A 57,671-nucleotide genomic window follows, 5' to 3' on the forward strand; every position below is an offset into this window, starting at 1 on the left:
CCCGTCCGTTGTCAGTAGGGCATTGTCCAAGCTCGCCAACTCGGGCCTGGTGACTCGCCAGATCGATCTCGCGGACTCGCGCCGATCACGGATCAGGTTGACAGACGACGGTGTGCAGACCACCGATGACATCGGGGCGCGGATTCGACCCGGTCTGGCTCAGCGACTTCGACTCCTGACCCCTGACCGGATTCGGATCCTGTTGGAGAGCCTCGAAATCCTGTGTAGGGACACAGTCGGCTGAACCGAAGCTAGGGTCCTACGATGCTGGACAACGCCGAGGTCATCGTGGCGATGAGATGCTCGCCGGAGAATCCGGGTTTGTCGAGGACGACGCGTACCGGAAGCGTCCGTGCGATCGTCGCTGCGGCCGAGCAGCGGGAGTGGGTGTCGTCGAAGTCGTCCTTGGTTGCGAGGGTCAGCCGAAAGCCGTCGTAGACAAGGCGATTGAGCACGTCGCGGGCATCGTTGGGGCCCAGCCTGGGTGCTTTGCTCAAAAGGACCCGCAACAGACTCCTGTGAATCGAGGACGTCTAAAATGCGATGCAGGTGTGCGGAGAAATCGAGGTCGCGAGCCTGATAGGCCGGGGCGCTCGGACCGGTGGCGGTGTCCGTCAAGGCCCTCGTCTGCTGTACCCGTCGCACGGCGAGCGTGACATCCGACTGATCCGAAGGTTCACCTGACAGGGACGTTGTTGCGCCGCTTCCTGCTCAAATCGAACTCACGGGCTTGCTCGGCGTCGCACCGTCGCGAATGTCCGATGCCAACCACGACGATGGCAGCAGCCGGATCATTGCGGCTGCTGCCGTCGAAGCCCGACTGTTGCCGTACCCCACGACTGGAACGCTGTCGGGCAGTGCGTGGTCAAGACAAGTCGATCGCAACAGCCTTCGTCGTCGTGTAGTGATGAAGGACCGTATCCATGGTCGACTCCCGGCCGAAGCCGCTCTGTTTGTATCCACCGATCGGTTGGCCGGGGGTGAGGTTGTAATACCGGTTCACCCACACGGTGCCGGTCTCCATCGCGCGTGTGATCCGGTGCGCCCGGGCTAGATTGGTGGTCCAGAGGCCACCCGCAAGGCCGTACGGTGAGTCATTGACCTGGCGCAGCATCTCCTCCTCGTCCCTCCACAACAGGATGTCGGTGACGGGGCCGAAGATCTCTTCTTGGGCAATGCGCATGTCATTGGATACGTCGGTGAATATCGTCGGCTGGATGAAGAATCCGTCTTCAAGACCTGCCACGGTGGCCGGACCGCCGCCGGCGAACACGGTGGCGCCTTCTTGGCGCCCCAAATCGATGTAGGACAAGACCTTCCGATACTGCGCTTCGGATGCCTGGGCGCCCAGAGTCGTGTTCGGATCGACCGGATCTCCCTGGCGCACCAGCTTCAGAAATCCAGTGAGATGGTCGAAGAACTCATCGGCGACAGTTTCGTGAAGGAACACCCTGGTACCCGCGAAGCACACTTCGCCCTTGTTCATTGTGGTGGTCCGAACGACGGAGTCCGCCGCCTTGCGGATATCTGCGTCCTCACAAATGATGTTGGCGGACTTGCCCCCGAGCTCGAATGTCTGAGGGATCATATTCGCTGCCGCGTAACCCATGACCTTCTGGGCGGTGTCTCGGCTGCCGGTGAAGGCGACCTTGCGGATCTTGCGATGGGTGACCAGTGCCTCGCCGACATCTGCCCCGTACCCGGTGATGACGTTGAGCACGCCACGCGGCAGCAGTTCGCGGATGTCGTTGATGAACTCCATCACCGAAAGGCACACGGTTTCAGCTGGTTTGAGCACGATCGTGCAGCCGGCGGCGAGCGCCGGCGCGAGCTTCATCGACGCCATGTGCAGGGCGACATTCCACGGAATGATCTGTGCCACCGGTCCAATCGCCTCACGGTGGACAAGCACTGTGGCGTTCTCGAAGTCATTCACCGTGCCGTCGAGGTGAAACGGTGTCCCGGCGAAGTAATCGAAATTGCCGATTGCGCCGACAAGGTCCATGTGGACGGCTTCATTGATCGGCTTGCCGTTGTTCAGCGTCTCCATCATCGCGTACTCGAGACGACGCCGACGCAGGGTGTCGGCTATCTCGCGCAGAACCTGCTGGCGGTATCCTGGAGAGGTTCGCGACCACGCCGGAAACGCCGCAGCGGCGGCGTCTACGGCACGGTCGACGTCAACCGCGTCGCCGGCTTGAATGTGAGCCAGCACGTCGCGGGTGGCTGGATTGCGTAACTCGATGAGTTTGCCACTGTGGCCGTCCACCCATTCTCCGTTGATGAAATGTCCGTAGGTGCGGACCTCGCTGAGGTTCTTGGCCAGCAGTGCTGTGGATTCGTAGTTCAGTTTCATCGAGGAATACTTTCGTAGTGTGTGCGGCTGGCAAATCGCCCTGTGGTGGCGCGGCCGCACCAGCGCGTACGGACATGTCCGCGCTCGAGTTTACCTGCGTGCCAGCAAGCAGGTGAACTGGTTCGGTCGATTTCGGGCCTGGAATCAGCGGGCGTCGCTGTTGCGGCCGAGTTTGCAGGTCGACCGTCCGGTCTCACGTCTGGTGAATTGCTCTGCAGCGTGGTTGCCGACCCCGCGGCTGGCGACCATCGTCCTTGCTTGCTAGCAAGGAATATGCCAGGATGTCGATGTGCCGAGTAGTAGCAAAGGGCTTTTGATGCGATCTTGTGGATTGCAGGGCCCGCCAATGCTTGTCGGCTCTTCCGCAAGGACATTCAAACTGAGGTAGGTACCGATGAAACTTGGCGTGGGACTGATGCAGAACCCAACCGATGCTCAAACGATCCTGAGCCGTGCCCGGCTGGCTGAGGAACTCGGCTACGACAGCCTCTGGTTGGCAGACCACCTCCTGTGGCCGCGCCCCGTCGAGCCTGCCCGGACATGCGTTGAAGCATGGACGATGATGACCGCTGTTGCGGCGGTCACCGAGAAGCCGGACATCGGGTTCATCATGCTGAATTCATCCTTCCGCCCGCCGGCGCTGATGGCGAAGATGGCGACCACACTCGATCAACTGTCGCGTGGCCGGCTGATTTACTCCCTGGGCACCGGTTACTACCAGAACGAGTACGGCGCCTACGGCGTACCGTTCTTGGCCGACAAGGACGAAAGGGTGGCCTACCAAAGGGAAGTCGCCGATGTGGCCAAATTCCTGTGGACCCACCCCTCACCGGAGCAGGTCGACTACAGCGGGAAGTACGTTCAGGTCTCGAAATGCCGTTTCTCGCCGGCGCCGTACCGTCAGCCGCATCCGCCGATCTGGTTCGGTGGGGAATCGGCATCGACGCGGGCGTTGGTCGCCGAGTTGGGCGACGGGTGGATCATGCACGGCCACGCGATCACCCCAACCCTCGAGGCGTTCCGTCAGGAATACCCTGGCTTCGATCGCGACCTGACGCTGGCCGCGATGATCAATACGTGCATCGGGCGGACGCACGAAGAAGCCGTGGAGCGGGCTCGTGGTTTGACGCTCAGCGGCAGGGAGACCTTCGAAGACATGGTGGAGAACTCGCTCGTCGGCACCGTTGACTTCTGTCGTGAGCGGTTGGCGGCCATCGCAGAGAAGGGAATCGATGTTGTCATTCTGGCAGTCGATGGCGAAGAGACCATGGTGACGGTGGCCGAGGAGATCATGCCGACGATCGGCATCCAGGTCTAGGGGCTGACAATGGCTCTGGCCAGCGCGGGAGGCGGGTGTATCTGTGCATTGCGCCGCTCGCGACCGAATTCTTCGCGCCGCGGGCCGCGCCCTGTGAGCGATACTGAGCCATTTATAGATGACAATTACGAATGAGTTCGAGGAAGAATCCCTAGCCTATTTGCTGCATCAGGTGGCAGCAATGCTGCGCCCGCAGGTAGCGGCGGACTTGGCACCTTTGGGCATAGGGCTGCCGGAGTTCGTATGCTTGCGGATTCTTGCGCAGCATCCCGGGCGCACAAGTGCGGACTTGGCGCGCGCGACCCACGTATCGGCGCAGGCAACCAACCAGGTGCTACTGCGCTTGGAGGCGATCGATGCGGTTGAGCGGCGCGCCACTGCACCGGTCGGTAGGGCATTGCCCGCACAACTGACACCCCAAGGCAAGAAGCTGCTGGAACAGGCGCAGCGAGCAGCGAACGCCGCTGACGGGAGGGTGCTCGCCGGCCTGACAACCACCGAGCGGAAGCACCTCAAGGCGCTAGTGGGCAAAGCCGGTCAGGTGAGTTGAGGCGAGAGCGATTACGGCGTGGATGACCATGAAGCGCTTCGGTTGGCGCGAAATTCGACGGTCCTCCGGCGGACAGGATGCGCCGGTCTATACGACCTTCGACTAGAGCAAGTATTGAGGTTCTCTCCCAGTCAATCAACGACGCGCTGGCCGCACTCGCAGTTGCGCACCACCCGCCGCGGAACGACACCCTCTTCATCCCGCACGTGGATGAGATCAAGTGCAACGTTCTGCGGCCATGGCTGGAGAGGACTTTGGCGGATCTCAACGCCTTGCTACACGGTCTGGCAGAGACCGAACGGCAGCCACTATCGGTACGTGAGCAGATCACGCTGTTCGCGGCGCTCGATCCGTCGAGCCGGGCTCCTATCGAGGTGTAGGCCCTACCTGCAGTTGTCGAGGCGAGATCCTAGGCTGCCGGTCTGTTCGCACGGCGGGGCTGGATGGTGCTCGCGTAGAGGCGGACCGCTGTGGATCACCGGGCCTCGTTGCCTGCGAGAGGCACGCACACGATGCCCGATGTGGTTGGCCACCAGGAAGGCCATCTGCTCTTCGGTGATCAATTCAGCGGCGACGACGAGGTCGCCCTCATTTTCACGGTCCTCTTCATCGATCACCACGATCATCTGGCCTCGAGCCAGCGCTTCGACACCAGCCTCGATCGCCTCGGCGAGCTAGACGGTGGGCATGGAATTTGCAGTCATCGTCTTTACGTGCTCGATGTTGCGGCCAACCGGCGTAGCTGGCTAGCGTGGAACACAAGTGGTGAAGCCTCGGGATCGGCTTGGAGCGAATGAATCTCGAGCAACGCAATCAGATGGTCACCGGCCGGTACTTCGCCGTGCAACGTGCACTCGAACCACGCGACGGAACCCTCGACAAATACCGCCCCATGTGCACTGGCGTTCCAATCCACGTCGGCGAACCTATTGCCGATCTTCAGCGACAGTGCACGGCACTGGAGCTGCTGGCCTTCGGCCAGGATGCTCACGCCAAGGTGGTCGCGTCCGCGAAGCAGCGGCCACGTCGTCGAGCTGTTCTGAATGCACACCGACACCAAGGGCGGGTTCAGCGAGACCGACGTGAATGAACTCGCGACCAGTCCGACCGGACTGGACTCTGCCAGGGCGCAGATAGCCGCCAACCCCGAAGGAAAACAGCTGTAGGCCGCACGAAGCTGCTGCGGGTCGTCTCGCGCCGCCTCCCCGCGGATCATCCGTGTCTACCTCCTGGAACACGTATGCACGGAGGTGGTCTGCGCCGAGATTTGCCCAGGTGTGCGGATAAACCGACCGGGTCGATCACGAGCCGGCCAGGATCGTGCGCGCATCACCCGTTCTGTGGTGGGGGCGCCTGCGTGCCACAGCCGAGTCCATAACCACCGCAACCCTCGCCTTCATTTGAATAGGACTCTCCTGCACCGTGCTTGCTAGCAAGCACGGTCGCACGGGCTGGATCAAAGCGAACCGCAAATCCGTTCGGCGCCCAGCCTCATCATGTCAGGCAGGTTGCCTGCGTGCAAGTAACAGTTCCCAGGTTCGCCATCTGGTCGTGGTTGGCGCCTGAAAAGTAGAAGGCTGGCACCAGCAGCCTTGTTGAATCGGCCCTCACTCGCCTACCTTACATGCGAGCAAGTAAGCGCCTCGGAGCAAGACTGGCAACGGGGCGGGCGCACTTCCTCGGAAGAAAGCCAGAAACACTCGACATAGCGCGGATGCCGGCCACGGTGATCGCTGAGCGGACCGGCCGGCATGGGTGCCACCGCAGTTCAACAAGGGTTTCGAAAGAAGGCGCAGCAGCTGACGTACACACCGCCGAACGGGACTCTGATTCATCTAGTGCAATATGCGGCACTTTTTGATGGATAATAGAGATTATCCATGGACGTGAATGCCATCGAATCTGCTTGGGGAGTGGCGTAAAGCGTTCCAGCCGCGGGCCGGCGTTCGTCGCAAAGTTTGAGAACCGCTTACCAGCCGCTCTGCACCTGTCTCAGTCACGTGGCGAACGGCGGTGCCTAATCGTTGTGGCGAATTCTCGCAGCCGTCGACGGCCGCGGCCGCGAGTTGCTCAGAACTCAATCGGTTGCACACCGACGAAGGCCGCCAGCTCACGAGCGTTTCGATGCGTATCGAAACTACGGAGCAGCTCGATGTAGCGCCCCTTATCGAGGTCCCAGTTGTACTGGAACTCAGCAGGGTCCTGGGCGGTGATGAACACGAGATCGGCAAGAAGCCTTGTGGTGCGGCCATTTCCGTCGGCGAACGGGTGTACCCGTACAGTTTCGGCGTGCGTCGCGAGGCCAAGCTCGCGGGCTGTCCAGTCGTCCGTGTGCTCCCACCGATATCGGATGTTGTCGAGTGCGCTGCGGAGTTCGACGGCGATCTGTCTTGGGTCAACCCCAATGTTGACGTCTCGCTGTCGCCACCGCCCTGCCCAGCTCCAGATATCGCCATAGAGGCGTTCGTGAAGATCGCGGACGAAGTAATCGGTCAGCAGTTCGTCCAGCGACAATGAGCCGTTGAACGCAGCGGTCAGGAGGTCCTCGGACACTTGCTCCTGTACCGCTTGTTCGAGGTCGTAGACCGCGGCCCTGCTGACCGGCTTTTCGAGGACCTTGACGACATGGGGGAGGAGCGCGGTCAGCTCGTCGTGTGGAAGGGGAGTTTCGCCGTATCCCGGCGTGAGCGGCATCAGCGCTGGCGTGTCTGCCGCTCTGCCAGGAGCCGCTTCACTGACGCCGGGCGAACGTAGCCGGCGGGGACCGCGCGATTCTCAAGCTTTGCGGATGCCTTGGTGGCTCGTGCAGCGACCTTCTTGACGACCGCCTTCTTGACGACCGCCTTCTTGACGGGCGCCTTCTTAACCGTTTGACGTTCCATGGCCACACCTCCTTCGGGCATCGACTACTGATTTTATGTTATCGGCGGTCAGTCGGCTGGTGGGCGGCCGCCGGGGTCGGCGTTGGTGGATATCAGCGTTTATCCATGAGAATCTGGCATCTCGCGATTTACGGAGTCACCGACTCCGGACCGGGAGCCAATGAAACGGCGAATATCAATGGCGTGGCATGCGGAGACGACGACGGTGGAAATTTCAGTTAACAGCAATGGCGGGGTCGGTTCCGTGCGGTGTCCACACGCCGCTCTGTCGGTGACATCCACCCACGGTCCCAGCAGGCCCCGACATTGCCCACAACACCGTAACGAACCGCGTACCCGGCTGCCTGTAGAGCGCGAGTTACCGTTACTACTTCGTGTGCCCGGCTGTAGCGGCGAGCCAGTCGTTAGGGCCTCTGTACCGGAGCCGGAGGACGCCGTCGTGGTCGTAGATGGCATGCAGGACACCTTCGCGGTGCTTATTCAGGGCGATCTTGACCGTTCCGAGCCTGTCGAAGCCTGGTGACCACAGCGTTGCGGTGCCGTGGCCGTCCTCGTTGATGCGTAGCCACTCGCCGGGTGCCGGCGTCTCGCCGTCCCACTCGACGTCCTCGATGGCCAGGACGTGCTGGCCCCAGCGTCGGCGCCCGCGAACCCGTAGGCGGCGGGTGAACTCTACCCACGCGCCTCTGCTGGACTCAGTCGGCCAGGTCGGGTCGCCTGCGAGGAACGGGTCGAGGTTCTTGATCCACTCCCGCATCTCGGAGGTGTCGATGAAGTCGGCGTCGGTGTCGGCGACCGCCTTGATCGCCGCTGACCGGTGGTCGAACCCGGACCGGAGCAGGATCGCGGCCGGCCGGCTCAACGTGCCTGCCTCGAGCGCGGCTGACGCCGTGCCGGTCACGAGGGCGGCGGCAAGGTTGCCCTGTGCCTGCTCGTACACGCGCGCTGCCTCGATGCCCCACACGAGCCGGTAGATGATGTCGGACTCGATGAACTGAGCGACGTCCATCTGCTTCTCGTCCATCTCGCTCAGTGGCTGCCCGGCGAGCCACTGAGCGAGAACCGCGCGCCAGTCCGTCACCGGCACGGTCTGCGCGAACGTCGAGATGTTGAACACCTGCGCCGCGAGTTGAGCGAGCGTATCGGCGGCGTCCTCGAGGTCTCCGTCGGCGAGCGAGGCCTCCGCAGTTGTGGTCAGGTTCACGATCGTGTCAGCGGTCAACGCCAGCTCACCGCCGGCGTCGGCGCCGAGTCCTGCCCGGTACCATCCTTTTCGCTGGGCTGGTGTCGAGGTGTCCCAGAGGAACTGTGCCCGCTGCTCGACCACGGTCCGGATCAGCGTCGCGGCGCTGTCGTTCAGTCTATGCATTTGCCGCTCCCACAGGGAATCGCGCATGACGTCGGCGAGGACAGCGATGACGTCGGCCGGGTCTGCGCTCTCGTCGCCGATGACGCTGAGGATGGCGGTATCGAGCATCGCCAATGACGAGCGCCATGTCGCCGCGGCGGCGTCACGGTTCTCAACGTCTTCGCTGGCCACGACCGGGAACGACCAGTCGATGGTCCCGGTGAGATAGTCCACGAACGCGGCGACGCTGCCAGGGCCTACAGCTTCGTTCATCCGTTGCAGCAGCATCTTCCCGATGAGGATGAGCCCTGACTCGAGTGCGCGCGATCGTGCACCGTCGGTGAGCCGGATCCAGTTGGAGCGCTTGTAGTCATTCGGCTCGAACAGCGGATAAAGCACGAGCCCTTCGGTATCGACGAAGGCACGTCCTGCCCGTCCGATCACGTTCGCGAACTCCGAGCCCTTGAGCAGGGTCCGGTTGCGATGCAGCGAGGAGAACAGCACCACTGACGCTGACAGGTTCAGACCCTGGGCCAGGGTGGGTGAGGCGACGGTGACTTTAAGGATCCGCTGGTGCAGGAGCGCTTCGACCTCGCGGCGGAACGGGCCTGGAAGCGCGCCGTGGTGGATAGCGACGCCGAGGCGAAGGCACTTGAGAATGTCGTCGTCGGCGCCGAACCACTCGGTCCCGACAGCGATGGCGTTCGAGATGTCCACCTCCGCAGGCATCAGGGACGCAAGTAGCCCTTGGCGATGGAGCCTCACGATTAGCGCCGCGAGGGTGGCGACCGACACCCGCAACGGGCAGAAGATCAAGACGGTCTGTCCTTCTTCGACTAGCCGCCACGCGGTCGCCAAGGTCATCTCGTTCTGGTCGGACGGGAACGCCTTCCTTCGTGGCTTATTCGGGGTGACGGCCTCGAAGTAGCGGGGGATGAACGGCTGGTCCTCGCCGACGGTGACAGTGAGCCGTGCGTACCCATTGCGCCATTCGACGAGTCCGAACTGCTGCCGGGTTGGACGCCAGTCCTCCTTGTGGAGTCCGTCGTCAGCGTCATCGGTGATCCAACCGACGAAGTCGTCGAGCTCCTCGTTCTCGGGGAACACAGCGGATAGGCAGATGATGCGGCGGGTGTCCGCGTCGGCTCGTCGCAGGAGGCGCTGGATCTGGGCTTCGTACCTGACCTCGCGTTCCTCGGCGCCGATCATGTGGCCCTCATCGAGGACGACGACGCCGACATCATCCAGGACGCTCGGCTCGGATCGGATCGCGAAGTCGAGCTTCTCGGGTGTGGCGACAACGATGTCGCTCGATCGGAGCACGTCACCGTCCAGATCGTTCGCGCCCATGCTTCCGTACAGCGACGACACGGTCGCTCCGAGCGGTGCGAACGTCTCCTCGAGGATGCGTTCGGTCTGCGCGGACAGAGCACGCAGCGGGGTGACGTACACGGCGCGTCGCTTCTGCGCGAGGCATCGCAGGATGCACAGCTCGGCGATCCGTGTCTTCCCGGCGCTGGTGGGTAAGGCGACGACCAGATCGTCGGTGCTGTCGAAGATGCGGTCAACGACGTGAAGTTGGGAGGGCCACAGGTCGATCTCGGAGCGGTCCCGAGCCATGAGTGCTGCGATGTAGGTGTGCCGCAGTCGATGCCACAGACTCTCGGTGCCAACCGCCGTCCGTGTTGCCGGCGCGGGCCTGGCCCAGTCGGCAGATCCGGGCTCTCCGTCGTCCGATTCGTCCGCGCTGGTGTCGTCGGTGTCGTCGTCGTGCGGTGGATTGGTGGGAAGGTTGGCCCGGATGGAAGTCTGGTTGAGGTCGGCGATCATGTGTCGGGTCAGCCGGAACACCCACCATGGCCCTGGTGCGGCGATGTCGTTGCAGGCGTCCTCGCCGAGCCGCAGATCCGCGATCGATGCCGCGAGTAGGGCGCTGAGGTCGAATGCAATCGCGAACATCGCTGCCGAGACCGATGACAGGTAGTGCTCGCTCAAGAGCAGCGTGATCGGCCCGAGGTCGTCGAGGGCCTCCGGATCCTGTTCAGGGTCGAGCGCGGGGTCGCTGGCGCCCGCCTCCTCGTTGTCTTTGTCGGCTTGCGAGAGGGCTGCGGTGAGGGCGTCGTCCCTCAGCTCGGGCGACGACCGAATGCGCAGTGTGCGCTCCTCGATGCCGCCGAGGTCGCGCATGACCAGGTCGGCGAGGGTGAGTTCCATCGGCGAGAGCCGGCCGTTCGACCTGCTTGCCTCGACCAGTGAGAACGCGCGGGCCGCGTAGCCGGCCATGTGGCTGGCGGCGCCTGCTATGAGCCGGTGGAACGCGATTTCAGAGGTGTCGGGGTTAGCGTTGCGAGTGGCTGCCTCCAACGCGTATGAGGCTTGCAGGAACGCGTTACGGCTGATCGCGATCTGGTCGTCGATCGCCTCGTCGCTCGCATCGCTGGCCACGGGCGTCCCGGTCGCGTCCGAGTCGTCGTCCTCGTCCCAGTCCTCCGTGGAGTCCTCGTCCTCGGCGGAACGAGGTTCGGTGGCGGTGTAGACCTCCAGGATGCGCAGCGCGGTGCTCATCAGCGAGTAGCCGTACTCGAGTAGGTCGCGGTCGAGGTAGGCGCTGAAGCTCGGAGCGCCGTCGGGGAGGGTGCCCTCGCGGCGGATCATCGATTGGGCTTGGCCCCGGGCCAGCAGCCTGTTGCGGAACCCTGCTTCCGTCACCACGGTGAGCTGGGCTGCGAGGTCGGCGGCGTCACGGGGCACGATTGACCACCGCGTTGTAGCTCTTGGCGATGAAGTCCTGGTGGGCTCCGACGCGCACGGTCACGGTGGTCTGAGCGACGCGGCCCTCGTAAGCATTGAGGTCGTCGCGGACGTGGGTGACGGGGTGGTTCCCGGCGAAGATGAACATCACGTGGGCGAGCTGCTCGGGGCGGAGGCCATCGTTCTGCAACACGTCGTTGATGGCGTCGCTCAGATCTTCGTCGCGCTTCAGAAGTCGTTCGGCGAACTGGGTCAACGAGTGCGGGGAGGCCAGATCGCCGTTGCGGCGCAGCCCCTCTCTAGCCTCGGTGATCGTGGCCTTGCGGGCTTGGGCTCGACTCTTGGCCTCGACCTTGACCAGCTCCAGCGCCTGGCCGTTCAGGCGAGCGCCGAGGATGTCGTCGCCACGCAGCGCCCACTCCTGGTGGTCACGTTCGATCAGTCGACTCGGCCCGGTCGAGTAGCCGAGGGTGGTCTGCACGTAGGCGGTGCCGAGGATCTCGCCCATGTCGCCGGATCGGCCAATCTTAGTCTTGGGGACCTTGTTGCTCAGCAGGGTCGCGACCCCGCTCTTGCCATGCCGCTCCGCGATGCGCCTGAGGTTCATCTTCTTGGCGTAGGACCGTGGCAAGACGGTGGCAACGGCGTCGATGCCGGCGTCGTCGTCACGGGAGACGAGAACTCGCGCGGTGTACTTGCCGACTGCTTCGTTGTGGGGTGGTTCGCACCACGGTGTGAAGAAGTCGGTCAAGGTGCAGTTCCTCTGACTGGTCTAATGGTGGTGGAGCACGGTGGGTAAGTGCCGAGTGGAAGCCGTGGTCCAAGGACCCCGCGGGGACGACGGAGGTGGCGTAGCCCGGGGTCGTCATCGTTCGTTCCGGGCGCAGGGCCGGTGCCGACGCACATTCTACGGATCTCCATGACGACCAGCATCGCCTTGGCAGTGTCATACCCAGGTGTGAAACAGCTGGTCGCTGAATCCACGAGGCCGGTGAGACTCCGCACCACCGGCGAAAGCCGCCAGCGGGTCAACCAAGGCAGCGGAGTAGTCGCAGATCAGCCGCCAGGGGTATCTGACCAGGCGCCGCCGTCTCGCTTGATCATGGCGCGGGACGCGGCTCGATTCGAGAAACATTCGTCCTTGCCGAACCGACGTGTCTGCTGTGGGGCTTGGTCCCGACGCCGGATCTCGGCCTTCATAGGAACAAGCGGTATTGATACACGTTGTCATCAAGGTTCGGCACGTTCGACACGACCTCGGCAAGTTTTTGTGCATACCCCAACGTCACCGGAAATGGGTTGTATGGGCTGTCGTTGTTCCAGTCGAGCTTGGTCAGTGCCAAAATGTCTGCAGCGAGCAGGTTGAAGTCGCCTGAACCGGTGTGGCGAGTGAAGACGAGGGGCTTCGGCAGGTTCTTTCCGTCGGGGCTGAACCACTTACCACCCAGGCCCACCTGCGACGGTCCACGGGTCCAAAGCAACCCGCTATGTCCGTCGAACTGCTGAACGGTGCCGCGCTTGATGGCCATCGAGTTGGGTTCCGGGTCTGGCTTGCCCGCCTTCTTCAGGTCCACGCCAATCCAGCGCGATCGTTGAAGTGAGATGCACTCGATGTCTGCCGTCGCACCCCAGGCGTCGTACACGCCCTCGATCTCGTCGTCTCGCCACGGGTTCTCTTTATGGATGACGAACCGCCGAGGCATCTCGCCGGCGTGCCGCAGCCGGTACAAGTCGGCGGTGCGACTCATGACAGTGCGCATCTCTTCGCGTGAGAGGTGCGGGTTGTTTCGCGGGCCTCGATCACCGGGTCCGAGGTTGTATGCGACGAACTCAAGCCCTCCACCTTGGGAGTCGAACACCTGGGAGCAGCACGTCACGTACTCGTTCCTTGTGCCGCCGCGGATGGCGTAATGAAGTCCAACGTACGCAGTCGTGGTCTTAGTCGTAGGGGTAATACGCCAGGGGATGCCGCCGGCCTTCGCGAAGAAGGCAAGGGAGAGCCGCCAGGCGGTCGAACACCATTGTGTGCTCGATAGCGCCGAGTTCTCCCACAGACACTGAACCGGGATGCCTAGAGGAGCGACGGCGGCCTTGATGCGGTCGTGAAGGTCGTACTGGCCGCCTGGCGACCTTCGCAGCGACTCCCACTGCGTCGGCAGCAAGACGGCGATGACGTCCCACTGCTCCCGGATGTCACGTAGACCGTGGATGGCGCGAATCAAGGCGTTCGTGAGGTTCGTGTGGGGGTCGGCGTCGCCCTGTCCGGGAGCGTTCATCATGACGTTCGAATGGCACTGCTGGTTGACGGAGCCGGCGAGACGCACGCCAAAGGCCCCCTCGAACCCCGGGAACTCGGGGACATACTGTCGTCGGTCGTTCGGTGTCGCCTTGTCGTGCAGTCGCTTGAGGAAGTCGAACAGCCTCTGCTGCTGTTCTGGAACGGCGATGGTTGCGACCCTCAATATGTCACCAGTAGGGAAGGGTGAGTGCGGGCCGTGAACCAACATCCCCTCGAGTGGGTTCTGGTGTCGTCCCCGCGTCGGGACTTGACGGGTTCCGAAAACGAGTGGTCGATCGGCGATCCGGGTGAACGCAGCCAGCGCCGAGTCCGCCTGAACGAGTATTGCGGGCGCTGTCATGCTGGCCTGCTGTATGCGTTGGTGTGACCGATGACGATGCGCCCCAATTGCACGCCGGCCGTCGAGTTGATGGTCAGTTCTGTTGGCTCCCGTGGCGCCAGGAGCACCGACCATGCAGCGATCAATGTTGCCCAGGTTTCGTTCTTGCGGCGTTTGGCCCAAACTTCGCTTCGCCAAGGGCTTGCGGGGTCGAAATCATCTCGCCTGCGAGGATCGCCGACCTTTGTCTCGGGTTCCGGGAGCGGTGCGATCCAGGTCCACGGCCGAAACAGCAGCCAGTCTCGGCCGGCACGCCTGTCGAACGAGAGCATTACCATCTCCGCCCAACGCCTGTCGCCGCCGCGCTCGGTCTGTCCGTACTTCGCGTCGAGGTACCCGAACAGCGAACCCTCGTAGGCGCGGTTCATCTTCGTCCGAATGCTCTGGAAGGTGGCGGGCTCGCCGTCGTGACTCCCATCGAGGATCAGATTGGGGGAGCCGCCTCCTGCGACCTGCACCCAAACGGGCGCGACCTCGGCGACGGCACGGCCAAGCAGCTGTAGCAAGAGGTTCTGATGATGACGCGGTGCATCGGGAGCGAGAAGGTTTAGCTCGACTTGCTCCGCCGGGCCAGGCGTGCCTCGTTCAGCCAGGTTCGGGTCCGCGCGCAAGCAACCCAGTGCCGCATCTGGTTCGCCGAGGCACAAGACCTCACCGGGCCCACCGACCACGATTGGCCATTCTTCGCGGGGGCCAAACGCCCTCCTCACCTCTCCTCGACGCCAAGCACTCGGGATGACGACGCGAGCCACAGTGAACGACGCCTCCAGAAGCTGAAGCGCATTGAAACGAAGGACTGGCCAACTCTGCCTGCTCGTAGGAAGTGCTGCGGGCGCAGACCGTGGCTTCGGGTGCAGTCGGTTGAAGTACTCGCGCATCGCATCGTCCACTGTCACCTGTCGTGAGAGCGCGGTCATCGTTTCGTCGAAGCTGGGTGCGACGACGAGCGCCGTCGACACGCTGTTCGCCGCCGCGGCTCGGAGCAGGGCCTCGACTCTGGGTGCAGGAGTCTCGCCGGGCCGAGTGAGCCACCAGATGCCATGTGGCCAGCCGTCCGGAACGGTCGCAGCCTCGGTCAGCATGTCCATGACCGACTCGTCCCTACCGCTGTACCCGGTGACGATCAGACCGAACTGCCGGCTCGCATCTACGACAAACCGTCGCAGCGCGTCTTCTTGTGTGCGCAGTTCATCGTCGGTGTTCATCAGGCGCTTCTCTCGAAAATCTCCGTGGAGGTTCAGAACTAGGGGCCATTGATGGTTCTGCAGCGCGATCGTTGCGCGCGCTGTGGAGTCCAGGCCGGCGACGTTCAGTTCCCGGCCAAGGTCCTGGTTCAGGTCTGTCCCCGCTCGTTGGGCTTCGGCAAAGCTCTTCTCCAGAAGGCGGTCGAAGTTCGTCGTGATGACCAAGTCGCATGCCCCGGAGACGATCAACCCTCCGAAGACCCGCTGGGCGAAACCGGGCTTCGCGCCCTCGATCAGGTTTTGAAGTAGTGCCTTCCGTGCGCTCGGTTCCGGCAAGCAAAGCTCGAACGCTGCCGAATAGTCGCCGGTGCTTCCCAGCGGTGGCATTCCGTTCGCGTCGTCAAAGAAGTTATGCACCCGTTCGACCAGTGCTGGGTCGGTCTCATCCAGGTCCTGACGGACCAGCTGGTGGACTGCCGCGTATCGGTCGAACAGGAGCCGGTCTCTGATGGAGCTTGCGAGTGGCACACCGGCCGAGGCACTAGCTCCCGCCCCGAGGAGCCACGCGAACCGCGAACGTTGAACGGCCCAGGTCGTCGAGAACTCCTCCAGCGTCACCAAGCGCACGCCGTCAGCGATGAGAGCATCAGGTGCCGTCGCTGCATCCGCCGTGCTCACATCACGCTCCACTCGTTTGGGGACTCTGGACAACACCCTACGAACTGCCTCGTCGATACCGGGACATTCACTCGTCACTTCGGCCTCGAGTGTTCGCTCCAGTACAGCTGATGGGATCCGACCAGGGTCCGTCAACGGTTCAGGAACGGCGCTACTCGGGGCTGCCCGGGTGTCCTTTTACTAGTAGCGCGGGCTCTTCCCGCTCTATATAGAGGAGTTCCCGTAGCTGTCAGGCATCGTCGCTAGCACTCGGCAACGTCGTGAATCTGCCCAGACGTCGCAGGTTCGAATCCTGTCCCCGCTACTATGTCCCCGCTACTAGTGTCCCGGCTGCCGTCCGTTGCGGGATCCACTGGACACAACTTGGCAAGGTCGAGCGGGGCTCTCAAGCACGGGCGCAAGCTGTTCAGGCAGGGCGTCCAAAGCCAGATTCCAGCATAAATAAGGACAAAAAGAGTCAAAAGAAGTAGAGAGTGAAGCCAGTTGACTAGCGAGGAACGCCAGCGACGACACCCGCACCCGGCCGAGGATCTCGACCTTCGCGATCAGGCAAGCAGGCCTACGACAAACGGAGTTGATGTCAAGCAGGCCAAGAAAGTTCAAGACGGAAGGCCGAAGCCCTCCGAGCCAGTCAAGACTACGCCGGCCACGACTAAATCGAACTGACATTCTGAGCTCCGGCGCCGCGTTTGTGGGCGCGCCCAACATGGCAGCCTACGGCGCCACCAAAGTATTTGATCTGGTTTTTGCAGAGTCGCTCTGGACAGAGCTTCGAGGCCGCGGGATTGATGCAGTGGCGAACTTCGCGGTGCCTTTCATTGCGGTTTCCCGCCATGGAACCGTCCTCCCTGCGGGACCAGCGGTGCCGCGACCAGAGGTGTCCGCCGGCAGGGCCAAACCCCGCCAGGAAGAATGACGTTCTGGAACTCATGGATGTCGACCGTCGCGTAATTCCGCCGGGGTGTCTGTCAGGTAATTCCGCCACCGGTGGGCCTCGGGTGTAGGTCTACCGGGCTGGCTTGGTGTTGTCTACTGGCGCGATAGCGCCGGGTCTTTTTCGGGGTCGGTAGCTGGGTCCGTCCATTAGGATTTGGTGGCTGGTGTTGATCAACCGGTCGAGTAGCGATTCGGCGACGACGGGGTTGGGGAACAGGTTGTACCAGTCCTTGGGTGAGCGGTTGGAAGTCAGGATGAGCGGTCTGCCGTTGACGGCGCGGTCGGAGATCAGCTCGTAGAGGTCGTCGGCGTGCATGGCGGTGTGCTCGCGCATGGCGAAGTCGTCGAGGATCAGCACCAGTGGTTTGGTGTATTCGCGGATGCGTTGGCCCCAGGTGCGATCAGCGTGTCCGCCGGCAAGGTCGGAGAGGACGCGGGAGGTCTTGGCGAAGCGGACGTCGCCACCGCGTCGGGCCACGGCGTGTCCAAGTGCTTGTGCCATATGGGTTTTCCCAACTCCGACGGGCCCGTAGAGGATGACCGACTCGGCGGCGTCGAGCCAGCGCAGTGCGGCCAGGTCGCGCAGCATCGCTGCTGGGAGTTTGGTGTTGGCGCTGAAGTCGAAGGATTCGAAGGTCGATTGTTCCTCGAAGCGGGCTCGGCGGATACGTCTGGTCAGGGCGGCGGATTCGCGGCGGGCGATTTCGTCTTCGCAGAGCACTTGCAGGAAGTCCAGGTGCCCCAGGGTGCCGTCGCGGGTCTGGGCCAGCCGGGCATCGAGGGTGTCGAGCATGCCGGTGAGTTTGAGAGTGCGTAGCGCATTGCGCAGTGCCGGGTCGAGGATGTTCATGGCAGTAGTTCTCCCTTTGAAATCGAATAGTGCTGGCTGACAGATGGATACGGAACCGGAGTTACGCGGTCTCGCCGGTGCTGTCGGTGTCGAATGCTTGCGGGCCACGCAGATGGGCCGCGGTGTGCGGGGCGGTGGGTGTGGTCATTGCGTCGAGTTCGGTGCCGGCAGCGAGGATGCCCTTGATGGTGCGGTAACTGGGGTCACCTACCGCGATCGCGCGGGCGCACGCCGCCTCCAGACGCAGATCGCCGACGGTCTTGCGGAACGCCAGCACCCCCTGGGCGCTGCGCAGTCGGTGGATGGCGTTGATGGCCATGAACTCGGCGATGACGTGGGTGCAGGCCGGTCCGACCTCGGCGGCCGCGCGGCGGCACCAGGTGGGATTGCGCAGGGTGAAGGCGATCTTCTCCGGCGGGTAGTGCTCGAAGTCGGTGGCCCGCCCGCCGTGGTGAGTGACATGGGTGGCCACGACATCACCGTTGTGCACGATCTGCACCACGTCCCCGCAGGTGCGGGCATGGACCTGCTGGCCCATCAGCCGCCACGGCACCGAGTAGAGCGCCTTGCCGACCTTGACGTGACAATCGGTGGCGACCTTGCCCGTCGACCACACCGCGAGCTGGAAATCATTGCGCGGCAACGCCAACAGGGCATGTCGCTCGACGGTGGAGAATATGAACCCAGGCTCTTGGCCGTCCAGGGACCGAGACTTACGCACCCCGGCGACCTCACGACACCAGACCTGCGCGGCGGCCTGCATCTGTTCTAGCGAGGTGAACTCCCGGCCGCGCCAGAACGAGTCCCGGACGTACTGCATAGGCCGCTCCACGCGCGGTTTGTCCTTCGGTTTGCCCGCCCGCGCCGGGTCGATCAGGCAGCCGTAGTGGGCGCCCAGCTCGGCGTAGGCCTTGTTGATCTTCGGGTCATACAGGTCCGGCCGGGCCACACCGGTCTTCAAGTTGTCCGGGACCAGCCTGGTCGGGACCCCGCCGAAGAACTCGAACGCTGCCACATGTGATGCGCACCAGGAGGATTGATGCATCTTGAGGACCGGTTGGACGAACAGATGCCGCGAATGAGCCAGCACCATCACGAACGCCCACACCGCGACCCGTCGACCACTGACCGGATCCAACCACATCCCCAGGCGGCCATAGTCGATCTGCGCTTCGCTGCCCGGCGCCACCGGCCCGCGGGCCACGGTCACCTTCTCCCGGATGACGTCCTCGGACAGGTTAGCCGAAATCCATCTCCGCACTGAGGATTCCGACGCCGCAACGCCATAGTCATCACGTAGCCGCTGCGCCACCGTCGCCGCACTCACCTCAGCTTTGAGCCAGTCACGGATCAGGTCGCGATGCACCTCGATCCCCGGCCACGTCGTGGCACGCAGACCCGGATCGGTGACCTCAGGAAACCACCGTCCGACACGCGCCGCCCACGCCGCCTCGGTGACCGGGTCCCCGCCGGGAGTCAGTGACTCGGCGATCGCCGGCGCTAGATACTTCGCGATCGTCTTGCGGTCGATGCCCAAACTCTCCGCGAGCTGGCGCTGGGACCGACCCGCATGCCAATGGGTGAACAACTCGATCAGGTCGAACACGTCGAAACTTCTCCTCGCCATCGGCGCCCTTCCCCACGAGTCGATCCGTGAGTCGAGCGAACCTGTGTGCGAGGCCCACAACCGGCTGCCACACCGCCCCGGGTGGGGGAATTACGTGACAGACGGGGTGGAGGAATTCCGTGACGGACAACCCCTCAAGCTGGGGGAATTACGTGACTGCTGACACATGGATAATGACGATTGTCCATGGGATCGCATTGGATGCCTTGGGGGACATTTGGATTGGGATGGCAGCCGCTCGAAGTGTCTACGTGCGCGTCGACCCTATGCCTCGCCAGTCGACGACCGCAACGGTGGTACGGGTGAACGTGTCGTCACCTGGTGACGCGTTGGTTCGCCCCCACGCTTAGCGGTCGGATGAGGCATGCTCGTTTGGGCGACCGTGTGCGCGAACCGGTCGGTTCCGGCCACCGTGATCAGCTCGGCCTCGGTCTCGTCGTCGCCGTCGAACTCCACGAATCGTCTCGCCTCAATCAGACTGAGCTGCCCGGCTTCTAGAGCGGTCATGGCTTTCTGGGAGTCGATGGCCACCCGGGCCGCGGCGACAGGGTCGTTGGTCGTCGACAGACCCTTGGCGGGGTGAGTATCTGTCTGACCTGCGATTACAGGATTCCTGTAACAGGATTTCTGTAACGCATATCGTGTAACGCGATTCCTGTAATCGCAGCTCAGCTACATCAACCGGAGAGGTGGTCGTCAGGCTCGCAGCTGAAGCGAATCGGGCTGAGTGCGCCGACCAGAACTCGACACGTCGATCCTTTCGCGCCCTCTGCGAGCCCCCCGCTGCGCCCAGAGTGTGCCAAGCCGCGCAACAACGAGCCGCGAAGCGGTGGACACGGTGACACATCTGGGACTCACAGCCTGGACAAATCGATGTCGAGGCAACTTCGTGGGACCATGCAGACGCCTTGCGGCAGCTTTACACACCAGCGGTCGGCGGTTCGATACCCTCCGCGCCCACCAACGAAAATTCCTGGTAGACAGTGGTTTTCCGGCTCAGAACCTCATCCTCGCCGAACCCCCGCTAGGCCGACAATAGGCCTACGGTTCTCACGGCGGCGGCAAGCGCAGATCGGCAACCGTCAAGTCCTCCCGGTCACCCCACTCGGGGAGCCACCAGGGGACGTACCAGCCTGTGACGGGGTGGTCGTCGGGTATGTCTGGGCTGTCCTCCAGAATCCCACCGACGTGGCGCACCCCCCGCACCACCTGAATCAGCCAGTACTCCTTATTGAGCGCCTGCCACAGTTCCTGCTCGGTGACCGAATCGCGGTGCCGTGACTGCTGCGACCATTCGTCATCGCGCCAGCTAAGGCCGAGCGAGTCGCCCCGACCCCGGCGTTGTTCGCCCTCGACACCGAGCCGCATGAAGTGCAGCGTTCGGTTCGGCATCTCACCCTCGACGTCTTCGAGGTAGAGCATGTGCCCGAACTTGTGGCGGACGTTGCTCACCTCTGCAGCAGTGCGAGCCCATTGGTCGTGCGGGTGTCGAACGCGGAGGCTGACGGCCATCTCGCGCAGCGTCTTGGCCAACTTGTCCGACCCGGCCCACTCGGCATCCGGCCCGGCGTCGGTGAAGCTGTTGAAGTTGACCTGCGCCCGCACCAGTTCCCACCCGCCGATCACCGTGAGCACCGTCCGCTCAAGGTTCTCCGACGGCTGCAATAGCTCGCGCACGTCGTAACGGGGTCGTTGGTCTGCCACGTCGGGCAGCCTAGGCCTCGGTGGGGACAGTCAGGTTGAGGTGTCGCCGACGCTCCGCGACCGACCGAGTAGCGCATCGCCCGCCGACGCCAGCGCGTCGTCATAGACATGGCCGTAGACCCGCAGCGTGATCGCCGGGTCATGCCCGAGCCACTTGGCCGTCGCCGACGGCGTGGTGCCACCGTCGAGCAGCATCGTGGCGGCGGTGTGCCGAACGTCGTGCAGCCTGATCACCGGCACCCCCGCCGCCGCGCAGTGGGCGGCACTATCCGCCTCCTGCGCGTCCTTCACCGGATCATCTATCACCAGCAGGCCGGCACCGAAACCCGTAACGCCGCTGTTGATTCCGGTCGCCAGCAGCCCTCCGGCGTGGCCCTCGACCCGCCATCGGCCCACTAGGCGGGCGTCCTGGCTGAGCTTGATGCCCAGGTAGTCCGAGTGCTCGGCAATGATGCGCCGGGCCTCGCGGCTGTGCGCCTGGGCAAGATCGTCGGAGTAGCCGACGATGACCACTTCGAGGTCGCGGCAGGGGTGATGCCGAGGCCCGCAGCGCCGGGCTGCGCCAGGCTCTTGAGGTCGGCACCTGCCGGGTGGCCGGTCACCTGCCCGACTTCGAGGCGCAGGCGGTGGCATGGCAATCGGGCCAGCACCAGCCTGATTCGCTGGCCGCTGCGACGGTCTGCTTCGACGTGCTCGCGCACTCGATCGGCCAGCAATGGCATTTCGTGTCTCCGCTCGACGCCGCGCGCCGCGCCCGAGAGAGCAATATGCCGCCGCCGCCCGCCTGGATGCGGCGTCGGCTCGGCAGGTAAGGGGAAGTCGGTTCAGAGCTGTGACGGCCAGGTGCCGACATCCCACCTGTTGATGGTCCAGTAGGAGTTCGCAATCTCGCTTGCGGGAGCGGTGAACGACAGTTCGCACACCGTTGTTTCACCAGCTCGGGGTCGGTCGTTTTGACACGTCACCTTGGGGTCCGTGCCATGAGACTCGTCCTGTTCATTCTCGGGTGCTGTCGTGCCCGGCGTGAAAATGAACGACTGGCTTCCTGCGAGTCCTTCGTCAAAGCCCTTGTCCTCAACCCGATGCACGGTCACCTTGCTCGTGATCGTGACATTCTTTCCGCCGTCTTTGGTGGTGAGCTGCGGAGGGGCGCTGACCGCGAACTGGTACTCGGTGAACGCCCCACCAGACGGCACCGGCGTCAGCTGGCCGAACGGCACTCTGTCATAGGCCGAACTCGGCCATTGGCCGTCCGTAGGTGCACTGGCCCAGGGCGCGTTCAGCTCGCTGGGTTGGGAGGACGGCTCGCTGCGGCTGCTGCTGTCGTTAGAGTGGTCACCGCTGCTACAGGCGTGAATCATCAAACCGAATAGGACGACTGCCGCCAGCAACCAAAGGAACGGGTGCTTGGTCCTGCGATTGCCCCCGCTGCGGCGGCGGCGTCCACCGCCAATGGTCTTGGTGTCATAGAGTCCGGCTCCCGGAACCCGAACGGTGCGGCGCGCACGCCCATCAGCTCCGAGGCTCAGCCGAAAGGGACCGCCGCCCACACTGCTCGACAGACCCCGCTGACTCAGAGTGAAGCGGAACGGCCCCGATTTCTTGGACTTCCGGAACTGAACCACGACTACCCCCCAATGAATGGCGCTGAGCCTATACAGGTGGTCTTCCACCCAAGGCCGATTGACGCATTGCGCTGCGCTGCGCTGTAATCACCCCTGGCGTCGCGGCATTATCGGTGTGCGCTCGTACAGTGCGGTTATGGCCTCGACACCGACACCTCAAGCCGTCATCGAGGGATTCCTGCTACGAACCCGGCGGGTGATGGCGCACACACTGATCCGCGAGCAGGCCGCGCTGATGGCAAAGCTCCACAAGGGCGAGGTGACGATCATGGTCACGGTCAACACCAAGACCGGCGAGGAGACCCACAGGCGGCAAGCCGAGTACCCGCCCGAGGAGGCCCTGGAGTCACTGGCCAGCCGGGTCCGCCCGTTGATCCTCAACTCTGAGCCGATCTACTACGAGAAGGCCCTGAATGCGCTTGAGCAGCTGGTCGGGACCGACAAGCTGAACGAGGAGATCGACCTGGCCTGGTGGCACGGGTACTGGCGGCATGTTATCGACGCCAATCTGGCGGCGCAGGCGTATTGGGTGGCCACGCCGAGCGGCAAGACCACCGACCGCAAGCTGATGTACTCCTGGCTCTACGGTGACGTCATTCACGCCAAGTCGCCAAGGTCACCGGCCATCCGCGACTTGAGCATCGACCAGCGGTACTACGCCGCCGCGCCCGGCATCGCTCGCATCTGCGACCGGGTGATCTACACCCAGATCATGCTCATGGAGCTGATCGAGAAGGGCCTGCTGACCGTGGACCCCGAGGTGCTGAACGAGGACGTCGTGGTCACGACCACCAGCGTTGACGAGGCGGTGACCGTGCGCGTCTCGGATGTCGGCGTGCCGGTTCCCGATGACCTCACCACCGTCGGCGCGGCAGCACTCGATCCGGCGGTCTGGAGAACCCCGCACCAGGACTTGGCCGCGCTCAGGGGCGAGGCGGAGTGACGGCCTGGCAACGGCCACCGGTTAGCGGCGACCGATCCGAGACGGAACGTCCTCGGGATTGAACGCCCATACGCCGGGGCTGCCGGTCGGCCTCGGCACGATCTGGCCGGAGCGCACTGCGGCCATGAACGCTGCCGGGCCAAGGCCCGACTGCTCCTGGGCGTCATCGGCGGCCATCATGCCGCCCGGCACCACGTCACGGCGAGTAATCGCGCGCTTCTGCGCACGGGCGACGTTTGGCTGGCCGATGTTGCTGACGATGGCGCTGATCTCCTTCTGGTGAATCCCGCCCCAGTGGGCACGGACGATCAGTCCGTCTCGAATGACCCGTGCGATGTAGTCGTGGGTCCTGTCGTTCTGGTACTCGCGCTCGGCTTCGGCCAGGTCCGCACGGAGTGCGGCCTGCTCGGCCTGCGTCTTCTCAAATGCAATCACACATATCATGGTGATATATATCAGGGTGACATGCGACGCTCGATGCCTCGCGCGCTGCGCCCGTGTTGTCGGGATGCGGGGCATACTGCCCGATATGGCCGATACCTGGGAGTCGCGTGACCTGCCGGTGCTGCGGGCAGCCGTCGAGCTGTATGACCAGACAGGCCGCAATCCGAGCGCGGCCGAACTGGGGTCTGCGTGCGGGTTCGACAAGGACACCGTGCAGCGGGCGCTGCGCGCTCTCTATCGCGAGCCCTTCTTCGAGGAGGGGATGACCACTTGGGGCGGGGAAATCCTCGCAGTCGGCCCACCGACCAGCGCTGCTCTGCGGCTCGCCGGGCAGTGGCCGTCACCAGAGGCTCAACTCGAACGGCTGGTCGCCGCATTGCAAGCCGCCGCCGACGACGAAGAGCGCCCCGACGAGGAGCGGAACCGCTTCAAGCAAACCGCGCTATGGCTTGGCGGAGCGGCATCGCAGATCGCCATCGGCGCACTCGGTGGCGCGGGCGGCACCTGGCTTTCTAGTTAGCGGCGGATACTGGAGGCCATGACGACACCCGACGAACTGACCGTCCTTCGGGCGGCGATCGAGATATGCGACGAGAACAACGGCGCGGCTACCGCTGATGCCGTCGCCGAGAGGCTCGGCGTGGACAGGGAGCTAGTGCTGCTGAAGCTGCTACCGCCCGTCGCCAAGTACTTTGAGGTCAACCTGCCGGGTGACGATGGAATCGTCGTCGTCCGGCAGCCGACCGCTGCGGCGCGCCGGTTCGTTCCACACTCGAACACCTGAACGAGCCGACCCCCCGCTGGGCCGAGAATGGGCCAAGACAGGAAATAACGGGCCGACACGAGACGACATCGTGACTAACGAAAAGCCTTGTGCGCGTGGTGATTCGGTAGACAAGACGACACGGGAATATACCCGCTAGACATACCGATATTGATTTTACACACCAGCGGTCGGCGGTTCGATCCACAAACAGGCTCTTCTGACCCGTTCGTGGCAGCGGGCATGTTCGCGGCGACCCTCCGGGCCGGGTAGGTGCCCGGCGATGCGAGGGTGGTGCCGGTTTCAAGGCCCTGCAGCAGCGTCGCCGACCGGTGGCCGACGGCAATTGACGCCTTAGCTTGTGAACGGATTTGTGAACGAAACGGGGCGCAACTGCCGTGATGATGTGAGACGCACCGTGATGGCTGGGACGGGCGGTTGATCGTGACATGCACGTTTGAGACCCGGGAGGCCATGCGAGACCGGAACCGGTTGGCTCATAACCCAGAGGTCGCAGGTTCGAATCCTGTCCCCGCTACCAGTGTGATCAGCGGAAATGGCCTCCAGAGGAGACTCTGGGGGCCATTTTCGTGCCCAATGGGAACACGATTGGGAACATTCGCAAAGCTAAGGATCTTCGAGCGCCGATCGGGAACGTCGGTGCGACGAAGTACATGGACTTGTACGCGTGTCGTCGCGACCGATGGTTCGCTTGTAGGAGAGTGCTGCTCTCGTACGGTGCGGTGACGGGGCGTACATACGATGTCGCTGGCCGGACAGTGACGGCGTACCAGCCGTCGCTACGCGACTTGGGCCTAGGCCAGCAGACTTGTGAGCCGCTTCGCCCCCGACCGGCTGAACCGACCCAACCAAACGAGTCGCCACAATCGTTCGACGGATGCGTCGGCGTGCCACTAGCTTCGACGCTGTGACTTACGACCTGACTCGGCTCGGTAGTTCTCGCTTCGAGCACCTCGCACAGGCGCTGTCGCTAGCCCACCTCGGTCACGGCGTCGAAGTATTCGGGGTTGGCCCAGATGGCGGCCGCGAGGCGGCCTTCCATGGCGAGGTCAACATGGACGGTAAGGGCAAGTGGGATGGCTATGGAGTGATCCAAGCTAAATACAAACAACGGCTGGCGACCACGACGACGGACCAAGCTTGGTTTTTCCAGCAAGTCACCATGGAACTTGACGCGTGGATTGACCCAAAGAAGAAGCGCCACCAAAACCAGCCCGACTATCTGATCATTGTCACGAACGTCTCGCTGACGTCGGTCTCACATGAGGGTGGCTTGGATCGTCTTCGGCAGCTGTTTGCGCACTACCGTGATCGAACCGAAAAGCTCCAGGACGGAACCACCCGGAAGATTGGATTGCTCGACTTCAAGGACTACGTCGTCTGGCACGCAGAGTATTTGGACCGCCTGCTTGAAACCAATGGAGAGGTGCGCCGTAGCTACGCCGATTTAGTGCTGCCGGGAGATGTTTTATCTCGGCTTCATCAGCAGGTCACCGCCGATGACGAACGGTTGGCGCACGCCTGGATTGGTCATGTCGCACGCACACTGAAGAACGACCTCACAGTGGAGCTTGGTGAGTCCGGTGACAGCATGAACTCGCCCCTCCCGTTGGCCGAGGTGGCGATCGACCTACCTTGCGCTTCTAGCCCCCGCTACGGACCATCAACGCTGGCGTTGAAGCTGCTGGTCGAACGAGGTGACCACGTTCTGTCGCCGACGCTTTTACCTGCTGCACGGAATCGAGTAGTAGTACTGGGTGGTCCCGGCTCCGGGAAGTCCACATTGTCCCGATTGCTGTGTCAGGTTTATCGGATATCACTTGTGCGAGAAGCAGCCTCCGGCAAGGTCATTCAGCAGGTAGCAGATCAAGCTGGCCGGATCCGCGAAGCTCTCGATGCCGCCGACCTTCCCAGTCCGTCGCTTCATCGACTTCCGGTTCGGGTCGTGCTGAGCGCATTCGCAGACGCGGTGAACAGGTCCGCGAACCTCACTCTGTTGCAACACATCGTCGATCTGATCAACCACCGTGCGTCAGACCCAATCGACGTTCGAGAAGCAAAGCGGCTCATCGTGGCGTGGCCGCTACTTGTCGTCCTCGACGGTATGGACGAAGTAGCGTCCGCCGACAACCGCCAAGAGGTATCTTCTCGCGTCTCGGACTTCTTGACCGAGATGGCGGCACTGGGGGCCGACGTCTTCATTGTCTGCACGTCGCGGCCTGTCGGATTCGATCGTGACCTCGAAGTCGATTACGAAGAAGTACATTTGGCTCAGCTGGATCCTAGCGAAGCGATGCAATACGCATCACGTCTACTGGCATGCAGATTCGCAGACAATCCTGACCGCCAAGAACAGACGCTTGAACGGTTGGACGCAGCTTCCAGAGGTGCCGACACCGCCCGCTTGATGACGTCTCCACTACAAGTGACGATTTTGAGCCTGCTCCTCGAACAGCGACGTCAAGCCCCTGCGAGCCGATACGCGCTATTCAAGAGTTACTACGACACCATCTATGCGCGCGAGTGCAGTAAGCCTGAAGGTATTGGCGACGTTCTCGAGGCATACAAGCCCCAGTTCGATCAGCTTCATGAACGGTGCGGACTCGCTATCCACGCGCAAGCGGAGCGCGCGGGCTCGGCAGACTCCATCCTTCCGATCGGCGAACTCGAGCACATTGCTCGCGAAATCCTAGAGTCTGAGGGTCACCAAGAGGCAGACGCAGACGCATTGATTGGGCAGATATTGCATCTAGCACAACAGCGACTAGTACTTCTGGTCGCCAGGGTGGACGGCGTAGCTTTTGAAGTGCGCAGCCTCACCGAGTTCTTCGCTGCGCGGTGCCTCATGGCAGATGAGGACGCTGCCGACAATCTCGAGCTACTCGTCCCCTCGGCTCATTGGCGCCACACGTGGCTGCTCGCGGCCGGTTACATCTTCGCCGAGAGGCGCTACCTGCGTGACGCCGTCCTGAGCCGGTTGCTCGCAGCCGACCACGGTAGCGCGGTCCGCCGTTTAGTGATGCCCGGCGCAATTCTGGCCATCGATGCCCTTCAGGACGGATTCGCGGCCAACACGCCAAAGTTTGAGCGGGATCTTGTAGTCGTAGCTCTCCGGCTTCTGACAGGACCGATCGGGAGTCACATCACGGACCTTGCTGATGCTCTCGTTCCGCTCATGGAGCATTCGGTCGAGATTAATCGTACGGTTTGGCGCGAGGTCGAAGCTCTTCTGGCGGAGCACATCCCAGGTGCCACCCGAGCATTTCTCACCAGCCTCGCCGCATCCGACGCCGACGACATCGCGCTCCAAGCGACAAATAAGTTGACCAGCTATCTCCAACAGCGGGCCGCGGACCGAAGCGGCGATGCGTCGTCAAGTACTGCGTTGCAAGCACTCCGGGACGATGCGGGATTAGTCGACACAGACAGTGAGGGCGCGAAACTACTCGATGATGTCGCCCGCAAGAGCACGAATGGGGACCCGACCGACCGATCAGTGGTCGAAGCTCGAGAGATTATTGTCGAAGGCTGCCGAGATGATCACCGTCGCAGGTCTAGGATTCGGGCGTCACTAGCCGAAGCGATCCAACGCGATCACGTCGGTCACATCCTTTATCCGCCCGTGCTAACTAAGTGAACGCATGCCGGCCAGCGTCGGCGAATCAGTCGCTAGTGGCGCTCCTCCGGTTTCATCCGGATAGGTGGGGAGATCAACGAAGACATACGCGTCATCGCCGCGCCTTTCCGCGATGGACCGAATCTTGTGGTTTGAATATTGGGGCGTGCCTTTCGAGGTGCTTAGCGACAACGGCAAGCAGTTCACTGGCAACTTCACCCGGCCACTGCCTGTCGAGGTGCTCTTCGAGCGGATCTGCCGGGAGAACGGAATCACGGCCCGGTTGGCCAAACGGCGCTCACCGACGACCAGCGGCAAGATCGAGCGCTTTCACCGCACCCTGCGTCGCGAACTGCTCGATGAAGTCGGCGCGTTCGCATCGATCGAAGCCGCCCAGGCCGCGATCGACGAGTGGGTTCACGCTTACAACACGTTGCGGCCGCATCAGGCGCTGAACATGGCCACGCCGGCCGGGCTGTTCCGTGGCCGCACAGCCGAATCAACTCTCACACCGGCAGCATCCCGATGAGCCGACCAGCGGCGCGCTGTTGGCGTCACCGGCCGTCCGAAGTGCATCCCAGCCCATCGAAATCGATGGGCGGGTCCCACCGTCGGGTGTGGTGGTGCCGGCCTGCAGCAGGTGTGGGTCGGCAACAACTACGCCGGTCTGACGGTGACATTGTGGATCGACCCGACCAGCATCCGCATCATCCTCGGCGCGGAGGTCATCAAGACCGTCCCGTCACGAATCACCACCGCTGACCTCGAGCACCTATCGCTGCGTGGTGTGCGTGCCGGACGCGCAGGCCCGGCTATCCCAGCGGTGGCTGACCAGGCTGTGGGTGAGCGGTCTGCGCCCGTCGAGATCGACCGCACGGCCAACTGCGACGGCGTTGACGTCGTCCGCGGTCACGACCTGAGCTTGGGTGCAGCTATCACCGGTACCAGAATCACCTTGCGATTCGACCGTGGCCTCATTCACGCCACCGCAGGAAACATGTTGCTAAATCCCTTCAGTCACAACGAACTCCAACAACTGCGCGCGACTGGGTCGGCAGCGTCATCAATTCCACCGCAACCACCGGCCGGGCCACAAAGTATGCAGCGAAGAGTCCCAAAAGACGGCGTGATCATGGTCGCTGGACAGCGCGTGCGAGTCGGGCAGACCCAAACGCCGGGACCATCGTCACCGTCGTCGTTGAAGATCATCAGTTTCGCGTCCTCGACGGCATCAAAGAGTTGTCACTGCACGCCCGGACATCAACCAAGCCCATCCGCAACTTCAACGCTCACCGCCCCCGCCAACGGTAACCATGTCCCGATAACAACCGGTCGCGTATGTCCTGGAACCTCACAGGTCAGCGTTCCGCGTTCAACGCGTCCTGCTTGATTTTGGCGCGTTGGCCAACAACCCATGCGCCGAGATGGCAGCCATCAATGCTAAATGAAGAGTGACCGTCTGCAGCGGAGTCACGGCGACCCCTACCGATCGAGTGCCTTGAATTGCTTGATCTGCTTGCGCCGAGTCAGTGGCTTGGTCTGGATCATATCCAAACCCTCTACAACACAGCGTATTTCATGACGCAGAACGGTCAAGTGCTCGATTAGATTCCCCCGTTGCTTCGCCTGGTAGCCTTCGTCGAAGACTTCGTCCTTGGTAGGCAGTTCGCCCGCCTTTTCGAGCGCTGCGCGTGCAGATTCGAAGGCGTCGACCAGGGTCTGGAGTTGATGAGGTGTAGGAGCGACGAAGCTGCCTTTGCTCAGCGCGATAGACTCACCGAGTTTGTGCAGCTCACCTGCAATGTCCCCAGACGGAACGCGGTCCCGAAGCTGATTGAGAATCTTCCCGATGCGCCAGTAATCGAACCGGTGGAGGTTGTTCCGCAGCTCGTTGCGGAGAGGTGCCTGCAACTCGCGGACCTGTGCATACCGCGCATACTGGTAATTCACGATGCCCAGGGCGAGGGAGCCCAGGCTTATGACGATGGCCGCGTAGGACACGTTCATGGTTTGAAGGGTAGTGGTGCACTACGACAAATCTTTCGTCACCAACTGTGGCGCGCCTGGTCGGGCGACTGCGCGATAGACGCTCGAGGAGCTAATCTTCAAGGCCGCTGAGGGCGGTTTGGGGCTACCCGTTGAGCCACCCTGCGTCGGCGCCAGCGCGCGATCCAGGCGTACGGCGGCTGCCGGAATGCATTCTCGCCGATTCGCCCCGACAACGACGAATATCGCTGTGTTGCAGTCGATGTATGCGTATGAGCGAATCATGTCGACCGGTCGCAGCCAGCGATTTCTGGCGCTCTCTCTTCCGGGGGGCACCCCTACCGCCCAGGCATCTCACCGTTTCCATTTCCATCCCACGCATCCCCAATCACGAAACCCGCCGCCTTCTCGGCAGCTTCCCTGTCATCGTCAAGCGACACGTGAGCGTAGGTCTGCAGAAAATATCCGACGTCGGCGTGCCCGATCCTCTCGCTGACCACCTTGGGGTTGATGCCGGCCCTGAGCGCACCGGTGGCATAAGAGTGCCGGAGGTCGTGAAATGTGATGCGTGCCAGCCCGGCTGCCACCGCGAGTCGGTCGAATCGTTGCCGGATGCTGTCGGGATGCGGGGGTCGTCCGTCTTCGAAGGTGAAGACGTAGTCGCCGGATTCGTAGTCGCGGCCGAAGAACGTGCGCTCGGTGGCCTGCTGGGCCTGCCACTGCCGCAACGCTGCGACGGTCGCGCGGTCTATCGCGATGGTCTGGTCGGCGTTCACAGTCTTGCCGCCGGCTTTGTCGACGGCATGCCCGGCGACCACCACACGGTTGTCGTGCACGGTGATCAGTGCAGCATTGAGATCGACGTCGGACCATTTGAGTCCGCAGATCTGACCGCGCCGTACTCCGGTAGTCAATTCGAGGAGGAACAGCGTCGCGAATCGGTCGCCTTGAATGGATTTGAGGAAGGCCTGGATCTGCTGGGAGTTCCAGACGGGTCGGCGCGAACGTGACTTCTTCGGCGGCTTCACATTGGATGCCGGATTGTCACCGATGTACTTCCATGCGACGGCGTCGGCCAGGGCACGGTGAATCATGGTGTGGATGTTGCGGACCGTCTTGGGTGCCAGACCGGGGGACTGGCGTTTGGGCACGATGCCAGATTTGTAACGACGTACCGCGGCTCGTGCGGCGTAAATTGTTGTGCCGCAGGATTCCGAGACCTCTCTCGGGGCGGGGGACTCGCCGTTCGCGGTGCCCTTGACCCAGTACGTGTACATGACAATGTCACGGTCCGGTTTGATGCGTCCCTCACTGAGCAGACTGCCGTAGAGCTTGAGCAGTTGGGGCTCGTCGAGATGTTGGAGGCGTTCGCCACCGATCCTGGGCACCACGTACAACCTCGCGTAGTCCTTCCAGTTTTGCCACGTGGTGGCATCAAGGGTGGGCTCTACGCCGGCAAACCACTCCTCGAAGAACTGCGCGACGGAACGAGCGGTTGGCTGAACGACGCGCCCGTCGTCGGCCTTGCGCATCGCATCGCGGCAGGACTTCCACGCTTCCTTCTCAGTGCGAAAGCCGCCCTTGGTGATCCACGGGTATCGGCCCGTGGCCATGTCAGGGTCGGGGGCGCGGAACTTGTAGTACCACGTCGGTCCACGTTGGAAGACAGCCCCTTTCACGCCGCACCGAGCTCGCGAAGCGACTGCGTCACGACGTATACCCGACCGCCGAGTCTGCGCGTGGGAAGGTCGCCAGACTTAGCGAGTCGGTACCCGGCGGCGCGGCTGACCCCCAGGATCTTCGCTGCCTCCGGAACGGAAAGTAGAAGCGGCAGGCTATCGAAAAGTTCGTCCGTCACCGTGATTCACCCCCTCTCCAGATCTGGGCGCATGAGAAGCCAGTAGCGATTCGTAGCGCAGCCGGTTGCAATGCAATCCGTGGCCCCGTCGTGTTGCAGTCGTGCAAAAAGCGGCTGATTCGCACTGCAGCGGCGTGGTCCATGTGCGGACGGTATCGGGCGTCTGCATGCACTAGCACCAGGTAAACGAAGTCATTTTCCTGAGAATGCCAAACCGTCGCAGATCCGGGGTGGCTAAGCGATCACATCTGAACTGCGTTGCAGTGCAGTTTGTTACGGCGATAGCCGAAACGCTTCAGCAGGAATGCGACAGTGCCGAAATGAGTCCAGATGTACCGAAATGTCGCGAATGGAACCCGAGCGCATCGCCGCTTCGCGGCGCGCCTTGCTGACCCGTTTCGAACCAATTCGGTTTGGGCGTAGCTCGTCAGCACTTAAGCGCCTTAGCGTCACGCACATGGACGGGGATTCAGATTCGTTGGTGCGCTGCACCTGTCAACCTGCGCGGGCGCACGGATTGGGTACCGCCCCAGGTGCGGGTCCGGCAACGCGCGAGCCCCTGACCTACAGCTTGGCGGAGGCGGCCCACCGTATTGGGGGTATCTCGGAACGATGGCTGGCCATGAAGTTGAGGGATGGTGAGTTGTCCGGCCACAAGATCGGACGTCAGTGGCGCATGGGTGAAGCTGACGTCCAGGACCTCATCCACAGGTCCAGGGTCATGCCCCGTTTGGAACCCATCGTGCAGGAGGTCGCGAGCGTGAAACGCCCGCCGGAAGACGCCAAGCCCGAGGCGCACCCGGTTGTAGGCCAGCAGTATTCGCTCTTCAGCTGACGGCGCTCGCTGGCGCGCCGTGAGAACTTCGCGTTGGCCATCTGGGAATCATCCGCCGACGACGCAAGGGCCCAGCTACCGCGAGCACCGCTGTTGGAACCGACCACGCCAAGCTGTCGACGCAGCCAGCACCGCCCTACCGCTCTTCACGACACCCAAGGCTGCGCTCCGACGTGGCGCGCATTTCTCGATTTGGGGTAGTAGGTCGCGCCTCAGTGACGGCCCAGTCCCAGAACTGATCGCGCCCTGCTGGCGGGGGACCAGCCAGTAGTCGCCACCGGCGTCGATTTCGTCAGCCAAGTTACCGCCAGCTCCTCCCGGGGTTTTCGATGAGCCGTGCCCTAATCAGCGACTGCAACAACCGGTTGGCTGCGCGCAGCGTCGGGGCGTGTGCGCTGGCCCCGAGCACCTCGGCGTCGGCATCGTCAGCCAGGGACTCCAAGACTGTGCGGCAGGCGCGAGGAGAATTGAGCACGATTTGTGCGGCCTCCGCCGGGCTGACCGAAACATGCCTGGTTTCGATGCGTACCCGCTCGACGATCCTGTCGACGGGCTTCTCGACGACCTCGATGCGCAGCCCGATCGCACCATTCGCGGCAGCACGACGCTCTTCGTAGGCGGCGCGCCGGCACCGCTGCGAGCACCACACCGAAGGCCTGCCGGGCTTGGGCGGCCACGGGGGAGCAGGTAGCGCTGCTGAACAGCGCGGACACCGTTTCAACTCCATGGAAATCACGATAGCCAGACCTATATAAATATGCACGGACGAAATTGCGTTATCGATTCGTGACCCTGAATGCAAGAGGTGTGATGGGGATCTGGTGGCCTTTTTGCGCCGTGGCTGTGCCGGTGAGGCCGGCGGGGAGCGCGTCGATGGCGGCGGCCGGAGGTGCGGGTAACGGTTGCGAGCCTGAGGGGGTGCCCAGCTGGCTGAAATGGTGTGGTTTGGGTGCTGCTGATGGCGGATGGCCGGGTCTAGCGTGACCGCATCGCAACCACCAAAAGTGCGAACGCTGGCCAACAAACATGGCGGAGCGTGAATTCGCACTAGCGGCGAACGCTGGCATGGTCCGGCGAACGAGGCTCGATATCGAAACCCTGACAACGCTTTTTGCCGCGATCGTCCGGGCGGACACTGTCGACGGATGGCAGACCGAGAAGGGCGTCGCGCTCAATCAGCAAGCTGCGCGTCGCCGCGATGAACTGCGCCGCCTGGGCCGTTCAGGCGGGGCGGGTCGCGACGACGCGAACGGTAGGTGCTGTCCGGCACCGTGCGGAAGGCGCATCCGATGTCGTGATGACCAGTGATCGGCGATGGGCGGCGGACGGCTGGCAGGATGTGTCGGTTGTCGGGCTTCGACGGTCGCCAGGAAGTGGTCGACGTCGACCGCTTGGCGGTGAGCGGCGGCGGCTCTCACGGAGTCGATGGCGTGCGTGGCGGACGCTGCGACGGACTAGGGGGTTCTAGAGGTCCTCGAACAGCGTGCTGGCGGGGACGTGGAGTGCCTTCGCGATATCGAAGAGTCGTTCGTAGAGCAGACCGCGTTGGCCGAGTTCGACTTGGACGAGCATGTGTCGTGCCACGCCGGCGTCGAGCGCGACTTCTTCCTGAGTGAGCCCCCGTTCGAGGCGAAGCGCGCGGATCCGTGCGCCGACAGCCTTGCGTGTCTTCTCCCATCGAGCTGCGCGATCGGGATCGTGTTGGCTGGGGCGTGTAGGCACGCTCCTCAGTCATGACGGGCCCACACCAAAAGTCTGTACAACTGATTGTACATTGGGACTGTGTTTGCGAACTCACAACATGACCAGCCCTCGGAGTACGTATCGGGTCTCGCGCTGGAGATCCTTGATGAACTGCGGATCAGGATGATGGAGTGCCGATTGGTGCTCAAGGCGTTGCCCGATGAAGCGGACATGAACTTCGACGAGTTGGAGCGCGATCTGCACACCGCGCAGCAAGCCGCACGCTTGGCGTACGAGGCGGCGAGCGTGGTGCACCAGGGTGCCCGCCTGGATCCTCGATGGGGTAGTGACTGGTCGCGGCCGAAAGCGATCTTTGCCCGGCACGGTGCGGCGGTTCGTGACGGCGCGCCGCGAGTCGATCCGAAGCCCGCCTCGGGTGACCTTTTGGAGCGATGGCTTTGGCGGCTGCCGGCGACCGACAGCGTTGACGGTGCACCTGAGGTGCGGCCGACGTGTACGGGCACCGTGCGCGCTACCAAACGCCCGTGTACGGCGGCTGCGATCTATCTTGGGTCTGGAGTGTTTGGGGCGCACTGCTATTCGCACGCCACACCAATGGAACGTGACCAATATCGAGCGCATCACGATTCGGTCAGCGCGCAGCAATCAACCTCGTACACCGACCTACTGGAACGGCAGCGCGGTGTCGGTGAGCGCCTCTCCGAACAGTGGCTGCAACACCGGGACAACAGGTCCAAATGGGTCGACGAGGTCAGATCTGCCACCCGAACAGAACAACAGACTCCGTAGAACTTCACCGCGACCACGATCGGGGAACACCATTGGAGAGCGAAGATGTCACTGCCGCCCGAGAAGACGAGTCACCGAAGATTGCCGACCCCGGACGGCCCCGCACTCTCGACGTCAACGGGTTTCGGGAGCAACGTGACCAGATCGCCGCAGAGGCTCGCCGGCGCTACCAGGTTCACCTGGCGACCGCATTCGGAACTCGCGGCTACTCGAATGCAGACACGCTAGCCAACCTAGCGTTGGACGCGTTGACCGGATGGCGTTACGCCGACACCGGTGCCGATTGTCGCTGTGGGTGCCATCCGCAGTTGCCGACGAGCGATTGGCACGGTTACGGGTTCGACTGTTTCTGCACGAAGACGCGCGATGAGCGCAAGCGCCTCTTGGATGGCTTGCGGCGTGACAGCGACGCGTTCTGGCAATCGTTGGAGGGGCAGGAGATCACCGCAGCGAAGCGTGTCGAAGAGGCCGACCTTCAAGAATGGTTGGCGTTGCAACCCGATGTCACCGCGGACAGCGATGGTGGCTTTGCTCCCGAAGCGTGGAACGGCGAGGTGGCCGGTCACCGCTTCTACTTCCGGGAACGTGGCGGTCAGTGGCGCATCGAACTTGATCTGCGGCCTACGGGTCGCTTCGTCCCCGAAGTCGTTGCGGTCGCGGCGAGCGGTGAGCCGCGCATCGAACACCGCGAAACAGAAGAAGGCGATGTCATCGCACACGGTGACACAGCCGATGGCGGGTACGGTACAACACCTCGCGAGCGGGTGCAGTTCATCGTCGGCAAGATCCGCGAGCACCTGCTTCGCGCGTCCTGCACGTTGCATACCGGGAACTTGTCTGCGGTCGAAAACGCACTGGGCCAAAAGGTTCGGTGGTGCCCCGCTTGCGGAAATCCTCTTGGGGGTTGACGTCACCTCGGGCAGACCTGCAGTACATCAGCACTGACCTCAACGCCTGCGGATGGGCAGGCCGACCGCAGTCAGGATCTCGTCCCTGGCTTCGTCGCGTTAGAGCTCACGGGTTTTCGCCCCACTGCCCCGGGAGGCGGCGGTGACAGTGCCGTTGACTGGCGTATCGCATGAGCTTGCTCAGCCAGGTGAACAAGCAATCAAAAGGCCGCGGTGTCTGGGTGGTTGTTGGGCCGGGCGGCTCGGTGGGCGTTCCGCTTGGGGTCGTTGACACCGAATTTGAACCCGGTGCGGTCGCTGCGGCGATCCTGTACGAGTCGCAGCGCCGTGGATGCCTGCCGTATCAGGCTCGCGCGATGTTGATCTGATTCGATGCAGGAAGGCAACCCGAACCCGCGCTGTGAATCCTAATGGGTTGCGGCGTACTGTGTTTCAGCAGGATTCCTGTCATGTGGGTCGAGATAATTCGATTTTGCCGATCAGTAAGATTCTCAACGAGCGCCTGTACGACATTGGCGACGCGCTGGGGGTAAGCCCTGATGCGCGACCATTCGCGATGACAGTCCGACGAAGACCATCACCGTTGCGCACCAATTGCACTTGTCGCGGTTTGCGGTGACATACCAACAAGTTATCGTGTTGTCGAGATGCAGCGAAGATTAACAAGCGTGTAGCGATTGTTAAACAACATCGTCAGCCGAACTAGCCATTCGAGTACTATAAGGGCAGGTCAAGCCACGATTGGAGCTGCCGTCACGACGACCTTGTTAAAGTAGCTGCCGGAAATGGGGTCGAACGTCGGCGCTTGCCGCTGAGGTGAAGCCACTCGACGGCGAGCCGATTGAATCCTGGACGCGACAGCGCTCGCACGGCGGCCCCATCGATTATGAACGCCGTCGCCGGCTCGATTGCTCGACGCTGCTGACCGAGGGCTCCTGGCCGAAGGCGGCAGCCGACGCACATTCGCTGTTGGCGGGAACCCCTGCCGTGCCTGCCAGGTGTTACCTGATCGGCAGAATCAGCGAGTCCCCGACCGTTGCTCTGCTAACTCACCCAGAAATCGATCCGCGAAGCCTGAAGACACTGGTCGCGTCCTTCGGAGCCGGCCTCACCCCGCCGGTGGAGGCGGAATTGGATCACCTCGCACGTGGTTTCCTCCGTACCAGGGAATCGTCGAGCCGGCTCACTGCCACCCACCTCGGGAACTGCTCGGTGGCTCGAATTCCGTTAGGCGGCACAGAGATACGTGTGTGCGCAGCAAACGCAGCGCACCTGAGTTGATGCCGCCAACAGTTCTCTGAATCGGCCCAGCAGCTACCTCCGGATGCCTATCGTGGCGCACCTAACCCTAAGCGAGAGGCGGAGGTTGGTCCGATGGGTCGCACAAATTCAATGACCGGCGATCGAGCCGTCACCGACAGCGTTGTGGCGGTCGAGTGGAGGATGCGTTTCCGCGACGGCGTGGAAACGGTGTGGTTGTGGAACGTCCAGGGTTCACCTCCGTTGGACAAGCTGGCCTCGGCTCGGACACCCCGGTCGTCGGCGAGCAATCGCCACATCCCGGTATCGGCCTATTCAGTCACCAATTCCGACGTGCTACATCTGGAGTCAGGGCTCGAGCACGACCTGGTGCGCACGCTCGACCGCGATCCCGACGTCGTGCGAATGGTCGCCCAGCCGTTTCTGCTGTCGTGGAAGATCGATGAACCGGTGGGCCATTTCCCCGATCTGCTGACCCAGCACATCGATGGGGCCGTCACCGTCTGGGACGTGAGATCGCTCGAACAGCAGGACGACGACTTTCACGCCAAGAGCGTCGTTACCCGCCGTGCGTGTGAACGAGTCGGATGGCGCTACACAGTGTTCGCGGGGGTGAGCACAACCGAACGCATGAACACGTTGTGGCTGCATGGTTTTCGCCGCAGACCACCATGGGCCGGGCACTTCGATGACGAGATCCTGCGGATGGCTGGATGTGGCTCAACCGTGGGCTCGCTTCTTGCCGCCGACGATGGGACAGGTGAACTGACATCGGTGATGTGGCACCTGGTGTGGGTCGGCGCGCTGCGCATCGACATGACCGTCCCGTGGGGGCTGCACACACCCGTGGCGACGAGTAGTGAGCGCTGCCATGCCTAGCGCCCGCACCAGCCTGCTCGAAGGCACGAAGGTTCTCACCACGCAGGGGATCGCGCTCACGGGCCAAATCGCCGCAGCGGGTGTCACCTTGCACTACTCCTACGGCGATACCTCGACTCACGGCTGGGCTGAGCTCGACGTGATCCGCGGCCTCGAAGACGGTGAGGTCTGTGCGCTCTCCGAATCGCTTCGACCTCTGTGGGATGCACTAGCAGAAGACGTTCGCGAGGCGGCGCTCTTCAAGTTGGAGATCGTTCAGGAGATCCTGACCGGCTATCGTGACGGCCACCATGCTCTCGCGCGTCCCGGCGAGCCCCGTCCGCCGTACGGCCCGAGCGGAGCCTCGGAAAGCAAGCGCTGCACCGCGATGGCGACAGAACTGAACGCCGGCGCAACACTCGATCGGCGAGTGCGGGGGCGGCTTCAGGACGGTGAGACCCGAGTCGCTCAGTACAGCCCCGTCACGATCAGGTACTGGGTGCGCGGCTTCAAAGAGCGCGGCCTCCTCGCCCTGATCGACGAGAGAAGCACCCGGCAAAGCAAGTCCTGGGAACTGATCGACGACCGATACCGCCAGGTGGCGACCCAGATCGTCGACACCCTCGATGGCGACCGGTCCACGATCTCGAATCAGGAAATCGATCGACGCACCAGGGTTCGACTGAAGGAAAACGGGATTGACGACTTTCCGGCGCATCACCAGCCAGTTCCTCGCTACCCTCAAACGGGAGCGGGGAGCCACGACGCGGGCGCAGAAGAGCCGCAAGTCCCGCAAGGTCTCCGGCGCTAAACACTACCCGGCGATTCGTCCCGGACAGGTCGTCGCCATCGATGTCACTCGTGCAGACAATCTCGTCTACGACCCGCTAACCGGCCAACCGTGCAGCGTCGAAATCATCACCGCCATCGATGTCGCAACCCGGGTCGTCCTCGCCATACGGGTGGTCCCGAGAAGCGCGAACGGCATCGAGGCGGGGCTGTTGCTGTACGACATTTGCCGTCCCTTCTCCCTGATGGTGGACGGAACATCGATAGGGGACTGGAGGTGGGTGGGCCTACCTCAGCAACTCGATCTCACAGGCGTGTCCGTTCGAGTCGGCAAACGTGATCTGGCACCTGACTTTTCGACCCTGCAGGGTGAACACGGCATTCCTTCGGTCCTACCGGATGCCGTTCGGTGCGATCACGGCGCGATCTTCGTGTCCAAGCATTTTCGAGCGCTCCTGCAGATGCTGGGAATCGATCTGATGCTCAATCGGGGCGGGAAACCCAATGACAACCCGCACGTGGAGCGGTGGCACGAAACCATTCAGCGCGGCTTGCAGCAGATCCCGGGGTATAAGGGCCGCAATGTTTCTCAACGCGGCAGACTCGTCAGTGAAGAGCCCTTGCTGACGGCACGGCAGCTGCAGAATCACCTGCGGCGTTTCGTCGCGCTGGACTACCACCGCCACCCCCATGAGGGCGTCATTCTGCCCGGCGAAGAAGAAGCCAGGGTGTGTCCCCTCGAACTGTGGGATGCGATGACCGAGCTCACCGGGCGCATCGACGTTCCGCAGCAGCCGGACCTGATCTACCAGTTTCTGCCGGTTCGGTGGGGCACGATCCGCCACGCCGGTGTCGAGTTCAAGAACATGGTGTACGACTCGCTGGCCGTCCTTGAGCCGTACCGATCGGTGCCAGTCGGGCAGTTCCGGGCCGGTGATCGTGCTGCGCCATTCTTCTACGACCCGCAAGACCTCTCGCGCATCTGGTTCCGCGACCCCGCGACGAACACAGTGCACCCCATCGAGTGGCGTGGTTCGGACCGCACCGTCGCACCCATGACTGAGGCCATCGTGGATGTCGTGCGACGGCGAATCCGCAAGCGCGGCGGAAATCTAGTGCTCGGCCCGAACTCCGCCACGCGCCAGATCCTTGACGAGCTCACTCAGATTACCGAGGCGCCTGCGAAACCGAAGTTGCGGAGGGAGTTGATCGCCGCCAGGCTGCGTGTAGAGCAAGCCAAGGTCGATCACGCTGAGGTGCAACGGGTTCAAGACCAACTGATCACCGCTCGGCCAGCCGCACGGCGTGCACGGTCGGCGTCGCGGGAAGCCTGGCCGGACCTTCCCGAGGGCGTGTAAACCGTGGATGCGGAACTGTGGCACGAGTACTGCATGACGCAACCTCCATCAGAGCCCACGCCGGCCACGGTGCGGCGATGGAAGGCAATGACCGACCGGGAACGGGCAGCCCACCTCGACCGGTTGACCGAATGGTTGTACAGCCTGTTCGTGCCAACGAGCGACGTGAAGGCGATTTACGACGAGATCACCAAGGTCGTCCGAATCAACAAGCTGACGCCGCCTGGCGCGAAGACCCTCGCAGCACTCTCGGGACCAAACTACGCTGGTAAGAGCACGATGATGATGCGTTGGGCGCGCGAAAGGTATCTGACGTGGATCGACGGCGCCGAACTGGACACCTACGGAAGGCCGATCTTTCACTCAGATCCGGGGTGTGACGTCGACCTGTGTCCGGTGGTGTGGATCGACCTCGACGCTGCATCCCAAATCAAGGACGTCGATGCGGCCATTCTGCGAGTCTTCAACCTGCCGGCGGACGGAGTGAAACGAGACGTGTCGGCAGCGGCGATGGGAGCGGTTCGACGTCACCGAACACAAGTCGTCATCGTTGACGACGTTCACCTGCTGAAGACCAACTGGAAGTCTGGACGTGACGTGCTGGACCACATCAAGCACCTCAATACACGTCTCGGTCAGATTGGTGTCTCACTCATCCTCATCGGCGCAGATCTTAAAGACAGGGACCTCGCGCAGGACCCGCAGATCGCTGCTCGCCTTCGTCTGAACCGGTTCGAGCCCTGCGACATTGACGAGAACATCGAATCGGAACGGGTGCGATGGCAGGTGATCGTGCGCGACTTCGAACGAGTGCTCGCACCCCATCTGCCGAGGGGTAAACCGAAGGAGTTGCACACCAAGCTGGCCGGGGAGCTTCACGAGCGCACGCAGGGTTACCTCGGCGACCTCAAAGCGCTGCTCTGCGAGGCGACGATCAATGCCACCATTGATGGGTCGCACAGGATCCTGATGCGACACCTCAACGACGTGAGTTTAAGCAAACGTGCGAAGGAGGAGCGACATGTGAAGCGCCGCTGAAGGATTCGCAGGGATTAAGGGTAGACGTGTCATGCGTCAATCCGGCAACACCATCGAACGCAGCGAGTCTCGAAGTGCTGAAGGTAGCTTCTCGCGGAACGCGCGGTAGGCCACTTTGGATGCGCGCGTCGGCAGCCCGCTCCAGGCCGGACTCGTGTCGAGGGCCCCTTGGGCTACCTCGCACCACATCCAGGTAATGGCGAACGGTAGCGAACTCTGTCGCCTCGCTGGTGTCACCGACGTGCGCCACTCCACGTGCCACGCGGCGGGCTCGCGCGCCAGAGCTCGCACCCGCGATTCGCGGTGTCGGAAGTCACGGTCAGCAGGTAACGCAAACACCAAACGTTCTACCGCATCAGCGAATACCGGTGAACTGACGCGCATCCGGTTGCTCGCCGCACGTGCCGCGCGCAAACCAAAGTCCGGGTCCATGCCAAGGTGCACGGCAGCATCACGCCAACTGGCAGCTGATGACGCACTTCTCACGACGCACAGCGACACGTACAGCTGGCCCGTCCATTCGTAGCCGCCCAGCATGTCACCGAAGATCTCGCGGTAGATGCCGAGGTCGATCAGTTGGGGAATGGCAGAGGGTTCGAGGGTCCGTTCGACGTGACGGCGATCGAGTCGCCGGCCAACGTGGTGCCGGTCCGCCGTTGCAGCGTCGACCAACCGCTCGATCGTCGGGGTACGCGTCGTCCGGTTGAGCAGCCACCCGCGGGGTCCGCTGGCTCCGTCGGCAATGAGGGTCAGCCAGGGCGCCAGCCGGACTCCGGCCTCGACGAGGTTTGATGCGCGCAGGATCTGGTGTGCTTCCGATAAGGCATGCCCGCGCACGCGGGCGCTTTGCGGGGGACTCACACCCCAGCGCGGACCGCGGCGTGGCGTCCTCCGTTCGTCGGCTTCGCGGCGAAGTTCGTCCGCCCAATCTACGAACGCCGTGGCGTCACGATGCGAGAGGAGGTGAAGCAACAACGTTGAGAGATGACGCACCTCGGACAGGTAGGTCTCTGGATCGGACAGCCCGCCCAGCATCGCAACTGGTTGTCCCGCGATCGCGCGTGTGACGATCTCCGCCGTTCCGGTGATTGATTCCGGCGCAGCCTCCGTCGAATGATTCAGGGCAGAGTGCTGACATGGGTTGCGCAGACCCAACGAGTTTCCGCATGGTTGCGCCCAACCAAGTTGCGGTCGCAGAGGTGAGTGTCGCCCGGTGCGGAACCTCATTCCGCAACCAGCACACCGGGGAACCAGAAAGGTCGCGTGTACGGGGCATACCGCCACGATGGGCAATCGCCATGGCAACCGCCAGATCCCGTCCGTGGCCAGGCATTGGGGGCAGGCTTGCGAACCGAACTGGGGAAACCAGCCTTGCATCACCACCTGTCGAAAGCTGTCGCGTCGGGTAGGTTCCAGACCGCTCAGCTGAAGCGGACGACGATTGTCGTACCGCATCAGGGCGGCCGTCTCGAGTGACGGCTCCGAAAGCCCGCCCAGCTCGGCGATTCTGTTGGTGAGCAAGGGGTCGGGTTTGGACATCATGAACGCCGCTGAGGGCGTTCCGTCGACGCCTGATTCGGTCAGCAGGCGCACGAGTTGCGCCGGGCCAATCCCGTTCGCGGCGGCGAGACGCTCCAGGTAGCAGTCGAGCGCTTCGTCGGAGCTGATCGCGACCCGACTGGGCAACAACCCTCGTGGCCGCGACTGCGCAGCCATGGTCATGGGTGCGTCACGCGGCCTTTTCGCGCTGGGCACCGGAGTTCGAGAGGGTCGGCCGACGACGGAGTAGGACCCTGGGTTGACCCCCTGACCGGGCGATGCGGTCGTACCCGCGGCCGACCCCGCGACCATGAAGAGGCTGCGCAGAGCACCACCGTTCGAGAATGCCCTACTAGTAGGGCTGACTTCTAGTCTTCGGACGGGAGTACTGGAGGGCGTGCCGACGCGCCCCAGTCAGAACGACCCCAAGCGCGTGGTCGCATGGGAGCGACGGCGACGGATGGTGGGCACCCGGATTCAAGGCTTGCGCATCGACCGCGGCCTCACCCAGGAGCAGTTGGCGGAATCATCGGGCGTGTCACGCAACGTGTTGATGGATGTGGAGCATGGTCGCCGAGGGATCTTGCACGAGCGGCTCTTCGACATCGCCAAGGCGCTCGGTGTCTCAGCAGCCGACTTACTCGAGGGCATCCGGTGACCAGTACGGCGAAGGGGATGCAGCCACGCCTTGCGGGGCAATCCGCGCCACTGACGACTAGCAGTCCACGATGCGCCGTCAGTGGCGCGTCATTGTCCTTGGCATGAGCGCGCGCCGCTACCCCGCGCTGATGGGTGCCGGTTCAGCACTTGCCCGCGAACGGATGTCGATGACGTTCGAGTAGGCACTGCGGTCGCCGTCAAGAAATGGAAAGTATCGGCAACGAGCGACCGTCGGCAGCGGCGCGGTGGAGGTCGCGTTCGTCAGATGGCGCGCACTCCATTCGGGGTCCGTCACCTCACCACGGCGTCGCCAACGTCGGTGGTCGTTGCGCCTAGGCGCGTCCCGCAGGCAGGACACCATTGGACGTGTCCGCCGAACAACGCGGCGATGGCATCGAGTGCGTCGAGAGGGTGTGCGCACGTTTTCCGGGTGAGATGGTCCCGGATCGTGGTGAGGATGAACTGTGCGCGCTCGACGAGGGTGGTTCCGTAGCCTTCGGCGTCGATGTAGCCGGTGGCGATGACGTCTCCTTGCTCGAGTTCGTGCTGCTGGGAGCGGGCGGTGCCGTCCACGTCGTGGGGGTCGATGACGTCGACGAAGCGCCCGGTGGGTCGGAGGTCGATTTCGATGCGCCAATCATCGTGGCGTTCGCGGAAGTAGAAGCTGTGACCGTCGATCTCGCCGGTCCATTGCTCTGGCGCCCAGCCTCCGTAGCTGTCCACGACGACGCCAGGATGCTGGGCCAGCCACGCGTGCAGCTCGGCCTCAGCCGCCTGGGCTGCGGCCCGTGCCTGTCGACCGTCGCACGACTTCCGGTAGGCGTCAAGGTCGTTGAGCCACTGCTGAACTGCGGCACGGCGCTGTTCACGGGTACGTGTGCAGACGCAGTCGAAGCCGTAGTCGTGCAGATCGCTGTCGGGCAGCCGCGGGTGACAGGAACAGCGGCACCGTTCGCCGCCGTCGAGGTAGCGCCACTCGGTCAGCGCGCTCAACGCCACCTCGGCCAACGCGCCCGAATTGTCCACACCGTGCCGGCTGAAGACCTCGTGGAGGTGAGCGCGATAGCGTGCCCACGCATGCGCGCGGGCACGTTGGGTCCGCTGGCGGTACTCGGCCGCCGTGGGCACAGCAGGGTCGTCGTTCACGGGGTTCGAGACTGGCACACCAGTGGCGGGCTTGTCGCGCGAGTTTCGAGAGGCTGTGAGTTCGGTGACATGGATAGGGGCAGGGGATCGGCGGGAATGCCATCACGGGTGCACGCGATAACAGGTTGCCGACCCGGGGACGGCGTGCGATTCTGTACGGCTTGCCCGCAACCCGACTACCCACCGTGAAACGATGACTCTCACCGACAACGAAACGTCCGTCCCGCCCGCCGAAGCCGGAGGCGGTAGCGGTCCGCGCCGCCAGCCGATCGCCGATGTGGGTGCCTACCTCGACGGGCTTCCCGACGATGTTCGCTCTGGGTTACGAGCCCTAGGGGAGTTGCTGGTCGGTGTGACCCGACGACCGCAGCGCGCCGAGACCGCGGACCAATTCACCGCCCGGTGCCTCGGCGTCACCGATGCCGGACAACTCCTCGACGAGGACCGTGACCTCAATCCGGTGTCACGGTTGACCACCGCGGTCGCCTTGGCCGAATGGATCACCACGCACGGCGACGTGGTCGAGGTCGGGCCGGGGGAGTTCTCGCATCCCCCGAAGTGGACCCAAACCGAGATCGGCGGGCAGGTATACCGCCACCCTCAGTGCCTGCGGGTGCACTTCCCGGCCGGCTCGCTGCTGGGCGACGCCGGGTGCGTGATCGGGATCGACGCCCGACAAAGCATGATGCATTCCGCGGAAGTCAGCGCCTACGTCACCCGCGAGCGCCAAGACGGTGCCCGAGCGGTCCTGGACCGGTTGGCCGCACGCGCCAACGACCTCAACCCCTACCGCGGGCGGGCCGTCCGCGCCACCTACACCGGCGGCCTGCACCTGGCCGTGATCGACCTTCCCGCCGCGCTCAACCGTGACACCGTCATCGTCGACAGTCAGGTGTGGCGCGAGATCGACCTGGGTGTGACCGCGGTGCGCGACCGCCACGAATTGCTCAACACCCACGGGTTGGGTGCCCGACGTGGGGTGCTTCTGTGCGGGCCGCCCGGGACCGGGAAGTCGGCGGTCAGCGCGGTCATCGCCGCCGACGTCGTCGGGGAGTTCACCGTCATCTACGTCGACGCCAAGGCCGGTGAACAGCTGTTGACCGCGGTCGTCGAGGAAGCCCAACGCCTCGGCGGACCCGTCCTGCTCGTCTTGGAGGACATCGACTTGTGGTGTCGCGACCGCCACAGCGGCAGCAGTGGGCTCTCGGAGTTGTTGCAGGCCATGGACATCGCCGACGAGGCCCGCATTCTCACCTTGGCTTCGACCAACGACGCCGCGACCTTGGACAAGGCCGCGATCCGCACCGGGCGCTTTGATGCCATCGTCGAAGTGGGCTACCCCACTCGCACCGACGCCGTCCGCATCCTGACTGCGCTGATCATCAACCTGCCCGGCGGGGACCACGTGGACACCGCAGCGGTGGTGGCAGCGTTGCCGGACCACAGCAGCGGCAGCGACCTGCGCGAGATCGTGCGCCGCGCCGTCCTCACCGCCGAGGACTGGGGCCACCTGAGCACCGCCACACTGCTGGCCGAGGTGGGTAGCGGACGCTACCTCGCCACCGCGCCGGAAGGCATGTATCTGTAAATGAGCGACGGCGACGACGACATTCTGCAAGGTCACCGAGGCGGAGACGATCCACGTGCGGGGCAGCGAATCCGGCGCCGCCGCCTTGGGTGCCGCCCCGCGCGGCCACCTCGACACCCAACGACGTCGACGCGCCTTGGCAAGGCTGATGCGCCTCGACGTCGATCTACACGTGGCGAATACCCTCCACATCCCACCCGACGCCAGCGTGCATGCCGCGGTCCTTGCGGTTCGTCGTGCCGCGCCATTGGCCTTCGCTCGTTCGATCTTCGTTGTCGTCACGCAGATCTAGCCGAAAGTGTCATCCCTGGCTAGGGCATCGTTCACCATTAAATCGGCTGCGTCCGACGAACGCGTGGAGTCGCCCATGATGCGATGGTGCTGCACCGGGTGCGGGTTGCGCGGTGCGCGTAGCGCCCCGATGCGGCACCCGCACAGTAGTTTTCGACGCGACCGGTTGTCATGATGGTTCGGCGCGCGTTGCCGATCGGCGTGAGCCCTCAGCCGGGGGAAGTTCTCGAGTCCTGGCTGGGTACCTTGGCGGCCCGGTTGGACATGAACTTCGGCGATTTTCTCCTCGGCGTCGGCTCGTCGATCGGTGGCATCGATCTGCGCCGTCCGGGTCTGGCGGTGTACCTCACTGATCGGGAGTCAGCGGCGGTCGCCGCCTCGACCGGGGTCGAGCCGGCCCTGCTTCACGCGATGACACTGGCGCGTTACGACGGTCAGCTGGTATCGATCCACGCGTCAAGCAGCCGACTGCGGTGGTCGACGTGGAATCCCGGGCGGTCGCGATTTTGTCCCTCGTGTTTGACGGCGTCGGATGGCCGGTGGCAGTTGCGCTGGCGCCTCCCGTGGGTGTTCGTCTGCGACGTTCATGGGTGCCTTCTCGTGGACGTGTGCCCGGCGTGTGGCCAGGCGCAACGCGTTTCGCCGCGCTGGTTGTCGCCCGCGCGGATTCCTGACCTGCAGCGGTGCAGCCTGTGGACGCGCGATGACGGGACGTGCGTGCCGTGCGGAGGTGATCTGAGGACCGCTGCCTACCCAGCGTTGGCGGAATCGGATCCCTTGGCCGTGGCGCACGCTCGGTTGGCGGCCGTCTTGGGTGGGGCGGCAACCAGGTTCGGCGTCTATGCATTGTCGCCCGTGTCGAGCCTGCAGGTGCTGGCCGACCTTCGGGTGTTGTCGGCGCGCATGCTCGCCGCGATCGACATCGAGGCTCTGGACGACTTTCTGGAGGTGAACGGTGGAAGTTCGATCGGGAGCCGTGTACTCGCGCTCGGCCTGGACCTCCGCCGCTGGGGCAAGCCCGAGGTGTTCACCGCCCGCGCGTCGGCGCTGATCACCGGGATTGGCATCGCGCTGGCCTTGACCGTTCTGGGCTGCGAGTCGATTCACGAAGCCGGGGATCGCTTGCGGGGCGTCATCGGCCGACGCGGTTCTCGGAACCGAACGGCGACACCGGGGGAACTGCGGTTCGGGCACCTGAGCCCCGCACTGGAGGCGGTGCATCTGAGCGCCATCAGCGGCCACTTCACTGCGTCGAACAAGTTGCGCTTCCGAACGACGACCGCATTCCCGCGGTACCCACGCACAGACAGCACCGCCGACGGCGTCGCTCTGCGGCAAATTCCCACCGCGTTGTGGCGTGACTGGAGCCTGCGGCTCGTCGCCAGGCAGCGGATTCATCTCGATACCGTGTGTTCATCCCTGTCGCCGTTGTTGCTGATCGTCGGCACACGCACGTCGGTGTCCGATGCGTGCGAACACCTCGGCGGCGCGGTGAATGCGTCGCAACAGACCATAGTTCTCGATGCACTACACCGAAACCCGTTGTGGCCGAACATCGCGCAGGCAATCACACGACTCGCCGAGCACCTTATCGCCAATCCCAGCCCCATCGACTATCAAAGGCGACGCCAACTCCACTACGAAGGTCTGCTGCCGCCCGAAGTATGGGCTCAGATCTGCGACCGTGCAGGCTGGCAACCCACCGACGCGAACCACTCGGAGCAACTCGCGCGATCGTGGATGTTCGGACGCATCAGCGGTCAGCCCGCGGACATGTCCGAGTTCACCAGAGGAATTCCCCGCCCGCACAGGCAGCGAGACGACCTCGTCGAAAGGTTCACCCCCGACCTCATCGCGACACTCGACGGCGAAGCGACACGATTCCTTCACGACCACAACGTATTTGATGAACCCGTGCAGTGGTCGCCACCCTTGAACATCGTCAGCGACCTGGAGCTACCCGGGCCCGACCTGGCCACGGTGTCAACATCCGAGTTGCACCTCGCAATGGACGTCAAGTCGATGACGATCAGCGCCGCCGCACGACACCTCGGTATGCCGACCCCCTGCATTCGACTCTTGCTCGAACGGTTCCCCATCGAACCAGCCGCCGACCGCCCGTCCACCCAGCTGCAACGACTCAAAGCCAGCCTCACACCGCAAGATCTCTCCCAACTGCATCATCGCGACGCACTGCCGATCAGAACCATCGCCGCACAGTTCGGCGTGCACCACAGAGCGGTGTCCACCCTCGCCCGCGAATACAATCTGGAGACCAGAGGGGCCCGGCCCAATCCCCGATTGACCATCGATCCAGGCTGGTTCCAGTGCGAGTACGTCGAGAAACACCGCACCCTCACCGACATCGCCAACGAGATCGGCGCCTCCATCAGTGCCGTCAGCCGGTTCGCCACACGACATGGAATCCCCGTCATCCGTGACCCCCGCCTACTGCACACATCCAGCAAGGTGAAAAGCAAGACCGACGGCCCCAAAACGCCACCACGCGGTCGTTTATCGGCCATTGACCCCCACTGGCTTCGTCGCGAGTACGTGGTGAACCGTCGGGCTGCCTCTGAGGTAGCCCGCGAACTCGGCGTGGCCACGTCCACGGTGCACCGCCAAGTGAAGAAGCACGGGTTCACCGTTCCACCCCACCCCACGCCGAAGAAGCCGCCAAAGGACCCGGTGGTGCGCCCACGGCGGGACGTCGACCCAGATTGGCTACGTGACGAGTACCTGCAGAACGAGCGCACCCTCACCGACATCGCCCGCGACCTCGGTATGTCGCTCTCGACGTTGGCCAAACTGGCGAAGACACACGGACTCGAGGTGAAAAGAGGACGGCCCCGCGGCGAGCGGAAGCGATCGGAGCCGGTGAAACGCCGCTCCAAGGTTGATCTGGACTGGCTCCACCGTGAATTCGTGGTCAACGAACGCTCACTCACCGACATGGCCCGCGAAAGAGGTGTCACGGCCAATACTCTGCGGCGACACGCGCGCCAGCATCACATTGGCGATGCCCAACGTCAGGCCCACAATCAGACGTCCATCGATCTCGACTGGCTACACCGCGAATACGTAATCAACAACCGCGCCCTCAGCGACATGGCGCGCGAAATCGGTATGGCTACATCCAGTCTCCGCCGTCAAGCGGTCAAGCACGGGATCCGGCGCCTCCATGCGCGAACACCCGATCGGGATGAGTATCGGAACACTCGGCGCCGAAGTGGTCGGTGTCGATGACGAACGCGACGACGGCAAGGCAACTGTGGGGTGGGCTGAAACCCCAGCGTGAAGCGCGGTTGCGCCGCCGAGCTACCCTCGACGTGAAGACCCCTGCCCTCGACGCAAAGTGCGGCCCTGAGATTGCGCAATCGCCGCTCACAATCAGCCGGCATTCAAAAGCCAAGATTATGAGCAACATTCAGGTGCCAACGTAACGTTGCCCCGACGAAGCAGCAGCAGCCGATTGACTCATCAGATGAAACGTTGGACCTAGTCATGGATATCAGCGGTTATCCATTGACTGTGGAGCGCGTCGGTCCCGAACTGCAAGTTCGAATCCTGCCGGGGGACCGCCTCTACAAGGAGAAACACCCTAAAACCGGGTGCCGTACGTATCCGCTGCTCATCCGCACCTACATCGCCAACGGCAAGCGCCGCGGCTACGAGATCGCTGCTGATCAACGTAGACGATAGGGAACTAGACGCTTTGGTCGAAGTGATTGACAACGCATAACGCCTATTCGGCCTGGTAACCGTCGGCGAACGCCAGGACGTGGGGTGCCAGCGGACTAAAGGGCAGCAGTTTCATGCGCTGGGTAAAACCAGGTCCGGCCCGAATTGCGTACATGCCTCGTCTGCCTTCGAACCGACCGATGAGTGAAGCATCCTGGAAATGCTGGAGGCTCTCCATCAGAACCAGGGCGATTCACCCGGCTCGCGCGCCGCGGGAATTGCCATGACCTACAAGCTCATCGATGTCGCACAGGCACGCTGGCGGGCGGCAAATGCGCCGCACCTGGTCGCCCTGGTCCGTGCCGGCGCGGTGTTCCACAAGGGCCAACTGCTCGAACGCCCCACCGGCATCAGCCCACCAGAACCGGCCGGTTCGACCGAATCGGAGGTCGCCTAGAAACCCGATCCTCAGGTACCGACAATCGGTGGATATGGTCGGGATGATTCTCGCAGCTGCGGTGTAGCGCGATGGCATCTTGCGACCGGGCCGCATAAGTATGCGCGGGTAATGGCTTGAGAGGTCATAACGAGCTGGCGGCAGCGTATGCGACGTGCTCGCTTTTACCGGTCAGACTGGAGTAGCTTTCGCGCCTATCTTGCGGACGTACGCGCCGCAACGCGGCCACCGCCGTTTGGGCGGGTGCCGGAATTCCGTTGAACGCGGTCGCGCCGGGCCTGGTGACGACAGACCTCTTGGCACGATTGTTCAAAGACGCTGAGACGAAACATCGCCTCAGCGCTGGTATTCCGATGCCACTCGGCGGCCCCTACGCTCCACTCGCCGTTGCTGAACTGTTGTCGTGGCTTGCCAGTGAGAAGAATGGGCACGTCACGGGCCAGACCATCTTCATCGATGGTGGCGCAGACGCGGTGCTGCGAGGCGACTCGACATGGTGAGGATGAGGTGCGCCCCGTTCGGATGGGCACATCGAAAAATTCGAGTTTGGGGTTGTCTGCTCGATCATCGTAGGCAACGAGTGCGGGTGGAACGGCTCGATCAAACTGGAGGTCGTTGTGAAGGTACGTTTGGACCGCGACAAATGCGTCGGACACGCCCAGTGCTACGCGGTCGATCCGGAACTGTTTCCCATCAACGACGCTGGCTACAGCATCCTCGAACCGCATGGCGTCGTGGTGGCCAACGAGCCAATCACACATGAGGCCGTTGCCGCGTGCCCCGAGTTGGCGTTGATCGTCGAAGAGGATTGAGCCCGAGCGCTTCTGCGAGACGGGGCGTCGCAACCGCGGCGGCCTCAAGTCGCGAACCGCCAGCTCGACTACGTCCCGGCCGCAGTGCGAGGTCGTCTACAGCGTTTGCTGGTTCTACGGCGCCACAAGGGCACTACTGCCGCGATGAAAAGCCGACGCCGTCTTCACAATGGCGTTCCCCTGCGCCGAAGCCGAAGCCACACACGAATGAGCTCACCTCTTGATGTCCGCCACGTTCTGAGCAGTCAGAACGTCCCATGGGTCCTCCGCGCGGAGTGTCAGACGTCCCAACCGGAGCGCGCTTTGATTGCCGTTCCCGAACTCGCGGCTCCAGCTTTGCGCACGCATAGTCGATAGCCACAACCGATGCTCAAGGGTTACCCCTATCGCGCCGTGCAACTGGTGGGCGATGGTGGTAACAGTGTTGGTTACCGTGCCAAGGACGACCTTTGCGACCGTCACGGCGTAGCCGGTCTCCGGGCTGGCGAATCCGTGAGAGGCGGCGGCGGATACCGCTAGTTCTGTCGCGGCCCGGCCTCTCTCGATCTCGCCGGCCATCTCGGTGAGAGAATGTTGGACCGATTGGAATCGGCTCAGCGGATGACCGAACTGGATGCGCTCGCGGCAATGGGTCACTGTTGCCTCGGCGGCAGCGTCCAGTGCGCCGATGACCTGTACGCAGCGCGCCCACGCGCCGCGAACGGCCAGCTCATCGGAGAGCGCTGGATCGAGTACGAGTAATCGGCTTGCTGGCAGATCGAATTCGACTCGATCACGGGGTTCGCCGGCAAGATTCTGCTCATCGAGTATTCCGACTTCTGAGGGGGCGACAAGACCTGCGTACACCCCGCCGGAGGTTCGGGCCACCAGCAACACTGCGGAAGCGACCCGTGTCCACGGCACACCTATCGCCGTTCCCGTCACTCGATGTCCGTCGGCGTCGGCGTCGGCGATCGCGACGGTCAATGGGCCTTCGTTAGGCATCTCCAAGCCCATCTGGTGGCCGATCCACGCCGCCAGCAAATCAGTTTCGGCGACGGGGACAGCGCCGGCGTAGTACGCCAAACTGCGGAGTAGGACCGCGAGTTCGACCGGGCCGGCGTCGAGACCGACTGTGCTCGTCAGGCGGGACAGTCCGGTCTGCTCGAGATCGTGCCAGAGTGCGTCGTCGAACTCTTCCGGACGTCCACGCTGGCCGAACCGGGCCTTGAACGACCGATGGCCGATCTCGTCGACGAGAGTACGCAGGTCAGTTAGGCTGTCGTCAGTGGCGCCTTGCCCGAAAAGTCCTCCTGCTAATGAGGATTCACCAACCGTCATCGCAATCCCATCCCGCGTGCCACCACGCTGCGAAGCACCTCGTTGGTGCCGCCGCGCAGCGTGAACATTGGCTTGTGCAGACGAGCTTGGTCGAGCATCGTCCCCAGGGGACGATCCGAGACCAACGATCCCGGAGCAGAGTTCAACAGGCCCTCAATGAGATCGACGGATCTCTGTTCGAAGCGCGTCCCAAGATCCTTCACCAGCGCCGCCCGATTGGTAGCCGAGTCGCCGGCAGCCAGTGAGTGGGCCACCGAGATCGACAGCTGCCTCAGCGAGATTAGTTCAGCCACCAGGCTTCCTAGAATTGCAGCTGTTCCATTATCGGTCTCGGCCCCCGCTGTAAGCGCCCGGACTGCCGCGACGATCAACGGAACGGTGGTGAGGATCCGCTCTGGACCGCTGCGTTCGAATGACAGCTCGGCAGTCACTTGATGCCAGCCGTTTCCGATGTATCCGAGGACATCGCCGTCAGAGACAAAGACGTCGTCGAAAACTACCTCGTTGAAATGATGCTCACCCGACATCAATGCGATCGGGCTGATGGCGATGCCGGCCGCGGCGCGGTCAACTAGAAATTGGCTGAACCCCGCGTGCCTATGTCCGGGATCCGTTGGGGCGGTGCGGGCCAGCGTCACGATCACGTGCGCGTGATGTGCTCCGCTGGTCCACACTTTCGCGCCGTTGAGCAGCCAACCGCCATCGACTCTCGTTGCCTTCGTTTGTGCAGCGGCTAGGTCCGATCCGGCAATGTGCTCGCTCATTCCAACGGCTGAGTAGAGCCGCCCAGCGGTGATACGTGGAAGCAGCTGCTCGCGCTGTTCCTGACTGCCATAGGCCAGGAGGGCGGGCGCAACCTGGCGGTCGGCCATCCAGTGAGCCGCGACTGGTGCGCCGCAGGCAAGCAACTCCTCGATGACGACGTACCGATGAAGGTGTCCCTTGCCGTGGCCGCCGTACTCCGTCGGAATGGTCAGCCCCAGAAAACCTGCGTCGCCCAGTCGCGCGCTGAATTCCTCATCCCAGCAGGACAGCCACGAGTCCACGGCCGGCCGCCAGCCGTACTCGTCACTGTCATCCCGCAAGAATTCTCGAATGGATGCCCGTAATTCTGCGAGTTCGGGTTGGTTGGCGGACAGCACAGCGAACGTGTCATCCGCGGAGGTCGAGTCGTCATTCATCCGCCATCATCCCTCCAGATCGGCAAATCGAAACTCGCGATGGACGTGCGGCCTACACACTTGGCAATGGTCCGGCGAGCCCACGCGGAGTGGTACTCCACAACCAGCTCACCGCCTGACCGATTTCGGTGAGTTCGAGACCCTTGCCATTCTTTGCGTGGTATCGCCCAGGTGCCTCGGTGTAGCCGTCGATCCGGGAGAGAGTGTCACCGTCGACTCGAAGAACCTGCCCGGTCAACCAGGACGAGTCGGAAGACTGCAGCCATGCGACAACCGCGGCGGCGCGGGCGGGATCCAATGCCGGGTCGTCGGTTCGATCTTCGCCGAAGAACTCCGCACTCATCCGAGTGACGGCCAGAGGCGAGATCGCATTGGCAGTCACGCCGTATCGGCGCATTTCGAGCGCGGTCACGACGGTCAGACCCGCGATGCCGGCTTTGGCGGCACTGTAAGCGCTTTGACCGACGTTCCCCCAAAGTCCCGCTCCCGAAACGGTATTGACGATGTGGGCGTCGACGCGCTGGCCGGACTTGGCTTGCGCGCGCCAATGATCACACGCATGTTTGGTCACCGCAAAGGTGCCCTTCAGGTGGACGGAGATCACGGCGTCCCAGCTGTCTTCGGTCGCGTTCGTGATCATCGCGTCGCGGAGTATGCCCGCGTTGTTGACGACTCCGGTCAGCCTGCCGAATGTCGCCACTGCGGTCTTGACCATGTCGTCGGCAGCGTCCCAGTCGGTGACGGAGCCGGAATGGGCGACCGCCTTGCCGCCGGATGCCTCGATCTCGGTGACAACATCTGCCGCAGGTACTTTGCCTCCTCCGCTCCCGTCGCGGCCTACGCCTGGATCGTTGACAACGACCGCGGCGCCGTGGGCGGCCAACTCCAGGCAGTGGGCACGGCCCAGCCCGCGCCCACCGCCAGTGACCAAGACAACCTGACCGTCAAGTAACCCCATCGGATTCCTCCTTCTCCTGAATCGCGGGTAGACGCCGAGCAACTCGGGAATCCGGGGGCAAGAGTGCTGCCAGGGTTTCGGGCAGCGCCGTACCGTTCAACGCGGCTCCTTCGGCAGGTTCAGCACCCGCTCGGCGAGAATGTTTCGCTGAATTTCGCTGGTACCGCCCAAGATGGTCTGCGCCCGCCCGACGAGCATGTGGCGAACGAGTTCGTTCTCCGAGGGGTCGGCGCACGCGTCGGTGCCAAGGACGTCGGTCGCCAAATCGCCTAGATCACGGTCGGTTTCGGAGGTCAAGAGTTTGAGGACTGAAAATTCCGGCGACGTGAGGTCGCCGCCTTCGGCGGCGCGCTGCCAGGTGTAACGCAGCAACCACATGCGCGCCCAGAGTCTGGTCATCGATCGCTCGAGTACAGGGTCGAGCACATTGCGTTCTCGAGCCACCTCGACGAGTTGCTCGTGCCGACGGAACATCGACACCGCTTGGGAGCCAAGTGTGAGACGTTCGCGGCCCAGCACGGCCAGGGCGATCTCCCACCCTTGCCCAGCGCCGCCGATCTGCGCGTCATCGTCCAATTCGACGTCGTCGAGGAACACCTCGTTGAACTTCGACTCGCCATCGATCTGTTGCAGCGGCCGCACGCTGATGCCGGGGGACCCCATCGGCACGACGAACATCGACAATCCGCGGTGCTTGTGAGCATCGGTCCGTGCCAACAGGATTCCGTAATCGGCAGATGCTGCTGCCGAGCTCCACACCTTCTGTCCGCCAACGCGCCAGCCGGACTCGGTCCTCTCCGCGGAGGTCCGAACGGCCGCGAGATCCGAGCCCGCGTCGGGTTCGGAGAATAGTTGACACCAGACGTGCTCACCAGTACGGATCGGTTCGAGGTAGGTGGCTTTTTGGTGATCACTCCCGTAGGTGATGAGCACGGGCCCGACAAGATCCGGGCCAACGATGCTCACCTGGCGGGGGACGCTTGCGTGCGCGCACTCCTCGGCGAAAATTGCCTGAAGCAGTACAGATGCACCGGCACCGCCGTATTGCCGAGACCAGTGCAGGCATGTGTATCCGTGTTGGGAGAGATAGCGGTGCCAGTGTTTGCCGGGTTCGATGTCGGCCGCCGTGGGCGTTGGCCCGTAGTTGCGCAGTCCCGGTGGTCTTGGCGCGTCGTGCAGAAATTTGCGGATCGTATGTCGCAGCTCTGTGCTGTCTTCCATCTGTTGTCGCCTCGATAGTTGGACTGGTCTTCGGCTGCCGGTGCTCAATGGGGTTGGTGGTAGTGCGGATTGGGTTGTTCACGCCCTGTGAGCGCGCAGCCCACGGCGTTGATTAGGCGAACACGCGGGCTCCTGTGGCCAACCGACTCCAATGGTCGCCGGTTCGGCCGAAGAGGACTTCGTCCGTACGGGCCCGTTTGACGAACCAGCCAGCCGCGTGTTCCGAGGTGAAGCCAATGCCACCATGGATCTGAAGATTTTCGTGTGCCATTTCGCGTAGGGCTTCAGAGCAGACCGCCTTGGCCATGCTTGCTCGCCAGCCGGCCTCGTCATCGTCGTCGTCGACCGACTGCACGGCCGCCATCGAGGCCGAGCGCGCCATCTCGAGCTGAACGAGCATGTTGGCGCACCGGTGTTTGACAGCCTGAAATGAGCCGATCGCACGCCCGAACTGCTCTCGAGTGCGCGCATATTGGGTCGCCAGTTCGAGCACGCGTTCGCAGACACCCACCTGCTCGGCGGACAGCACTGCCAGCGCACGGTGCAGACAGCGGCCGACGAGTTCTTCGACCGGCTGCCGCGGCGTCAGGCGCTCTGCCCGGCTCGCGGTGAACGTGATGCTCCCCATCGGGCGGGTGCGGTCGAGCACGTTCTCTGCCGTAACGGCCACTCCTTGCTCGGCGGTGGCAACCACAAAGATTTCGGCCTCGCCGTCGACATCGGCGACGACGACGAGTTGATCGGCGGTGGATCCGTTGAGCACGTGGCGCACCGCGCCGTCCAAAGTCCATACGTTGTCCCGGCGGCGTGCCCGAACGGCGTTCGACCGGTTTTCCCAAATACCGCCGTCGACGGTGAGCACCACCGCCGCGGTGATGTCGCCGTCCGCCAACGATCTCAGTAGCTCGACGGGCGCTCCGGCCGCCACCAGAAGTTCGGTCGCCAGCACCGCTGACGCGACAAACGGAACCGGCGCCAACACGCGTCCAAGCTCATGGGCGATGACGGCTTGGGCCGCCGCGCCGTAGCCTGCACCACCCATGGACTCGGGGATGGCGATTGCCGCAACCCCGACCTGGCGGCACAGTACCTTCCATAGGTCAGCGTCAAAGCCCTCAACCCCGCCGTGCCGATCGAATGCGTCGGCACGAACCCGTGAT

Annotated in this window: 51 protein-coding genes and 5 pseudogenes (2 of these 56 cut by a window edge); 26 read left to right on the plus strand and 30 right to left on the minus strand. The window is 63.3% G+C overall.

Features of this window, described 5'->3' with window-relative positions; all coding sequences use genetic code 11:
- A protein-coding gene (locus tag SLQ30_RS26280; RefSeq protein ID WP_319449788.1) for a MarR family winged helix-turn-helix transcriptional regulator crosses the window boundary here: on the plus strand, positions 1–244 show its 3' portion. Its footprint begins 191 nt before the window's first position; only the last 244 of its 435 coding nucleotides appear in the window; the start codon falls outside the window, past its left edge; its stop codon occupies positions 242–244.
- A gap of 7 nt (positions 245–251) precedes the next feature.
- Here SLQ30_RS26280 and SLQ30_RS26285 read toward each other — a convergent pair whose 3' ends face one another.
- On the minus strand, positions 252–455 hold the full coding sequence (locus SLQ30_RS26285; protein ID WP_319449787.1) for a hypothetical protein: 204 nt from the start codon (positions 453–455) through the stop codon (positions 252–254).
- A 410-nt stretch (positions 456–865) separates the two neighbouring features.
- The gene (locus SLQ30_RS26290; protein WP_319449786.1) at positions 866–2,416 is read right to left on the minus strand and encodes an aldehyde dehydrogenase family protein; all 1,551 of its coding nucleotides are present in this window, start codon (positions 2,414–2,416) and stop codon (positions 866–868) included.
- A gap of 334 nt (positions 2,417–2,750) precedes the next feature.
- On the opposite strand from SLQ30_RS26290, the gene SLQ30_RS26295 reads away from it, so the two are divergent.
- The 3 genes from SLQ30_RS26295 to SLQ30_RS26305 all read left to right on the plus strand — a co-directional run bounded on the left by SLQ30_RS26295 (position 2,751) and on the right by SLQ30_RS26305 (position 4,604).
- Positions 2,751–3,674: an LLM class flavin-dependent oxidoreductase gene (locus tag SLQ30_RS26295; RefSeq protein WP_319449785.1), complete on the plus strand. Its 924-nt coding sequence runs from the start codon at positions 2,751–2,753 to the stop codon at positions 3,672–3,674.
- A 118-nt stretch (positions 3,675–3,792) separates the two neighbouring features.
- Positions 3,793–4,224: a MarR family transcriptional regulator gene (locus SLQ30_RS26300; RefSeq protein WP_319449784.1), complete on the plus strand. Its 432-nt coding sequence runs from the start codon at positions 3,793–3,795 to the stop codon at positions 4,222–4,224.
- Between the two features lie 206 nt (positions 4,225–4,430).
- Complete coding sequence (locus SLQ30_RS26305) at positions 4,431–4,604, plus strand: hypothetical protein (protein ID WP_319449783.1); 174 nt, start codon at positions 4,431–4,433, stop codon at positions 4,602–4,604.
- Positions 4,605–4,607: 3 nt separating this feature from the next.
- Here SLQ30_RS26305 and SLQ30_RS26310 read toward each other — a convergent pair whose 3' ends face one another.
- The 12 genes from SLQ30_RS26310 to SLQ30_RS26370 all read right to left on the minus strand — a co-directional run bounded on the left by SLQ30_RS26310 (position 4,608) and on the right by SLQ30_RS26370 (position 21,375).
- A complete protein-coding gene (locus SLQ30_RS26310) occupies positions 4,608–4,850 on the minus strand; it encodes a 3,4-dihydroxy-2-butanone-4-phosphate synthase (RefSeq protein WP_319449782.1) in 243 nt (80 codons plus the stop codon).
- 83 nt (positions 4,851–4,933) lie between these two features.
- The gene (locus SLQ30_RS26315; RefSeq protein WP_319449781.1) at positions 4,934–5,440 is read right to left on the minus strand and encodes a flavin reductase family protein; all 507 of its coding nucleotides are present in this window, start codon (positions 5,438–5,440) and stop codon (positions 4,934–4,936) included.
- Positions 5,441–6,294: 854 nt separating this feature from the next.
- Positions 6,295–6,918: a Fic family protein gene (locus tag SLQ30_RS26320; RefSeq protein ID WP_319449780.1), complete on the minus strand. Its 624-nt coding sequence runs from the start codon at positions 6,916–6,918 to the stop codon at positions 6,295–6,297.
- Entirely contained in the window at positions 6,918–7,106 is a 189-nt protein-coding gene (locus SLQ30_RS26325; protein WP_319449779.1) for a hypothetical protein, read from the minus strand. The genes SLQ30_RS26320 and SLQ30_RS26325 overlap by 1 nt, the downstream gene beginning before the upstream one ends.
- A 367-nt stretch (positions 7,107–7,473) precedes the next feature.
- Positions 7,474–11,205, minus strand: a complete 3,732-nt coding sequence (locus SLQ30_RS26330) for a DEAD/DEAH box helicase (protein WP_319449778.1) — start codon at positions 11,203–11,205, stop codon at positions 7,474–7,476.
- Entirely contained in the window at positions 11,195–11,956 is a 762-nt protein-coding gene (locus SLQ30_RS26335) for a Hachiman antiphage defense system protein HamA (RefSeq protein WP_319449777.1), read from the minus strand. The genes SLQ30_RS26330 and SLQ30_RS26335 overlap by 11 nt, the downstream gene beginning before the upstream one ends.
- Before the next feature lie 445 nt (positions 11,957–12,401).
- Positions 12,402–13,667: a hypothetical protein gene (locus SLQ30_RS26340; RefSeq protein ID WP_319449776.1), complete on the minus strand. Its 1,266-nt coding sequence runs from the start codon at positions 13,665–13,667 to the stop codon at positions 12,402–12,404.
- Positions 13,668–13,840: 173 nt separating this feature from the next.
- Positions 13,841–15,745: an SIR2 family protein gene (locus SLQ30_RS26345; protein WP_319449775.1), complete on the minus strand. Its 1,905-nt coding sequence runs from the start codon at positions 15,743–15,745 to the stop codon at positions 13,841–13,843.
- Between the two features lie 1,006 nt (positions 15,746–16,751).
- Positions 16,752–17,531, minus strand: a complete 780-nt coding sequence (istB, locus tag SLQ30_RS26355) for an IS21-like element helper ATPase IstB (protein WP_319449774.1) — start codon at positions 17,529–17,531, stop codon at positions 16,752–16,754.
- 61 nt (positions 17,532–17,592) lie between these two features.
- A complete protein-coding gene (istA, locus tag SLQ30_RS26360; protein ID WP_319449838.1) occupies positions 17,593–19,137 on the minus strand; it encodes an IS21 family transposase in 1,545 nt (514 codons plus the stop codon).
- Between the two features lie 1,071 nt (positions 19,138–20,208).
- Positions 20,209–20,862, minus strand: a complete 654-nt coding sequence (locus SLQ30_RS26365; protein ID WP_319449773.1) for a hypothetical protein — start codon at positions 20,860–20,862, stop codon at positions 20,209–20,211.
- A gap of 30 nt (positions 20,863–20,892) precedes the next feature.
- Positions 20,893–21,375, minus strand: coding sequence for a hypothetical protein (locus SLQ30_RS26370; protein ID WP_319449772.1), 483 nt, complete (start codon positions 21,373–21,375; stop codon positions 20,893–20,895).
- A 5-nt stretch (positions 21,376–21,380) separates the two neighbouring features.
- Here SLQ30_RS26370 and SLQ30_RS26375 point away from each other — a divergent pair.
- Positions 21,381–21,674: pseudogene (locus tag SLQ30_RS26375) on the plus strand (hypothetical protein); the annotation flags it as partial.
- 12 nt (positions 21,675–21,686) lie between these two features.
- On the opposite strand, the gene SLQ30_RS26380 reads toward SLQ30_RS26375, so the two are convergent.
- Entirely contained in the window at positions 21,687–22,082 is a 396-nt protein-coding gene (locus SLQ30_RS26380) for a hypothetical protein (protein ID WP_319449771.1), read from the minus strand.
- A gap of 252 nt (positions 22,083–22,334) precedes the next feature.
- Positions 22,335–22,535: pseudogene (locus SLQ30_RS33180) on the minus strand (DUF4236 domain-containing protein); the annotation flags it as partial.
- A gap of 88 nt (positions 22,536–22,623) precedes the next feature.
- On the opposite strand from SLQ30_RS33180, the gene SLQ30_RS26385 reads away from it, so the two are divergent.
- The gene (locus SLQ30_RS26385; protein WP_319449770.1) at positions 22,624–23,430 is read left to right on the plus strand and encodes a hypothetical protein; all 807 of its coding nucleotides are present in this window, start codon (positions 22,624–22,626) and stop codon (positions 23,428–23,430) included.
- Between the two features lie 21 nt (positions 23,431–23,451).
- Here the strand turns inward: SLQ30_RS26385 and SLQ30_RS26390 are convergent, their stop codons facing one another.
- A complete protein-coding gene (locus tag SLQ30_RS26390) occupies positions 23,452–23,865 on the minus strand; it encodes a hypothetical protein (RefSeq protein ID WP_319449769.1) in 414 nt (137 codons plus the stop codon).
- Between the two features lie 94 nt (positions 23,866–23,959).
- Between SLQ30_RS26390 and SLQ30_RS26395 the strand changes: the two genes are divergently transcribed.
- The 4 genes and pseudogenes from SLQ30_RS26395 to SLQ30_RS26410 form a co-directional block, all read left to right on the plus strand.
- Positions 23,960–24,394 carry a hypothetical protein gene (locus SLQ30_RS26395; RefSeq protein WP_319449768.1) on the plus strand — a complete coding sequence of 145 codons (435 nt, stop codon included), beginning with the start codon at positions 23,960–23,962 and terminating at the stop codon, positions 24,392–24,394.
- A gap of 18 nt (positions 24,395–24,412) precedes the next feature.
- Positions 24,413–24,658 carry a hypothetical protein gene (locus SLQ30_RS26400; protein ID WP_319449767.1) on the plus strand — a complete coding sequence of 82 codons (246 nt, stop codon included), beginning with the start codon at positions 24,413–24,415 and terminating at the stop codon, positions 24,656–24,658.
- 907 nt (positions 24,659–25,565) lie between these two features.
- On the plus strand, positions 25,566–28,295 hold the full coding sequence (locus SLQ30_RS26405) for a hypothetical protein (protein WP_319449766.1): 2,730 nt from the start codon (positions 25,566–25,568) through the stop codon (positions 28,293–28,295).
- Positions 28,296–28,434: 139 nt separating this feature from the next.
- Positions 28,435–28,758 (plus strand): annotated as a pseudogene (locus SLQ30_RS26410) (integrase core domain-containing protein); the annotation flags it as partial.
- Between the two features lie 288 nt (positions 28,759–29,046).
- On the opposite strand, the gene SLQ30_RS26415 reads toward SLQ30_RS26410, so the two are convergent.
- The 4 genes from SLQ30_RS26415 to SLQ30_RS26430 all read right to left on the minus strand — a co-directional run bounded on the left by SLQ30_RS26415 (position 29,047) and on the right by SLQ30_RS26430 (position 32,118).
- A complete protein-coding gene (locus tag SLQ30_RS26415; RefSeq protein WP_319449765.1) occupies positions 29,047–29,187 on the minus strand; it encodes a hypothetical protein in 141 nt (46 codons plus the stop codon).
- A 569-nt stretch (positions 29,188–29,756) separates the two neighbouring features.
- Positions 29,757–30,281, minus strand: a complete 525-nt coding sequence (locus tag SLQ30_RS26420; protein WP_319449764.1) for a hypothetical protein — start codon at positions 30,279–30,281, stop codon at positions 29,757–29,759.
- Between the two features lie 317 nt (positions 30,282–30,598).
- Positions 30,599–31,939, minus strand: a complete 1,341-nt coding sequence (locus SLQ30_RS26425; protein ID WP_319449763.1) for a tyrosine-type recombinase/integrase — start codon at positions 31,937–31,939, stop codon at positions 30,599–30,601.
- The gene (locus tag SLQ30_RS26430; RefSeq protein ID WP_319449762.1) at positions 31,936–32,118 is read right to left on the minus strand and encodes a helix-turn-helix domain-containing protein; all 183 of its coding nucleotides are present in this window, start codon (positions 32,116–32,118) and stop codon (positions 31,936–31,938) included. The genes SLQ30_RS26425 and SLQ30_RS26430 overlap by 4 nt, the downstream gene beginning before the upstream one ends.
- 622 nt (positions 32,119–32,740) lie before the next feature.
- Between SLQ30_RS26430 and SLQ30_RS26435 the strand changes: the two genes are divergently transcribed.
- Complete coding sequence (locus SLQ30_RS26435; protein WP_319449761.1) at positions 32,741–32,953, plus strand: hypothetical protein; 213 nt, start codon at positions 32,741–32,743, stop codon at positions 32,951–32,953.
- 301 nt (positions 32,954–33,254) lie between these two features.
- Here SLQ30_RS26435 and SLQ30_RS26440 read toward each other — a convergent pair whose 3' ends face one another.
- Both SLQ30_RS26440 and SLQ30_RS26445 read right to left on the minus strand, forming a co-directional pair.
- Positions 33,255–33,680: a hypothetical protein gene (locus SLQ30_RS26440; protein WP_319449760.1), complete on the minus strand. Its 426-nt coding sequence runs from the start codon at positions 33,678–33,680 to the stop codon at positions 33,255–33,257.
- Positions 33,681–34,417: 737 nt separating this feature from the next.
- Positions 34,418–34,675: a helix-turn-helix transcriptional regulator gene (locus SLQ30_RS26445; protein WP_319449759.1), complete on the minus strand. Its 258-nt coding sequence runs from the start codon at positions 34,673–34,675 to the stop codon at positions 34,418–34,420.
- A 60-nt stretch (positions 34,676–34,735) separates the two neighbouring features.
- Between SLQ30_RS26445 and SLQ30_RS26450 the strand changes: the two genes are divergently transcribed.
- From SLQ30_RS26450 to SLQ30_RS26480, 7 genes are all read left to right on the plus strand, one after another.
- Positions 34,736–35,446 (plus strand): hypothetical protein, encoded by a 711-nt coding sequence (locus tag SLQ30_RS26450; RefSeq protein ID WP_413468188.1) that lies wholly within the window; start codon positions 34,736–34,738, stop codon positions 35,444–35,446.
- Positions 35,447–35,478: 32 nt separating this feature from the next.
- Positions 35,479–36,354, plus strand: a complete 876-nt coding sequence (locus SLQ30_RS26455) for a hypothetical protein (RefSeq protein WP_319449758.1) — start codon at positions 35,479–35,481, stop codon at positions 36,352–36,354.
- 170 nt (positions 36,355–36,524) lie between these two features.
- Positions 36,525–36,722, plus strand: coding sequence for a hypothetical protein (locus SLQ30_RS26460; RefSeq protein WP_319449757.1), 198 nt, complete (start codon positions 36,525–36,527; stop codon positions 36,720–36,722).
- A gap of 1,024 nt (positions 36,723–37,746) precedes the next feature.
- Positions 37,747–38,493, plus strand: a complete 747-nt coding sequence (locus tag SLQ30_RS26465; RefSeq protein ID WP_319449756.1) for a TnsA-like heteromeric transposase endonuclease subunit — start codon at positions 37,747–37,749, stop codon at positions 38,491–38,493.
- An 88-nt stretch (positions 38,494–38,581) separates the two neighbouring features.
- Complete coding sequence (locus SLQ30_RS26470) at positions 38,582–39,283, plus strand: hypothetical protein (protein WP_319449755.1); 702 nt, start codon at positions 38,582–38,584, stop codon at positions 39,281–39,283.
- On the plus strand, positions 39,171–40,619 hold the full coding sequence (locus SLQ30_RS26475) for a transposase (protein ID WP_319449754.1): 1,449 nt from the start codon (positions 39,171–39,173) through the stop codon (positions 40,617–40,619). The genes SLQ30_RS26470 and SLQ30_RS26475 overlap by 113 nt, the downstream gene beginning before the upstream one ends.
- 87 nt (positions 40,620–40,706) lie before the next feature.
- Positions 40,707–41,657 (plus strand): TniB family NTP-binding protein, encoded by a 951-nt coding sequence (locus SLQ30_RS26480; protein WP_319449753.1) that lies wholly within the window; start codon positions 40,707–40,709, stop codon positions 41,655–41,657.
- A 36-nt stretch (positions 41,658–41,693) separates the two neighbouring features.
- Here SLQ30_RS26480 and SLQ30_RS26485 read toward each other — a convergent pair whose 3' ends face one another.
- Positions 41,694–43,343, minus strand: a complete 1,650-nt coding sequence (locus SLQ30_RS26485) for a TniQ family protein (RefSeq protein WP_319449752.1) — start codon at positions 43,341–43,343, stop codon at positions 41,694–41,696.
- 250 nt (positions 43,344–43,593) lie between these two features.
- On the opposite strand from SLQ30_RS26485, the gene SLQ30_RS26490 reads away from it, so the two are divergent.
- The gene (locus SLQ30_RS26490) at positions 43,594–43,854 is read left to right on the plus strand and encodes a helix-turn-helix transcriptional regulator (protein WP_319449751.1); all 261 of its coding nucleotides are present in this window, start codon (positions 43,594–43,596) and stop codon (positions 43,852–43,854) included.
- 293 nt (positions 43,855–44,147) lie between these two features.
- Here the strand turns inward: SLQ30_RS26490 and SLQ30_RS26495 are convergent, their stop codons facing one another.
- Positions 44,148–45,002 (minus strand): hypothetical protein, encoded by an 855-nt coding sequence (locus tag SLQ30_RS26495; protein WP_319449750.1) that lies wholly within the window; start codon positions 45,000–45,002, stop codon positions 44,148–44,150.
- Between the two features lie 193 nt (positions 45,003–45,195).
- On the opposite strand from SLQ30_RS26495, the gene SLQ30_RS26500 reads away from it, so the two are divergent.
- The 7 genes and pseudogenes from SLQ30_RS26500 to SLQ30_RS26530 all read left to right on the plus strand — a co-directional run bounded on the left by SLQ30_RS26500 (position 45,196) and on the right by SLQ30_RS26530 (position 51,831).
- Entirely contained in the window at positions 45,196–46,590 is a 1,395-nt protein-coding gene (locus SLQ30_RS26500; protein ID WP_319449749.1) for an ATP-binding protein, read from the plus strand.
- Positions 46,591–46,645: 55 nt separating this feature from the next.
- Positions 46,646–46,882 (plus strand): hypothetical protein, encoded by a 237-nt coding sequence (locus SLQ30_RS26505; protein ID WP_319449748.1) that lies wholly within the window; start codon positions 46,646–46,648, stop codon positions 46,880–46,882.
- 170 nt (positions 46,883–47,052) lie between these two features.
- On the plus strand, positions 47,053–50,127 hold the full coding sequence (locus SLQ30_RS26510; protein WP_319449747.1) for a TniQ family protein: 3,075 nt from the start codon (positions 47,053–47,055) through the stop codon (positions 50,125–50,127).
- A 258-nt stretch (positions 50,128–50,385) separates the two neighbouring features.
- Positions 50,386–50,583, plus strand: a complete 198-nt coding sequence (locus tag SLQ30_RS26515; protein WP_319449746.1) for a hypothetical protein — start codon at positions 50,386–50,388, stop codon at positions 50,581–50,583.
- A 235-nt stretch (positions 50,584–50,818) separates the two neighbouring features.
- A pseudogene (locus SLQ30_RS26520) lies at positions 50,819–51,019 on the plus strand (IS256 family transposase); the annotation flags it as partial.
- A 242-nt stretch (positions 51,020–51,261) separates the two neighbouring features.
- Positions 51,262–51,519, plus strand: a pseudogene (locus tag SLQ30_RS26525) (SDR family oxidoreductase); the annotation flags it as partial.
- Positions 51,520–51,636: 117 nt separating this feature from the next.
- Complete coding sequence (locus SLQ30_RS26530) at positions 51,637–51,831, plus strand: ferredoxin (RefSeq protein WP_319449745.1); 195 nt, start codon at positions 51,637–51,639, stop codon at positions 51,829–51,831.
- 213 nt (positions 51,832–52,044) lie between these two features.
- Here SLQ30_RS26530 and SLQ30_RS26535 read toward each other — a convergent pair whose 3' ends face one another.
- The 5 genes from SLQ30_RS26535 to SLQ30_RS26555 form a co-directional block, all read right to left on the minus strand.
- Positions 52,045–53,151: an acyl-CoA dehydrogenase family protein gene (locus SLQ30_RS26535; protein ID WP_319449744.1), complete on the minus strand. Its 1,107-nt coding sequence runs from the start codon at positions 53,149–53,151 to the stop codon at positions 52,045–52,047.
- Positions 53,148–54,332, minus strand: a complete 1,185-nt coding sequence (locus tag SLQ30_RS26540; protein WP_319449743.1) for an acyl-CoA dehydrogenase family protein — start codon at positions 54,330–54,332, stop codon at positions 53,148–53,150. Before SLQ30_RS26540 ends, SLQ30_RS26535 begins: the two co-directional genes overlap by 4 nt.
- A gap of 52 nt (positions 54,333–54,384) precedes the next feature.
- Entirely contained in the window at positions 54,385–55,290 is a 906-nt protein-coding gene (locus tag SLQ30_RS26545) for an SDR family NAD(P)-dependent oxidoreductase (RefSeq protein ID WP_319449742.1), read from the minus strand.
- Positions 55,291–55,386: 96 nt separating this feature from the next.
- Complete coding sequence (locus SLQ30_RS26550; protein WP_319449741.1) at positions 55,387–56,511, minus strand: acyl-CoA dehydrogenase family protein; 1,125 nt, start codon at positions 56,509–56,511, stop codon at positions 55,387–55,389.
- 112 nt (positions 56,512–56,623) lie between these two features.
- Positions 56,624–57,671: the 3' portion of an acyl-CoA dehydrogenase gene (locus tag SLQ30_RS26555; RefSeq protein ID WP_319449740.1), read on the minus strand. It continues 77 nt past the right edge of the window; 1,048 of the gene's 1,125 nt are visible here — the last part of the coding sequence; its start codon lies beyond the right edge, outside the window — the gene reads right to left on this strand; the stop codon is at positions 56,624–56,626.

Origin of the sequence: Mycobacterium sp. RTGN4 (genome assembly GCF_033804635.1) — a bacterium.
In the GTDB taxonomy this organism is placed as follows: Bacteria; Actinomycetota; Actinomycetes; order Mycobacteriales; family Mycobacteriaceae; genus Mycobacterium.

Excerpts from the sequence above, each read along its gene's own strand:
- SLQ30_RS26460 (WP_319449757.1), top strand. The coding sequence starts at position 36,525 with ATGAGCTTGCTCAGCCAGGTGAACAAGCAATCAAAAGGCCGCGGTGTC.
- SLQ30_RS26300 (WP_319449784.1), top strand. The coding sequence starts at position 3,793 with ATGACAATTACGAATGAGTTCGAGGAAGAATCCCTAGCCTATTTGCTG.
- SLQ30_RS26395 (WP_319449768.1), top strand. The coding sequence starts at position 23,960 with ATGGCCGATACCTGGGAGTCGCGTGACCTGCCGGTGCTGCGGGCAGCC.
- SLQ30_RS26465 (WP_319449756.1), top strand. The coding sequence starts at position 37,747 with ATGACCGGCGATCGAGCCGTCACCGACAGCGTTGTGGCGGTCGAGTGG.
- SLQ30_RS26385 (WP_319449770.1), top strand. The coding sequence starts at position 22,624 with ATGGCCTCGACACCGACACCTCAAGCCGTCATCGAGGGATTCCTGCTA.
- SLQ30_RS26510 (WP_319449747.1), top strand. The coding sequence starts at position 47,053 with ATGATGGTTCGGCGCGCGTTGCCGATCGGCGTGAGCCCTCAGCCGGGG.
- SLQ30_RS26320 (WP_319449780.1), bottom strand. The coding sequence starts at position 6,918 with ATGCCGCTCACGCCGGGATACGGCGAAACTCCCCTTCCACACGACGAG.
- SLQ30_RS26535 (WP_319449744.1), bottom strand. The coding sequence starts at position 53,151 with ATGACGGTTGGTGAATCCTCATTAGCAGGAGGACTTTTCGGGCAAGGC.
- SLQ30_RS26400 (WP_319449767.1), top strand. The coding sequence starts at position 24,413 with ATGACGACACCCGACGAACTGACCGTCCTTCGGGCGGCGATCGAGATA.
- SLQ30_RS26435 (WP_319449761.1), top strand. The coding sequence starts at position 32,741 with ATGAAGTTGAGGGATGGTGAGTTGTCCGGCCACAAGATCGGACGTCAG.
- SLQ30_RS26295 (WP_319449785.1), top strand. The coding sequence starts at position 2,751 with ATGAAACTTGGCGTGGGACTGATGCAGAACCCAACCGATGCTCAAACG.
- SLQ30_RS26515 (WP_319449746.1), top strand. The coding sequence starts at position 50,386 with ATGGATATCAGCGGTTATCCATTGACTGTGGAGCGCGTCGGTCCCGAA.
- SLQ30_RS26315 (WP_319449781.1), bottom strand. The coding sequence starts at position 5,440 with ATGATCCGCGGGGAGGCGGCGCGAGACGACCCGCAGCAGCTTCGTGCG.
- SLQ30_RS26545 (WP_319449742.1), bottom strand. The coding sequence starts at position 55,290 with ATGGGGTTACTTGACGGTCAGGTTGTCTTGGTCACTGGCGGTGGGCGC.
- istB (WP_319449774.1), bottom strand. The coding sequence starts at position 17,531 with ATGAACATCCTCGACCCGGCACTGCGCAATGCGCTACGCACTCTCAAA.
- SLQ30_RS26310 (WP_319449782.1), bottom strand. The coding sequence starts at position 4,850 with ATGATCGTGGTGATCGATGAAGAGGACCGTGAAAATGAGGGCGACCTC.
- SLQ30_RS26550 (WP_319449741.1), bottom strand. The coding sequence starts at position 56,511 with ATGGAAGACAGCACAGAGCTGCGACATACGATCCGCAAATTTCTGCAC.
- SLQ30_RS26440 (WP_319449760.1), bottom strand. The coding sequence starts at position 33,680 with ATGGAGTTGAAACGGTGTCCGCGCTGTTCAGCAGCGCTACCTGCTCCC.
- SLQ30_RS26500 (WP_319449749.1), top strand. The coding sequence starts at position 45,196 with ATGACTCTCACCGACAACGAAACGTCCGTCCCGCCCGCCGAAGCCGGA.
- SLQ30_RS26540 (WP_319449743.1), bottom strand. The coding sequence starts at position 54,332 with ATGAATGACGACTCGACCTCCGCGGATGACACGTTCGCTGTGCTGTCC.
- SLQ30_RS26325 (WP_319449779.1), bottom strand. The coding sequence starts at position 7,106 with ATGGAACGTCAAACGGTTAAGAAGGCGCCCGTCAAGAAGGCGGTCGTC.
- SLQ30_RS26480 (WP_319449753.1), top strand. The coding sequence starts at position 40,707 with ATGACCGACCGGGAACGGGCAGCCCACCTCGACCGGTTGACCGAATGG.
- SLQ30_RS26420 (WP_319449764.1), bottom strand. The coding sequence starts at position 30,281 with ATGAACGTGTCCTACGCGGCCATCGTCATAAGCCTGGGCTCCCTCGCC.